At 73.8% G+C, this 57671-nt stretch carries 47 protein-coding genes and 2 pseudogenes (1 of these 49 running past the window's edge); 18 read left to right on the plus strand and 31 right to left on the minus strand.

Features of this window, described 5'->3' with window-relative positions:
* Positions 1 to 1664: BTAD domain-containing putative transcriptional regulator (locus tag ACQEUR_RS16505; protein ID WP_433031420.1), on the minus strand; the 1664-nt coding region annotated here is incomplete at its 3' end.
* Between the two features lie 259 nt (positions 1665 to 1923).
* Between ACQEUR_RS16505 and ACQEUR_RS16510 the strand changes: the two genes are divergently transcribed.
* The 5 genes from ACQEUR_RS16510 to ACQEUR_RS16530 all read left to right on the plus strand — a co-directional run bounded on the left by ACQEUR_RS16510 (position 1924) and on the right by ACQEUR_RS16530 (position 6734).
* Positions 1924 to 3063, plus strand: a complete 1140-nt coding sequence (locus ACQEUR_RS16510) for a carboxylate-amine ligase (RefSeq protein ID WP_433031422.1) — start codon at positions 1924 to 1926, stop codon at positions 3061 to 3063.
* A gap of 40 nt (positions 3064 to 3103) precedes the next feature.
* The gene (locus ACQEUR_RS16515; RefSeq protein WP_433031425.1) at positions 3104 to 4474 is read left to right on the plus strand and encodes an FAD-dependent oxidoreductase; all 1371 of its coding nucleotides are present in this window, start codon (positions 3104 to 3106) and stop codon (positions 4472 to 4474) included.
* Between the two features lie 237 nt (positions 4475 to 4711).
* The gene (locus tag ACQEUR_RS16520) at positions 4712 to 5071 is read left to right on the plus strand and encodes a GntR family transcriptional regulator (RefSeq protein ID WP_433031428.1); all 360 of its coding nucleotides are present in this window, start codon (positions 4712 to 4714) and stop codon (positions 5069 to 5071) included.
* Complete coding sequence (locus ACQEUR_RS16525; protein ID WP_433031431.1) at positions 5068 to 6042, plus strand: ABC transporter ATP-binding protein; 975 nt, start codon at positions 5068 to 5070, stop codon at positions 6040 to 6042. The genes ACQEUR_RS16520 and ACQEUR_RS16525 overlap by 4 nt, the downstream gene beginning before the upstream one ends.
* Complete coding sequence (locus ACQEUR_RS16530; RefSeq protein WP_433031434.1) at positions 6039 to 6734, plus strand: ABC transporter permease; 696 nt, start codon at positions 6039 to 6041, stop codon at positions 6732 to 6734. The genes ACQEUR_RS16525 and ACQEUR_RS16530 overlap by 4 nt, the downstream gene beginning before the upstream one ends.
* 31 nt (positions 6735 to 6765) lie before the next feature.
* Here the strand turns inward: ACQEUR_RS16530 and ACQEUR_RS16535 are convergent, their stop codons facing one another.
* From ACQEUR_RS16535 to ACQEUR_RS16555, 5 genes are all read right to left on the minus strand, one after another.
* On the minus strand, positions 6766 to 7620 hold the full coding sequence (locus ACQEUR_RS16535; protein ID WP_433031437.1) for an Fpg/Nei family DNA glycosylase: 855 nt from the start codon (positions 7618 to 7620) through the stop codon (positions 6766 to 6768).
* Positions 7621 to 7662: 42 nt separating this feature from the next.
* Entirely contained in the window at positions 7663 to 9351 is a 1689-nt protein-coding gene (locus tag ACQEUR_RS16540; RefSeq protein ID WP_433031711.1) for an ABC transporter ATP-binding protein, read from the minus strand.
* A 41-nt stretch (positions 9352 to 9392) separates the two neighbouring features.
* Positions 9393 to 11168: an ABC transporter ATP-binding protein gene (locus ACQEUR_RS16545; protein ID WP_433031440.1), complete on the minus strand. Its 1776-nt coding sequence runs from the start codon at positions 11166 to 11168 to the stop codon at positions 9393 to 9395.
* A 16-nt stretch (positions 11169 to 11184) separates the two neighbouring features.
* On the minus strand, positions 11185 to 12510 hold the full coding sequence (locus ACQEUR_RS16550) for an MFS transporter (protein ID WP_433031443.1): 1326 nt from the start codon (positions 12508 to 12510) through the stop codon (positions 11185 to 11187).
* A gap of 118 nt (positions 12511 to 12628) precedes the next feature.
* Positions 12629 to 13294, minus strand: a complete 666-nt coding sequence (locus ACQEUR_RS16555) for a hypothetical protein (protein WP_433031446.1) — start codon at positions 13292 to 13294, stop codon at positions 12629 to 12631.
* Positions 13295 to 13564: 270 nt separating this feature from the next.
* On the opposite strand from ACQEUR_RS16555, the gene ACQEUR_RS16560 reads away from it, so the two are divergent.
* From ACQEUR_RS16560 to rocD, 3 genes are all read left to right on the plus strand, one after another.
* On the plus strand, positions 13565 to 14368 hold the full coding sequence (locus ACQEUR_RS16560) for a thrombospondin (protein WP_433031449.1): 804 nt from the start codon (positions 13565 to 13567) through the stop codon (positions 14366 to 14368).
* A gap of 323 nt (positions 14369 to 14691) precedes the next feature.
* A complete protein-coding gene (gene ddaH / locus ACQEUR_RS16565; protein ID WP_433031452.1) occupies positions 14692 to 15573 on the plus strand; it encodes a dimethylargininase in 882 nt (293 codons plus the stop codon).
* Positions 15573 to 16784, plus strand: coding sequence for an ornithine--oxo-acid transaminase (gene rocD / locus ACQEUR_RS16570; protein ID WP_433031714.1), 1212 nt, complete (start codon positions 15573 to 15575; stop codon positions 16782 to 16784). Before ddaH ends, rocD begins: the two co-directional genes overlap by 1 nt.
* Positions 16785 to 16834: 50 nt before the next feature.
* Here the strand turns inward: rocD and ACQEUR_RS16575 are convergent.
* Positions 16835 to 17984, minus strand: a pseudogene (locus ACQEUR_RS16575) (FHA domain-containing protein).
* Positions 17981 to 18274, minus strand: coding sequence for a 4a-hydroxytetrahydrobiopterin dehydratase (locus tag ACQEUR_RS16580; protein ID WP_433031455.1), 294 nt, complete (start codon positions 18272 to 18274; stop codon positions 17981 to 17983). Before ACQEUR_RS16580 ends, ACQEUR_RS16575 begins: the two are co-directional and overlap by 4 nt.
* 252 nt (positions 18275 to 18526) lie before the next feature.
* Between ACQEUR_RS16580 and ACQEUR_RS16585 the strand changes: the two genes are divergently transcribed.
* A complete protein-coding gene (locus ACQEUR_RS16585; protein WP_433031458.1) occupies positions 18527 to 19294 on the plus strand; it encodes a hypothetical protein in 768 nt (255 codons plus the stop codon).
* Between the two features lie 105 nt (positions 19295 to 19399).
* On the opposite strand, the pseudogene ACQEUR_RS16590 reads toward ACQEUR_RS16585, so the two are convergent.
* From ACQEUR_RS16590 to ACQEUR_RS16610, 5 genes and pseudogenes are all read right to left on the minus strand, one after another.
* Positions 19400 to 20444 (minus strand): annotated as a pseudogene (locus ACQEUR_RS16590) (fatty acid desaturase family protein).
* A gap of 148 nt (positions 20445 to 20592) precedes the next feature.
* Positions 20593 to 24150: an SCO7613 C-terminal domain-containing membrane protein gene (locus ACQEUR_RS16595; protein WP_433031461.1), complete on the minus strand. Its 3558-nt coding sequence runs from the start codon at positions 24148 to 24150 to the stop codon at positions 20593 to 20595.
* A gap of 70 nt (positions 24151 to 24220) precedes the next feature.
* Positions 24221 to 24541 carry a divalent-cation tolerance protein CutA gene (gene cutA / locus ACQEUR_RS16600; RefSeq protein WP_433031464.1) on the minus strand — a complete coding sequence of 107 codons (321 nt, stop codon included), beginning with the start codon at positions 24539 to 24541 and terminating at the stop codon, positions 24221 to 24223.
* Between the two features lie 10 nt (positions 24542 to 24551).
* A complete protein-coding gene (locus ACQEUR_RS16605; protein ID WP_433031466.1) occupies positions 24552 to 25613 on the minus strand; it encodes a 1-acyl-sn-glycerol-3-phosphate acyltransferase in 1062 nt (353 codons plus the stop codon).
* Positions 25613 to 26449, minus strand: a complete 837-nt coding sequence (locus ACQEUR_RS16610; protein ID WP_433031469.1) for a patatin-like phospholipase family protein — start codon at positions 26447 to 26449, stop codon at positions 25613 to 25615. The genes ACQEUR_RS16605 and ACQEUR_RS16610 overlap by 1 nt, the downstream gene beginning before the upstream one ends.
* 217 nt (positions 26450 to 26666) lie before the next feature.
* Between ACQEUR_RS16610 and ACQEUR_RS16615 the strand changes: the two genes are divergently transcribed.
* Complete coding sequence (locus tag ACQEUR_RS16615) at positions 26667 to 28250, plus strand: serine/threonine-protein kinase (RefSeq protein WP_433031472.1); 1584 nt, start codon at positions 26667 to 26669, stop codon at positions 28248 to 28250.
* Positions 28251 to 28286: 36 nt separating this feature from the next.
* Here ACQEUR_RS16615 and ACQEUR_RS16620 read toward each other — a convergent pair whose 3' ends face one another.
* From ACQEUR_RS16620 to ACQEUR_RS16675, 12 genes are all read right to left on the minus strand, one after another.
* Entirely contained in the window at positions 28287 to 29612 is a 1326-nt protein-coding gene (locus tag ACQEUR_RS16620; protein WP_433031475.1) for an ABC transporter ATP-binding protein, read from the minus strand.
* Positions 29613 to 29759: 147 nt separating this feature from the next.
* The gene (locus ACQEUR_RS16625) at positions 29760 to 30665 is read right to left on the minus strand and encodes a hypothetical protein (RefSeq protein WP_433031478.1); all 906 of its coding nucleotides are present in this window, start codon (positions 30663 to 30665) and stop codon (positions 29760 to 29762) included.
* Between the two features lie 48 nt (positions 30666 to 30713).
* On the minus strand, positions 30714 to 30929 hold the full coding sequence (locus ACQEUR_RS16630; RefSeq protein WP_433031480.1) for a hypothetical protein: 216 nt from the start codon (positions 30927 to 30929) through the stop codon (positions 30714 to 30716).
* Positions 30930 to 30996: 67 nt separating this feature from the next.
* Positions 30997 to 34389: a cyclic nucleotide-binding protein gene (locus ACQEUR_RS16635; protein ID WP_433031483.1), complete on the minus strand. Its 3393-nt coding sequence runs from the start codon at positions 34387 to 34389 to the stop codon at positions 30997 to 30999.
* 154 nt (positions 34390 to 34543) lie between these two features.
* Positions 34544 to 35602, minus strand: a complete 1059-nt coding sequence (locus tag ACQEUR_RS16640; protein WP_433031716.1) for a glycosyltransferase family 4 protein — start codon at positions 35600 to 35602, stop codon at positions 34544 to 34546.
* Positions 35603 to 35710: 108 nt separating this feature from the next.
* Entirely contained in the window at positions 35711 to 36388 is a 678-nt protein-coding gene (locus ACQEUR_RS16645; RefSeq protein ID WP_433031486.1) for a BON domain-containing protein, read from the minus strand.
* 286 nt (positions 36389 to 36674) lie between these two features.
* Entirely contained in the window at positions 36675 to 38363 is a 1689-nt protein-coding gene (locus tag ACQEUR_RS16650; RefSeq protein WP_433031489.1) for a trypsin-like peptidase domain-containing protein, read from the minus strand.
* 63 nt (positions 38364 to 38426) lie between these two features.
* A complete protein-coding gene (locus tag ACQEUR_RS16655) occupies positions 38427 to 40022 on the minus strand; it encodes a sensor histidine kinase (RefSeq protein ID WP_433031491.1) in 1596 nt (531 codons plus the stop codon).
* On the minus strand, positions 40019 to 40720 hold the full coding sequence (locus ACQEUR_RS16660; protein WP_433031494.1) for a response regulator transcription factor: 702 nt from the start codon (positions 40718 to 40720) through the stop codon (positions 40019 to 40021). Before ACQEUR_RS16660 ends, ACQEUR_RS16655 begins: the two co-directional genes overlap by 4 nt.
* Before the next feature lie 187 nt (positions 40721 to 40907).
* Positions 40908 to 41486, minus strand: a complete 579-nt coding sequence (locus ACQEUR_RS16665; RefSeq protein WP_433031497.1) for a PadR family transcriptional regulator — start codon at positions 41484 to 41486, stop codon at positions 40908 to 40910.
* 34 nt (positions 41487 to 41520) lie between these two features.
* Positions 41521 to 42447, minus strand: a complete 927-nt coding sequence (locus ACQEUR_RS16670) for a lysophospholipid acyltransferase family protein (RefSeq protein WP_433031500.1) — start codon at positions 42445 to 42447, stop codon at positions 41521 to 41523.
* Entirely contained in the window at positions 42444 to 43259 is an 816-nt protein-coding gene (locus ACQEUR_RS16675; protein ID WP_433031503.1) for a GNAT family N-acetyltransferase, read from the minus strand. Before ACQEUR_RS16675 ends, ACQEUR_RS16670 begins: the two co-directional genes overlap by 4 nt.
* Before the next feature lie 320 nt (positions 43260 to 43579).
* Between ACQEUR_RS16675 and ACQEUR_RS16680 the strand changes: the two genes are divergently transcribed.
* The 4 genes from ACQEUR_RS16680 to ACQEUR_RS16695 all read left to right on the plus strand — a co-directional run bounded on the left by ACQEUR_RS16680 (position 43580) and on the right by ACQEUR_RS16695 (position 49724).
* Positions 43580 to 44518: an ATP-binding cassette domain-containing protein gene (locus ACQEUR_RS16680; protein ID WP_433031506.1), complete on the plus strand. Its 939-nt coding sequence runs from the start codon at positions 43580 to 43582 to the stop codon at positions 44516 to 44518.
* Positions 44515 to 45342, plus strand: coding sequence for an ABC transporter permease (locus tag ACQEUR_RS16685; RefSeq protein WP_433031509.1), 828 nt, complete (start codon positions 44515 to 44517; stop codon positions 45340 to 45342). The genes ACQEUR_RS16680 and ACQEUR_RS16685 overlap by 4 nt, the downstream gene beginning before the upstream one ends.
* Positions 45343 to 45584: 242 nt before the next feature.
* Positions 45585 to 49424 (plus strand): multifunctional oxoglutarate decarboxylase/oxoglutarate dehydrogenase thiamine pyrophosphate-binding subunit/dihydrolipoyllysine-residue succinyltransferase subunit, encoded by a 3840-nt coding sequence (locus ACQEUR_RS16690; RefSeq protein WP_433031512.1) that lies wholly within the window; start codon positions 45585 to 45587, stop codon positions 49422 to 49424.
* A 120-nt stretch (positions 49425 to 49544) separates the two neighbouring features.
* Complete coding sequence (locus ACQEUR_RS16695) at positions 49545 to 49724, plus strand: DUF6104 family protein (RefSeq protein ID WP_433031515.1); 180 nt, start codon at positions 49545 to 49547, stop codon at positions 49722 to 49724.
* 31 nt (positions 49725 to 49755) lie between these two features.
* Here the strand turns inward: ACQEUR_RS16695 and ACQEUR_RS16700 are convergent, their stop codons facing one another.
* Entirely contained in the window at positions 49756 to 49926 is a 171-nt protein-coding gene (locus ACQEUR_RS16700) for a hypothetical protein (protein ID WP_433031518.1), read from the minus strand.
* A 139-nt stretch (positions 49927 to 50065) separates the two neighbouring features.
* On the opposite strand from ACQEUR_RS16700, the gene ACQEUR_RS16705 reads away from it, so the two are divergent.
* Positions 50066 to 51058 carry an alpha/beta hydrolase family protein gene (locus ACQEUR_RS16705; RefSeq protein ID WP_433031521.1) on the plus strand — a complete coding sequence of 331 codons (993 nt, stop codon included), beginning with the start codon at positions 50066 to 50068 and terminating at the stop codon, positions 51056 to 51058.
* A gap of 73 nt (positions 51059 to 51131) precedes the next feature.
* On the plus strand, positions 51132 to 52112 hold the full coding sequence (locus ACQEUR_RS16710; RefSeq protein WP_433031524.1) for an alpha/beta hydrolase family protein: 981 nt from the start codon (positions 51132 to 51134) through the stop codon (positions 52110 to 52112).
* A gap of 93 nt (positions 52113 to 52205) precedes the next feature.
* Here ACQEUR_RS16710 and ACQEUR_RS16715 read toward each other — a convergent pair whose 3' ends face one another.
* The 4 genes from ACQEUR_RS16715 to ACQEUR_RS16730 all read right to left on the minus strand — a co-directional run bounded on the left by ACQEUR_RS16715 (position 52206) and on the right by ACQEUR_RS16730 (position 56572).
* Entirely contained in the window at positions 52206 to 53465 is a 1260-nt protein-coding gene (locus ACQEUR_RS16715; RefSeq protein ID WP_433031527.1) for a hypothetical protein, read from the minus strand.
* A gap of 371 nt (positions 53466 to 53836) precedes the next feature.
* Positions 53837 to 54790 carry a zinc-binding dehydrogenase gene (locus tag ACQEUR_RS16720; RefSeq protein ID WP_433031530.1) on the minus strand — a complete coding sequence of 318 codons (954 nt, stop codon included), beginning with the start codon at positions 54788 to 54790 and terminating at the stop codon, positions 53837 to 53839.
* A 53-nt stretch (positions 54791 to 54843) separates the two neighbouring features.
* Positions 54844 to 56025, minus strand: coding sequence for an NAD(P)-dependent malic enzyme (locus ACQEUR_RS16725; RefSeq protein ID WP_433031533.1), 1182 nt, complete (start codon positions 56023 to 56025; stop codon positions 54844 to 54846).
* A 175-nt stretch (positions 56026 to 56200) separates the two neighbouring features.
* Positions 56201 to 56572 (minus strand): S24/S26 family peptidase, encoded by a 372-nt coding sequence (locus tag ACQEUR_RS16730; protein ID WP_433031536.1) that lies wholly within the window; start codon positions 56570 to 56572, stop codon positions 56201 to 56203.
* Positions 56573 to 56653: 81 nt separating this feature from the next.
* Between ACQEUR_RS16730 and sodN the strand changes: the two genes are divergently transcribed.
* Both sodN and ACQEUR_RS16740 read left to right on the plus strand, forming a co-directional pair.
* Positions 56654 to 57061 carry a superoxide dismutase, Ni gene (gene sodN, locus ACQEUR_RS16735; protein WP_433031539.1) on the plus strand — a complete coding sequence of 136 codons (408 nt, stop codon included), beginning with the start codon at positions 56654 to 56656 and terminating at the stop codon, positions 57059 to 57061.
* A gap of 195 nt (positions 57062 to 57256) precedes the next feature.
* Positions 57257 to 57661, plus strand: a complete 405-nt coding sequence (locus tag ACQEUR_RS16740; RefSeq protein ID WP_433031542.1) for an anti-sigma regulatory factor — start codon at positions 57257 to 57259, stop codon at positions 57659 to 57661.
* Here the strand turns inward: ACQEUR_RS16740 and ACQEUR_RS16745 are convergent.
* On the minus strand, positions 57658 to 57671 hold the final stretch of the coding sequence (locus ACQEUR_RS16745) for an IS481 family transposase (RefSeq protein WP_433031545.1). Its footprint extends 985 nt past the window's final position; only the last 14 of its 999 coding nucleotides appear in the window; its start codon lies off the right edge, out of view; the stop codon is at positions 57658 to 57660. The two genes, ACQEUR_RS16740 and ACQEUR_RS16745, sit on opposite strands and share 4 nt — an antisense overlap.

The following is a 57671-nucleotide window of genomic DNA, read 5'->3' on the forward strand; positions in this document are numbered from 1 at the left end:
GCCGCGCCCGGTACCGACACGTCCGGCCCGGGCACCAGCCCGAGCAGCCGGAAAGCCCGCCGTTGCGCCGGATCCGACCCGGTGTAGGAGAGGTCGAACGCCGACCGCACCGCCAGGCTCTGCTCGCCGTCGGCGGAGAGCTTGGCCAGCCGGTCCCCGGCGCCGAGCTGCGCCACGTACCGCTCGGGGCTCAACGAGGGCCGTCCGGCCAGGTTCGCCGCCACGATCCGGAGCGCGAGCGGCAGCCTGCCGCAGAGGTCGGCCAGCTCGGTGGCTTCCCGCAGGCGCAGCTGGTCCGGGCCGACGATCCGGCGGAGCAGGTCGTGGGCCTCCCGCGGCACGAGCAGGCCGAGCGTCAGCCGCCGGCCGCCGTACAGCGCGGTCAGACCGCCGAGGTCGGACCGGCTGGTGACCAGGACCGCACAGCCCGGCCGGCCGGGGAGCAACGGCGCCACCTGCGCGGCGTCGGCGGCGTCGTCGAGCAGCAGCAGCACCCGCCGGTCCGCGAGCCGGGACCGCAGCAGCGCGGCCCGCTCGTCCGGGTCGTCCGGCCGGCCGGCCGGATCCACCCCGGCGGTACGCAGCAACTCGGCCAGGACGTGCGCCGGATCCCGCCGGTCGGGCCCCGCGCCGTGCAGCCGGACGTACCACTGGCCGTCCGGGAAGTCGGGTCGTAGCTCGTGGGCCACCCGGAGCGCCAGGGCGGACTTGCCCACGCCCGGCGGCCCGGTGATCGCCACCACCGGCGGCCCACCACCGTGCGGTCGTCGTAGCTCGTCGAGAAGCTGCTCCAGCTCCGCGCCACGGCCCACGAAGTCCCCGACGTCCAGCGGCAGCTGGCAGGAGCTGGTCCACGATGCCCCGGGCGGAGCCGCCGCGACCGGCCCGGCCGGGGCGCCGTGCTCGGTACCGGTCGGCGCCGGTTCACCGCGCAGCAGAGCCAGGTGGACCCGTTGCATCTCCTCACCGGGATCGACGCCCAACTCCTCCCGCAGGCGCCGCCGGATTTCCCGGTAGACGGCGAACGCCTCGCTGCGCCGGTCGCAGAGGGTCAACCCGAGCATGAGCTGCACCCAGAACCGCTCCCGGAACGGGTGCCGGGCGGTCAGCCCGCGTAGCTCGGCGACGAGGGCCGGGTGGCCGGCCGGGGCCCGCAGGTCGAGGTCGATGCGGCGTTCCAGCGCCGCCAGCCGCAGCTCGACCAGCCCGGGAACGACCTCTCGGTGCAGGTACTCCGAGCTGACGTCGACCAGGGGGTCACCCCGCCACAGCACGAGCGCCGCCCGCAGCGCGGCCCGCTCCTCCTCCGGCCCGGCGCGCTCCCGCGCCGCCTCGGCCCGCCGGAGCAGCGTCTCGAACCGGCCGAGGTCGACGTCGTCCGGGCCGACCGTCAGCCGGTAGCCGCCCACCTGCCGGTCGATCCGGGCCGGCTCCGGGCCGGCCTCGATGCTCCTGCGCAGCCGGGCCACGAAGGTGTGCACGGCGGCCCGGGGATTCACCGGCGGGGCCAGGTCCCAGATGGCCTCGACCAGTTCGTCCACCCCCACGGCCCGGCACGGATGGAGCAGGAGGGTGGCGAGCAACGCCCGCTGGCGGCCGGAACCCAACCGCACCGGGCCGTGGACCGAGTGGATCTCAAGCGGACCCAGGATCCCGAAACGCACCCGTTAGCCTCCCCGCACGGATCTTCCTCAGTCTATGCCTCGGCCCCGCCCGGACGTGTTGTCCGGCCGCCCGTCCCGCTGTCGGGTGCGGGACGGAAGTCGAGCCGGTTTCTGCCCCGCTTGTCGGTAATGACCGTCCAGCGGGTTTCCCAGGGCCGACACTGGGGGTAAGGCGGAAATCGGCTGCCGGTCCACCGGTGACCGACCGGCGACGCGTCAGAGGACGGCGCGGCCACGACAGCGGCGGGTGGTGATCGTGATGAGCGGCGGACTGGCCGCCCCGGAACGACCGGTGACGGACGTCGGCAAGGACCTGCTCACGGTCGGGATCGAGGAGGAGTTCCTGCTCGTCGATCCGGCGACCGGGGCGGCGACACCGGCCATCGAGGCGGTGCTGGCCGAGGTCCCCGACGAGCTGCGCGGGCAGGTACAGCGCGAACTCCAGACCAGCCAGATCGAGATCGGCACACCGCCCGGCCTGGATCTGGGCGGCCTGCGGCACTCGCTGGGCCTGCTCCGGACCGGACTCGCCGAGGCCGCCGACGCGGCCGGGGTACGGGTGCTGGCGGTCGGCACCGGCCCGGTGGCCGGCCCGGTGCCGCCGGTGGTGGACAACCCCCGGTTCCACCGGATGATCGAGCGCTACCGGCTGCTGGTGCCCGGTCCCGGGGTCAACGGCATGCACGTGCACGTCGGGGTGGCCGACCAAGAGATCGCCGTGCAGGTGCTCAACCACCTGCGGCCCTGGCTGCCCCTGCTCCAGGCAGCGACCGCGAACTCCCCGTTCTACGAGGGGGTGGACACCGGCTACGCGAGCTGGCGCTCGGTGCTGTGGGAGCGCTGGCCGTCGGTCGCCCCCACCCCCTGGCTGGAGTCGCACGCCCAGTACGAGCGGTCGATCCAGGAGCTGATCGACAGCGGGATGATGCTCGACGAGGGGATGCTCTACTGGTACGCCCGGTTGTCGTCGCGCTACCCCACCGTGGAGATCCGGATCGGCGACGTCTGCCCGAGCCTGGACGACACGATCCTGCTCGCCGCGCTGGCCCGCGCGCTCGTCGACACCGCGCTGACCGACATCCACGCCGGCCGGCCGGCCCTGCAGGTGGGCCACCACCTGTTGACCGCCGCACACTGGCGGGCCGCGCACGACGGGCTGGAGGGGCTGGCCGTCGACCCGCTGGGCGGTGGGCTCCGCCCGGCCTGGCACCTGATGCGCCGGCTCTTCGACCGGTTGCGCCCGGCCCTGGAGCGGCACGGCGACCTCGCCCTGGTCACCTCGCTGCTGGGCCGGATGCACACCCGGGGCACCGGGGCCGCCCGGCAACGCGCCGTCTACGCCCGCCGGGGTGAACTGGCCGACGTGCTCGACGACCTGGCACAGCAGACCAGGGGCTGAACCGGTCGGCAACGCGGAACTCCAACGGGGACGGTGCGGCGTGACAGAGCGGTTGGTGGTCATCGGCGGGGACGCGGCGGGAATGTCCGCGGCCTCCCAGGCCCGCCGCCGGCGGGGGCCGGACGATCTGGAGATCGTGGCCTTCGAGCGGGGGCACTTCACGTCGTACTCGGCCTGCGGGATCCCGTACTGGGTGGGCGGGCTGATCGACAACCAGGCCGACCTGATCAGCCGGGATCCCGAGACGTTCCGCACCGAGCACCACATCGACGTACGGCTGCGGCACGAGGTGGTGGCGATCGACCTGGACCGGCGGGAGGTCGTCGCCCGCGCCTGGGACGACGGCGGGCGCGAGGTCCGGGAGCGCTTCGACCAGCTCGTGTACGCGGCCGGCGCGGTGCCGATCACGCCCGACTGGGCCCGGACCGACACGGCCGGAATCTTCGGGGTACAGACCCTGGACGACGGCGCCTCGCTGCTGGCCTGGCTGGAGGGCGAGCCCCGGCCGCGTCGGGCGGTGGTGATCGGCGGTGGCTACATCGGGGTGGAGATGGCCGAGGCGCTGATCCAGCGCGGCCTCTCGGTCACCCTGGTCGAACGGAGTCCGGAGCCGATGTCCACGGTCGACCCGGACATGGGTGCGCTGGTCCGCCAGGCGCTGTGCGGGCTCGGTCTGGACGTGCGCAGCGGCGTCACGGTGACCGGGTTGGAGAGCCGGGACGGCCGGGTCGCCGCCGTGCACACCGACGAGGGGTCGCTGCCGGCCGACATCGTGGTGCTGGGCCTCGGGGTACGCCCCAACACCAAGCTCGCCGCCGAGGCGGGGCTGCCGCTCGGGCTGACCGGGGCGATCCGGGTCGATCTGGGCATGCGGGTGGTGGGGGTGCCCGGCGTCTGGGCGGCCGGCGACTGCGTCGAGTCGGTACACCTGGTCTCGGGTCAGATGGTGCACATCCCGCTCGGCACCCACGCCAACAAGCAGGGCCGGGTGGCCGGCATCAACATCGGCGGCGGGTACGCCACCTTCACCGGGGTCGTCGGCACCGCCGTGACCCGGGTCTGCAATCTGGAGGTGGGGCGTACCGGGCTGCGGGAGCGGGACGCGACGGCGGCCGGGTTCGAGTTCGTCACCGCGAAGGTGGAGTCGACCAGCCGTGCCGGCTACTTTCCCGGCGCGGAGAAGATGACCGTCAAGCTCGTCGCCGAGCGGCACACCGGCCGGCTGCTCGGGGCGCAGATCGTCGGCCGCTCCGAGGCGGCCAAGCGGATCGACGTGCTCGCCGTCGCGGTGTGGAACAAGATGACGGTGGCGGAGATGGCCAACCTCGACCTCGGCTACGCGCCGCCGTACTCCCCGGTCTGGGACCCGGTCCTGGTCGCGGCCCGCAGGGCCGCCGCGGCGGTGCGCTGACCCGCGGCCCGGCCGCACCTGATCCGCGTGATCAGGGACCAGTTCGGGCGTGTCGTCGGCGCGCCGCGTTAACAGCTCCCTGATCACGCGGATCTTGCGCGCGCCCGCCGAAGAGATAACGCGGATCTTGTCCGCGCACCCCAGCCGGGCGAGCTTGACAGCCGGCCGCCGCGGTTGCATGGTTAGTTACATGAGTAACCAACCCACTAAGCAGCGTCCGCGGGGCGGGCCCGGCTGATGGAGGACGGTCGGCCGATCTTCCTCCAGATCGCGGAGCTGATCGAGAACTCGATCATCGACGGCACCCTGCCCGAGGAGGGGCAGGTGCCCTCCACCAACGAACTCGCCGCCTTCCACCGGATCAACCCGGCCACTGCGGGCAAGGGCGTCAACCAGCTCGTCGACGACGGGATTCTCTACAAGAAGCGAGGTATCGGCATGTTCGTCGCCACCGGCGCCCGCGCGACGCTGCGGAGCCGCCGACGCGAGGAGTTCGCCCAGCAGTACCTGCACCCGCTGCTCACCGAGGCGCACAAACTCGGCATCGACGCCGACGACCTCAAACGCATGATCGACAGTTGGGAGGAGGGACGATGACCGCGGTCGTGACCGCCCGGGACGTCTCCAAGCGGTTCCGGGACGTCACCGCCCTGGACCGGGTCAGCTTCTCGCTGGAGGAGAACGCCATCCACGGCCTGCTCGGCCGCAACGGTGCCGGCAAGACGACGCTGATGCAGATCCTGACCGGCCAGGGCTTCGCCAGCGCCGGCGAGCTGACGGTCTTCGGCCAGCATCCGTACGAGAACGAGGGCGTGCTCTCCCGGGTCTGCTTCATCAAGGAGAGTCAGACGTACCCGCAGCACTTCAGGGTGCGCCACGCGCTCCAGGCGGCGCGGCTGCTCTTCCCCGGCTGGGACGAGGACTTCGCGCAGACCCTGCTGGCCGACTTCCGCCTGCCGCCCGGCCGACACGTCCGGAAACTCTCCCGGGGCATGCACTCGATGCTCGGCATCGTCATCGGGCTCGCCTCCCGGGCTCCGCTGACCCTCTTCGACGAGCCGTACCTCGGGCTGGACGCCGTCGCCCGGCACCTCTTCTACGATCACCTGCTCAGCGACTACACCGAGAACCCGCGTACGGTCGTGCTCTCCACCCACCTCATCGACGAGGTCAGCGAGCTGATCGAACACGTGCTCCTGCTCGACCAGGGGCGCGTCCTGCTGGACAGCACGGCCGAGGCGCTGCGCGGCGAGGTCATCACGGTCGCCGGCCCGGTGACCGCGGTCAACGAGCTGGCCAGCACCAACCAGGAGCTGCACCGCGAACGCCTCGGCCGGTACGCCCGGGCGACCCTGCGCGGCACCTTCGGGCCGGCGGAGCGCACCCGCGCCAAGGCGCTGGGCCTGGACCTAGAACCGGTCTCCCTGCAGGACGTCGTCATCCGGCTCACCACCCAGCGGGCCGAGCCCGCCATCCGGGCCGAGCCCACCATCCAGCGGGCCCGACCCACCGACCGGCAGGCCGAGCCGGCCGAGGCCACCGATCCCGGGAAGGACGTCCACCGATGAGCCGCCTCCACACCGTGATCCGGGTCCAACTCGTCGGCTGGCAGGCCACCCTCGGCTGGCCGCTGCTGCTGCTCGCCCTGATCTTCGCCCTCAACTACGCGCTCTTCGCCGCCATCGGCGGCGACATCGAGGGTGGGCCGAAGACCGGCGCGGTGATATCGATCTACATCATGATGTTCATCCAGAGCATCAACTGGATCACCCAGCTCTTCCCGTTCACCCTCGCGATGAGCGTGCTCCGGCGCACCTTCTACGCGGCGATCACGGTGCTGGTGCTCGTCCAGGCGGTCGTCTTCGGGGTGATGCTCTTCCTCGCCAACCTCGTCGAGCGCGCGACCGACGGCTGGGGGCTGTCCATGCGGTTCTTCGGCTTCGGCTTCATCGACCAGGACAACCCGCTGTTGCAGGTCGCGGTCTACGCGGCGCCGTTCGTCCTGCTGAACTTCCTGGGCATCTTCATCGCCCTGTACTACAAGCGGTGGGGGCTCAACGGGATGTACGGGCTGACCGCCGCCGGTGTGGTGGTACTCGGCGGCGGCGCCGTACTGCTGAGCTGGCAACGCGGCTGGGGCACCATCTGGAACTGGCTGGCCGACCAGCCGACGGCGCTGGTCTTCGCCGGCTGGCCGGCGGTGATCGCCCTGGTCCTGGCGGGCGCCGGGTTCCTGACCATCCGCCGGGTCACCCCCTGACCGCCGGGTGCCGGGCGAGCGGCGGGCCGGCTCAGGCCTTCGGGGTACGGCCCGTCCGCCGGCCCCGGCTGGCGCGGCGGGCCGGCTGGCAGGTGGGACACCAGTACGAGTTGCGGCCGACCATGTCAGCGCGGAGGATCCCGGCGCCGCAGACATGGCAGGGCTGGGCGGCCCGGCGGTAGACGTATACCTCTCCGCCGTGCCGGTCGACCCGGGGCGGCCGGCCCATCGCCTCGGGCAGGTGTTCGGCGTGCACCGTGTCGATCCGGCCGGCCGCGACCGCCGTGCCCATCAACTCCCGCAGGTCGGCCCAGATCCGCTCCCAGCCCTCCGGGGTCAGCTCGCGCCCGGGAGTGATCGGGGGCAGGCCGGCCCGGAACAGCGCCTCGGTCACGAAGATCAGCCCGGTGCCGGCGACGATCGACTGGTCGAGCAGGAGCGCGAAGAGCGGGGTCGGACTGCGCCGGATCCGCTGGTACGCGGCCGACGGTTCGGCGTCGGCGCGCAGCGGATCGGCGCCGAGCCGGTCCCGGAGCGCGTCGACCTCGGGCGGGGAGAGCAGTTCGCAGGCGGTCGGGCCGCGCAGGTCCAGCCAGTGCCGGTCGCTGGCCAGCCGCAGCCGGACCTGCCCGACGGGCGGCGGTGGTTCGCCCTCGCCGTCGGCGAACTTCCCGTACAGCCCGAGGTGCACGTGCAGGGTGTGGCCGTCCGCGTAGTGGTGCAGCAGGTGCTTCCCGTACGCCTCGGTGTCGGTCAGCACGCTGCCGGAGAGCAGCGCGGCGCCCTCGGCGAACCGCCCCTGCGGGCTGGTCGCCCGCACCTTGTCACCGGCGAAGAGCGCGGCGTGCCGGGCCGCCAGGCGGTGCACGGTGTGACCCTCGGGCATGGTTGCCAAGCATAGGCGCCGCGCGGAGCTGGGCGTCCCCGGTCACGACCCGTGCCAGGAACGCCAGAGGGCGGCGTACGCGCCACCGGCCCGGATCAGCTCGTCATGGCTGCCGAGCTCGGTGATCCGGCCCTCCTCCAGCACCGCCACCCGGTCCGCGTCGTGCGCCGTGTTGAGCCGGTGCGCGATGGCGATCACGGTACGACCGGTCAGCACCGAGCCGAGCGCCCGTTCGGTACGCCGGGCGGTGGTCGGGTCGAGCGCGGCGGTCGCCTCGTCCAGGATCAGCGTGTGCGGGTCGGCGAGGACCAGCCGGGCCAGCGCCAACTGCTGGGCGTCGGCCGGGTCGAGCGCCCTGGCCCCGTCCCCGAGCTCGGTGTCGAGGCCGTCGGGCAGTTCGGCGTACCAGTCGGCGCCGACGGCGGCCAGCGCGGAACGCATCTGCTCGTCGGAGGCGTCCGGCGCGGCGAAGCCGAGATTGTCGCGCAGCGAGCCGATGAAGACGTGGTGCTCCTGGGTCACCAGGGCGATCCGGCGGCGGCGCTCGGCCGGGTCGAGGTCGGTGACCGGGCAGCCGCCGAGCCGCACCTCGCCCTCGCGTGGCGCGTCGATCCCGGCCAGCAGCCGGGCCAGCGTGGACTTCCCGGCGCCCGACGGGCCGACGACGGCCAGCCGCTCGCCGGGGCGTACCTCCAGGTCGATGCCGTGCAGCACGTCCGGGCCGCCGGCGTACCCGAACCGGGCGCCGCGGACCACGAGCCGCTCGCCGGCCGGCGCGGACGCGCGGCCGCGGGGCTCCGGCGGCACCTGGCCGACGCCGAGCACCCGGGCGAACGAGGCGAGCCCGCGCTGCGCCTGCTCCATCCACTGGAGCAGCCGGTCCAGCGGCTCGATCGCCTGCTGGAGGTAGAGCGCGGCGGCGACCACCTCGCCGAGGGTGACCAGGCCGTTGTCGAGACAGAGACCACCGACGAGCAGTACCGCGGCGACCGGCACCGCGTAGCTCCCCTCCACCACCGGGAAGTAGACCGTCCGCAGCCCCAGCGTCGCCCGCCGGGTCGCCCAGACCCGGGCGATCCGCCCGGTCCCGTGCCCGATGCGCTCGTCGGCGAGGCGGAACGCCTCGACGGTACGGGCACCCTCCGCCGTCGTGGTCAACGCCTCGGTCAGCTCGGCGGTCGCCGCCCCCTCGGCCAGGTACGCCGTCCTGGCCCGGCGCAGGTACCAGCGGGTCACGGCGTAGATCGACGGCAGACCGGTGAGCGCGACCAGGCCGAGGACCGGGTGCAGCAGGAACACCGCACCGAAGAGCAGCGTCAGCTGTGCCGAGGCGATGATGACGACCGGCACCACCTCGCGGACCGTGGTGCCGACGGTCGCCACGTCCACCGAGCTGCGGGTGGCGAGGTCGCCGGTGCCGGCGCGTTCGACGACGGAGACGGGCAGCGCCAGCGTCCGCTGGACGAACTCCTCGCGCAGCCGGGCCACGGCACGCTCGCCGAAGCGGTGGCCGGCGTACTGGGCGTACCTGCTGAGCAGGCCCTGCGCCAGGACGCAGCCGCCGATCGCGAGCGCCAGCCGGTCCACCGCGGCGGCTCCCGCGCCGGCCGAGACCCGGTCCACGATGACCCCGAGCAGCCATGGGCCGGCGAGCCCGGCCACCGCCGCGGCGGCGTGCAGCACCAGCATGACGGCGACCGCCCGGCGGTCCCGGGCGACGACGTCGAGCATCGCCCGGCGTACGACGCGGCGGTCCGCCACCGGTAGCCCGGTCACCGCAGCGACTCCTCGACCTCGGTGGACCGGCCGGCGTCGGTGTGCCCGTCGGCGTCGGCGGGATCGCCGTCGCGGTTGACCAGCGCCCGGTAGCCCGGGTCCCGTTCCAGCAGCTCGGCGTGGGTGCCGGTGGCGACGATCCGGCCCGCCCGCAGATGCGCGACCCGGTCGGCGCGGCCGAGCAGCAGCGGCGAGGTGGCCAGCACGACGGTGGTGCGACCGGCCCGCGCCTCGCGCAGCCGCTCGGCGATCCGCGCCTCGGTGTGCGCGTCCACCGCCGAGGTCGGGTCGAGCAGGACCAGCACCTCCGGTTCGGCGAGCAGCGCCCGCGCCAGGCGTACCCGCTGCCGCTGGCCGCCGGAGAGCGTACGGGCCCGGGCCCCGATCGGGGTGCCGAGCCCCTCGGGCAACGCGTCCGCGACGTCCTCGGCCGAGGCGGCCCGCAGTGCCGTCCTGATCCGCGCGTCGCCGACGCCCGCCCGGACCCGGAGGATGTCCCGCAGCGTCCCGGCGAAGAGGTAGGAGTCGTGGTCGGCGACGAGGATCCGGGCGCGTACCTCGGCGAGCGGGATCCGGGTCAACGGCACTCCGCCCCAGGTCACGTCGCTGGCGACGAACCGGCCGAGCCGGTCGGCCAACACGATGGCCTCGGCCGGGTCGTCGGCGGCGACCACGACCAGCCGGCCGTCGGGCACGGTCAGGCCGGTCGCCGGATCGTGCAACTCGGCGGGCCGGTCCGGGGCCGCCCGGGCCGGCCGGTCGGTGCCGCCGACGTCGTCCGGGGTGAGGCGGAGCAGGGCGACGATCCGGCGGGCCGCGACCCGACCCCGGATCACCTGGTAGCTGCCCTCCAGCAGGAACCAGACCGGCACGATGAGTACCGCCACGTACCCGTAGACCGCGACCATCTGCCCGATCGTGATGTCGCCGTCGGCCGCCATCCGCGCCGCGAGCCACACCACGGCGGCGAGGAAGAGGCCGGGAATGGTGATGGTGAGCGCCTCGATCCAACTGTTGACCGCGCCGACCCGGTACCCCTCGGTGCGCAGTGCCTGCGACCGGGCCGCGTACCGGCGGGCGAACAGTCCCCGCCCGCCGACCCCGGCGAGCACCCGCAGCCCGGCGACGATGTCCCCCGCGCGGGTGGTCAGGGCGCCCTGCTCCTGCCGGTAGACGGATTCGGCCCGTTCCAGCCGGCGCAGCAGCGGCCCGATCACGACGGCGATCGCGGGCACGCCGAGCAGCACGCAGAGCGCCAGCAGTGGAGAGACCGACCACAGTACGACGGCGACGACCGCGTACGCGATCACCGCACCCACTCCCGGGCCGGTCATCGTCAGCACCGCTGAGGTGTAGGAGATGTCGGAGCCGCCGACCGTGGCGACCTCCCCGGCGGCGAGCCGGCGGGGCAGCACCGCGCCGATCCGGGAGAGCTGCCGCAGCAGCACCTCGGCCGAGCGGGCGCTCGCGTCCTCCCGGACGAAGGTCATGGTGCGGTGTCGCATGATGCCCAGGTAGGCCAGCCCCGCCCCGGCGACGACGACCGCGGTGACCCAGAGCAGTAGGGCGCGGCTGTCGCGGGCCCGCAGCCCGTCGTCGATGGCGCGGGCGACCAGGTAGGGCCGGGCGGTGAGGCCGACCATCCAGGCCGTGCCGACGAGGCCGCCGCGCAGCACCCGCCACGGCTGGCAGCGGACCAGCCACCAGATGTACCAGAGCGGTCCCCGCAGGTCCGGAGCGCCAGGTTCGGGATGCGGGACCTGTGGGGGCACAGGCCCAGGCTACCGATCAACGGGTGACGGACCCACTCATTACCTCGTCCGGCCACCGGCGCCCGTTCTGCCAGTACGCGTGGATCTCCGCGAGGTCGCGGTCCTTTGTCTCCGGTGCGAAGAGGAAGAGGAAGACCCAGGTCAGCACGGTGATGCTCAGCAGCGTCGCGAACGTGGTGACCCCGCCGAGCCCGGTCAGCGCGCCCAGGAAGAACTGCGCCAGCAGGAAGTTGGCGGTGAGGTTCGGCACCAGCAGCGCGGAGGCGCCGGCGCCGCGCAGGCGGTCGCTGTACCCCTCCGACGCGTAGACCCAGACCAGCGCGCCCAGCCCGGCGTTGAAGCCCATCGTGAAGAGCAGCAGGCCGGCGAAGCCGAGACCCGTGCCCCAGCCGTCGACCGATTCGAGCGCGAACGCGGCCACCAGGAGCCCGTGCCCGACCGCCATCACGGCGGTACCGGTCAGCAGGGTGGCCCGCCGGCCGAGCCGGTCCACCGCGACGGCCGAGCAGAGCGCCGCGACCAGGCCGGCGAGCTGGACCAGGGCCGGCAGTACCAGCAGCGAGAAGGAGCCGCGGTACCCCATCCCCTCGAAGATGCGCGGGCTGAAGTTGCCGACCGCGCTGATGCCGGTGAGCTGCACCAGCGCGCCCAGCACGATCACGAACAGGGTGACCGACCGGTACCGGGGGCCGAACAGCTCCCGCAGCGCGCCGGGCTGGCCGACGGCCCCCGCCGGCGGTGCCGTGCGGTCCCGCCGGACCGCCAGGCCGTGCGGGGTCTCCGGTGCCGGGACCAGCAGCACGACGACCAGGACGCTGAGCACGGCCGAGAGTCCCAGCATGATCCGCCACTGGCCGCTCTCGGCGAGCAGGTACGCCGTCAGGAAGGCGCCGACGATGCCCGCCACGGTGGCCACCTGGTGCATGACCGCGATCCGGCCACGGGTGGCGGTCGGCGCCGACTCGGCGATGAAGATGGGTACGACCACACTGGTCACCCCCATCGCGAGCCCGAGCAGCCAGCGGGTCGCGTTCAACCAGAGCAGGTGCGCGACGAGCGGCGACGCGGCGGCCAGCACCGCGGCGCCGACCGCCATGCCCAGGAGCGTGCGTTTGCGCCCGAGCACCGCCACCAGCCGGCCGGCGAGGAGCGTGCCGAGGATCATGCCGACGATCGGCACGGCGAAGAGGCTGCCCTGCTCGGTGGTGTCGAGCCGGAGTTGCGGGGTGAGGAAGAGCTGCGCGCCGGCCATCGCGGCGCCGAAGTATCCGTAGTTGAGCCCGGTCGCGACCGCGACCGCCGTGCTCCGGGCGACGCTCGCGGTGGGCCGGGGTTCAGGCATGGCAACGATCATGCGCTGTCGTCGCGGCCGGCCGGCACAGGGCCCCGGCGACAGGCTCCGGCATGGCCGGCGTCTCGCCGGTCAACCCCGCCGCGACGCCCGAGGCCCCGGCGCTGTACTAGCGTCCGCCGTTCTGGATCCGGTTGATGATGTCGTGCAGGGGCTTGGTGCCGCTGCCGACCATGATCCCGGTGACGATCCCGTCGATCCAGACCGGCAGGCCGTCCCACTCCGGGCCGGCGATCGCGTGCAGGAGGTAGAACCCGCCCGCCGTGGAAGCGAGGGTGGCGACGGCCGTGGCGATCGCCCAGGTCACGATGGTCCGGTTGCCCCGGGCCCGGTCGGCCCGCTGCCGGGCGGCGTCGACCGCGGCCCGCTCCTGCGCGGTGGCCGGGCGGGACAGGTTCGCCAGCTCCGTCTCGGACCGGTGCAGGAGCGCCTCGGCGCCCCGGCCGGGCAGCCAGCGGGCGAACGGCTCCAGGATCCGCTCCACCGCCGCCGCGAAGACGATGAGCATGGCGAAGACCGCGAGGGTGTCCGGTGGCTGGATCGTCTTTCCGCCGGCGCCGCTGGACCAGAGCGCCCACGAGCCCACCCCAGCCGCCGCGATCAACGCGAAGGCGACGACGACCGCGCCGAAGCCGGCGTGCGCCCCCGGCGCCGACACCGGCTGGCCGGACGCGTCGGCGCCGTCCACACCGGAGGTCTCGCCGGCGGCGGTGCCGGCGTTCCCGGCCAACCGCTCCGCCTGCTCCACAGGGGACTCGCCCTGCTGAAGAACCATGGCTTTCCCCTTGCATCTCCGTGCACCCCGGACGGTGCGGAAGGCTACGCCCCGGCGGTGCCGCCCGGGCATCGGGGTGGCCGCCCCGGCACCCGGCCCGCGAGGCGACCGACGCCGGGTGACGGCGGTCGCCGATGGCGTCCACCCGGAAAATGGCACACCGTCCGGCCCGGCCCGAGGTGTACCGATTCGCGCATCGGGGTACACCGATCGAAACTCATGCGTAGCGCCAACCCGAGACGGCACCGCGCAGAAATCAGGAGGTGTGTTGTGGTCAGGATTCCTTCACTCACGCGCCGCCCGGCTACCGCGGCGGCCCGGGACGAGAGCCGCGACGGCCAGGTCGACGCGCAGGACGTGCGGCCGGTCACCAACGACGCCGAGGGCACCGAGGGCAGACACGCCCGCACCGAGGACGCCACCGGAACCGCCCGCCCCGAGCGGGACGACGGCCCGACGACGCACCGGGGCGGGAGCGCGACCGACGCGCCGGCCACCGTCGGCGGGACCGACCAGACCCGGACCGACGAGACCCGGACCGACGAGACCCGCGGTGACGCCCGCGCGGCCGACGCGCACCGCGTCCCGGACCCGGCCGCCCCCTCGGGCACGACCGGCGCCGACCATGCGGCGGGCCCCGACCGCACGGCCGACACCGACCGCACGGCCGACACCGACCGCACGGCCGACACCGACCGCACGCCCGAGCCGGACCGCCGTCCGGAGGCTCCCGTGGCGCCGGCCGGCCCGCGCCCCCGGGCCAGCCTCCTCGCCACGCTCAGTCTGATCGTCGGCATGGCCGCCGCCGGCTTCGTACTCACCGGCACCCTCGCCGGCTACGGCATCGGGCTGGGCGCACTCGCCCTGCTGCTCGCCATCGGCGGCATCTCCGCCACCGCTCGGCGACACATCGCCGGCCGGACCGACGCGCTGATCGGGCTGGTCCTCGGGCTCGGCGCGATCGTCGTCGGCGTGCTCGCGATGACCGGACAGTTCGACTGGCCGACGACCGACGGCGACACCGTCGTACGGTTCCGGGAGTGGCTTGACTCACAGTTTGTGGACCGGTTCTGACGGGCACTTAGCTACGCAGAGCGGTGGTACACCGCTCTGGCCCCGCCAGCCGGTGGTGGTTCACCACCTGAGCGATTTTCGGGGGCGGCGATCTGATCGCCGCCCCCGAGGTGTGTCCGGGTGCGGGTCGCGCCCCGGCACGACCCGCACCCGGAAACGCACACGCAACGAATCAACGGTCGACCTGGGCGCAGACGCAACGATCGGCGACAGGACGCAATCATCGCCGGTGGATTCGGCCGGCGGCCGGACATAGCGTTGGGTTCGGCGCCAGCCGCGAGCCGCACCGAGGCCGGGCGCGCCCGATCCCTGGGAGCACGACCATGACGTTGCACGCCGCCGTTGCAGGCCGGCCGACGCCGGACGGCTCGCCGACGCCGAGCGGCCGACGCTATCTGATGTGCCGGCCCACGTACTTCGCCGTCGAGTACGCCATCAACCCCTGGATGGACCCCACCGGCGACGTCGACCCCGCCCTGGCGGTACGGCAGTGGGAGACGCTGCGGCAGGTGTACCGGGACCTGGGGCACACGGTCGAGGAGATCGAACCGGTGCCGGGGCTGCCCGACATGGTGTTCGCGGCCAACGGCGCGACCGTGGTCGACGGCCGCGCCCTCGCGGTGCAGTTCCGCGACCCGCAGCGCGCGGACGAGGCACCCGCGTACGCCCACTGGCTCGACCGGGCCGGGTTCGAGGTGCACGAGGCCAAGCACGTCAACGAGGGCGAGGGCGACATCCTGCCGGTCGGCGACCTGCTGCTCGCCGGCACCGGTTTCCGTACCTCGCACGCGGCCCACGCCCACCTCCAGGAGGTGTTCGGCCGGCCGGTGGTGACCCTGCGCCTGGTCGACCCGCGCTTCTACCACCTCGACACCGCGCTCTGCGTACTCGACGACCGGACCGTGGCGTACCTGCCGGCGGCGTTCTCCCCCGGCAGCCAGGCGGTGCTGCGCCGGCTCTTCCCGGACGCGGTGCTGGCCACCGAGTCCGACGCCCGGGTGCTCGGCCTGAACGCGGTCAGCGACGGCCGGCACGTCGTACTTCCGGCGCAGGCCACCGGACTGTCGGCCGCACTCCGGGACCGCGGATACGACACAATTGGCGTTGATATGTCCGAGCTGCGCAAGGCCGGTGGCGGACCGAAGTGCTGCACCCTGGTGCTCCGGGACCGTCCGTCGGAGCGGGAACGAGAGGCGACCAAGTGATCGTGGACGACATGCTGCGCACCCCGGCGGCGGTCAGGGACGCCGAGCGCTGGACCGCGCACAACTACCACCCGCTCCCCGTGGTGATCGCCTCGGCCGAGGGCTCCTGGGTGACCGACATCGACGGCCGGCGCTACCTGGACTGCCTGGCCGGCTACTCGGCGCTGAACTTCGGCCACCGGCACCCGGCCCTGATCGCCGCCGCGCACGCCCAGCTCGACCGGCTCACCCTGACCAGCCGGGCCTTCGTGCACGACCAGTTCGCCGACTTCTGCCGCGAGTTGGCGGAGCTCTGCGGCAAGGAACTCGTGCTGCCGATGAACACCGGCGCCGAGGCGGTGGAGACCGCGGTCAAGGTGTCCCGGAAGTGGGGCTACCAGGTCAAGGGCGTGCCGAGCGACCGGGCCACCATCGTGGTCGCGGAGGGCAACTTCCACGGCCGTACCACCACCATCGTCAGCTTCTCCACCGACCCGGTCGCCCGGGACGACTTCGGGCCGTACACCCCGGGGTTCCGGATCGTGCCCTACGGCGACCTCGCCGCGCTGGCCGAGGCGGTCGACGAGACCACGGTCGCGGTGCTGCTGGAGCCGATCCAGGGCGAGCAGGGCGTGGTCGTACCACCCCCCGGTTACCTGCCCGGGGTGCGGCGGCTCTGCACCGAGCGGAACGTGCTCTTCGTCGCCGACGAGATCCAGTCCGGGCTCGGCCGGACCGGCGAGACCTTCGCCTGCGACCACGAGGGCGTCCGGCCCGACATGTACCTGCTCGGCAAGGCGCTCGGCGGCGGGATCGTGCCGGTCTCGGCGGTGGCCGCCGACGCGGACGTGCTCGGGGTGCTGCGCCCCGGCCAGCACGGCTCCACCTTCGGCGGCAACCCGTTGGCCTGCGCCGTCGCCACCGAGGTGGTCCGGCTGCTCGCCACCGGCGAGTTCCAGCGCCGCTCGACCGAGCTGGGCGCCCGGCTGCACACCGCGCTGCGGGCGCTGGTCGGCGAGGGCCTGGTCGCCGTACGGGGCCGGGGGCTCTGGGCCGGCGTCGACATCGACCCGGCGCTGATGACCGGCCGCCAGGCGTGCGAGCGGCTGGCCGAGCGCGGGGTGCTGGCCAAGGACACCCACGGCTCCACGATCCGGCTGGCTCCCCCGCTGGTGATCACCGCCGAGGAGCTGGACCACGCCGTGGAGCAGCTCCGCGCCATCCTGCGCTGAAGCCGTGCGCCGGGGCCCGTCACCGGCCCCGGCGCACGGCACCACGACGGTCAGGCCCGGTCGACCACCCGCATCGCCATGGTCGGCGCCTCCGCCATCACCGAGGTCGGGTTGGCGACGCCGCCCGAGGTCCACGTGCTGGAGCGGGCGATCTGCACGCCGGGGTAGAGCTCCACGATGTCGCCGCCGCGCATCACCCGGGACTGCTGGTGGGTCAGCGCGAGCCGCTCGGACTCCTCCATCGAGCCGCCGGGGCGCACCCCCGAGCCGTTGGTGCTGACGTCCTGCGCGACCAGCTCCGTACCGCGCAGCTCGAACCGGACGTGGTTGCGGCTGATCCAGCGGCGCGCCGCCGTCGTTCAGCCACTGCCCCAGCCGGATCGCAACTCCTCCCGGTGGAGCACCCATGACCACAGCTGCGCCGGTGACCACGAACCGGCGCCGGACCATGCCGCCGATCCGCACCGAGAGCACCTCCGACTGCGGGCGCGGCCCGGCGTCGGTCACCCGGTGCTCGTGCCGGGGGCAGGTCGGCGTCCCGGTGCGCAGCGTGGGCGGCGGCTGCCCCTGGGGCTTGCGGTCGATCTCCGCCAGGTCGGCGAAGGCCCCGCCGCCGCCACCCCCGCCGAAGAGCACGCAGCCCGGCTCCTTGCACCGCCAGGTCCGGGTCAGCAGTTTCCGCCCACTGGGCGACGGGCCGGGCGTCACCGGCCCGCCACCGCCACCCACCCGGGCCATCAGGACCGGGCCGCCCGCCCCGATACGGGGGCCAGCAGCCGGCCCGGCTGTCCGGTCAGCCAGGGGTAGCGCCCGGCCATCCCGTCGAACCGGTTCCGGCTGAGCACGGGCAGGCCGAGCAGGTCGGCCAGCTCCAGGATCCGGTCACCGGGACTGCTCAGCACCTCGACCAGGCCGTCGTCGGCCCACCGGCGTACGACCATGCGCTCGTTGGAGGTGAGGTCGGCGTCCGACAGGAGCGCGCGGTGCACGACCGCGTACACCGGGACGTTGTCCTCCTCCAGTTGCCGTCCCAGGGCGTCGATCACCATGCCCAGCCGGAGCATGCTGGCCGGCCGGCCACCGTCGAGGTCCGCGAAGCGGACCACCTCCGCCAGGTCGAGCACCGCCCGGGCCAGCAGCGGATCCGTGCTGACCCGGCCCTCGATCGCGTCGAGGACTGCCGCTTATCTCGAATCTCACGCCGCTCCCCGGACAATCTCGTCGATCTGCCCCGCCAGCTCGAAGTCGCGACGGGTCACCCCACCCACCGAATGGGTGCAGCACCGGAAGGTCACGGTGCGCCACCGGATGTCGATGTCGGGATGGTGGTCGAGCTCCTCGGCGACCACCGCGACCCGGTCCACCACACCGACCGCGTCGGAGAATCCGGGCAGCTCGACGGTACGGACGATGCCGGCGGGGTCGCCGGACCAACCGTCCAGGCGCTCCAGTCCGGTCCGCACCGCCTCCACGTCCAGCACCTCTGCCATGGCCAGACCTTACCGCCGGGATTCCCTCCCGTGGTGTCCAACCGGCTCAGGGCGGCCGCCGTTGCCGCTGGTCCCCGCCGTACGACAGCGGTCCGCGCCGACAGGGTCACGCAGCGCGCCGAACCGGACCGCCTTCCGGGTGGGATCGTCCGGAAGGCGATATTGGCTCCGGTTCGCTACGCTGGCCGACGGCCCGGTCACGGTGGCGATGCCGCCGGCGTGGCATCACAGGGGGAAGGGACTAGAACCCAGATGAAGACTCGACCGCTGGCGGTCACGGGATTGGCTCTGGTTGCCACGCTCAGCTTCGGAGTCGCCGGTTGCAACAGCGACGCCGGTTCGACCGGCGGCACCGGTACCGGCACCGAGACGACGCCGGCACGCAGCGCGGCGGACGAACTCGCGGCGGCGGCCAAGAAGCTCAACGAGGACACCGTCAAGGTGGCCATGTCGATGAGCGGCATGGAGAGCAGCGGCGCCATCGACCCGGCCGGCAACAAGGGGAAGATGAGCCTGACCATGTCCGGGCAGGGGCAGTCGCTGAAGATCGAACTGCTCACGCTCGACAACGACATCTACATGAAGATGGCCGGCATGCCGGGCATGCCCGACAAGTGGATGCGGGTCGACGCCTCGAAGGTCAAGGAGGGCACCACCCTCGACATGATGCCCAAGGACGACGCCTCCGGCGCCGGCAACCTGGTGAACAGCATGGTCGACGTCGAGCGGACCGGCGAGGGCAGCTTCACGGGCACCATGGACATGTCGAAGTCCCGGCACGCCAACGCGGAGACCCTGCAGCAGCTCGGGGAGAAGGGCAAGGCGATCCCGTTCACCGCGAAGACCGACGCGCAGGGCCGCCTCGTCGAGTTCACCATCGACATGAGCAGCGTGCTGTCGAGCCTCGGCCAGCTCAAGACGACGTACTCGGGCTTCGGCGACCCGGTCGAGGTGACGAAGCCGGCCGCCTCCGAGGTCACCGAGGCGCCGCAGGCCCTGCTGGACGGCTTCAACATCTGAGGTAGCCGGACCGGCCGGGCACCCACCGGTCCAGGGCAACGGAGAACGGGGGCGGCACCATCACGGTGCCGCCCCCGTTCCGTGCCTCCGCGCGGGGCGTCCGGCTCAGCTCCGTACCGGTGCCGGGTTGTCCCGCAGCGGCGCGCCGACCTCGTGCAGGTGCCGCAGCGCCTGCCCGTACGAGTCGAGCAGTCCGGTCTCCTCGTAGGCGACGCCCCGCTCGGCGCAACTCCCGGACGATCGGCTGGGCGAGGCGCAGGTTGGCCCGCGGCATGCTCGGGAAGAGGTGGTGTTCGATCTGGTAGTTGAGGCCGCCGAGGGCGAAGTCGACGAACCGCCCGCCCCGGACGTTGCGCGAGGTCAGCACCTGCTTGCGGAGGAAGTCCAGCTCGTCCTCGGCGGTGGGCATCGGCATGCCCTTGTGGTTCGGCGCGAACGAGCAGCCCATGTAGAGGCCCCAGAGACCCTGGTGGATGGCGATGAAGACCAGCGCCCGCACCGGCGACAGCACGGTGAAGATCACGCCCAGGTAGCCGACCGCGTGCACGGCCAGCAGCAGCGCCTCCACCCGGCGGTGCCGCATCGGTGTGCCGCGCAGCGCCCGCACGCTCGACACGTGCAGCGCCAGCCCCTCCAGCAGCAGCAGCGGGAAGAAGAGGTACGCCTGCCGGCGCGCCATCCACCGGCCGAATCCCCGGGTCTCGCGCGCCTGCTCGTGCGTCCAGACCAGGGCGCCCGCCCCGACGTCCGGATCCTCGTCCTCGTGGTTCGGGTTGGCGTGGTGCCGGTTGTGCTTGTCGATCCACCAGCCGTAGCTGAGTCCGACCGCCAGGTTGCCGGCAAGCAGCCCGGCCACGTCACTGGCCCGCCGGTTGCGGAACATCTGCCGGTGCCCGGCGTCATGCCCGAGGAAGGCGACCTGGGTGGTGGCGACGGCGAGGAAGATCGCCACCAGGATCTGCCACCACGAATCGCCGACCAGCGCGAAGGCGGCCCAGCCGGCGACGAAGAGCCCCACGGTCAGGGCGATCCGGGCCACGTACCAGCCGGTGCGGCGCTCCAGCAACCCGGCCTGACCGATCCGGCGCGACAACTGTGAGTAGTCACTTCCTCGCCGGACCGCCGGCTCCGTCACCGCGCTGACCACCATGCTTTCCTCCGAACGTCGCATCTCCACTCCACCGGTCGGGTGAGCGCTACCTCCAGTCTCCGGCGGATGATCGCAACTCAGTAACCCTGAGAACCCCCGGATCGGTGGTAGGGATAGCCTTACCCCCTGTCGGAGCGCCCGGCGGCGGTCAGCTCATCCGGGTGACGGCCGACCGGAGCCGGCGCAGGTCCCGGCGCCGCCGCTCGTACGTCATGGCCAGGCCGATCAGCACCGAGCCGCCGACCGCCAGGAAGATCCAGCGGGGCAGCAGGTCCCAGACATCGACCATCTCCCGCAGGGCCAGTACGGCGAGCACCCCGCCGCCGAGCACCACCGGGGCCTGCCGCCGCCACCGGGCCCCGGCCAGTACGACGACCAGCGCCCCGGCGCCCAGCAGCAGCCGCCGCCACGGCTGTTCCCCCATGACGAGCACCGAAACCAGGCTCGGCAGCAGTGCCGCACCGAGCCCCGGGCCGTACCCGATCCAGCTGCTCAGCGCCGGCCAGGCCCGCAGCGCCAGCCAACCGGCCAGCACCCCGAGCACCGCCGCCGGCAGCGTGTACGCCTCGACCAGCGCGACCCGGGCGGCGGAGAGCAGCAGCCACGTCGCCGCCAGTTCGGCTCCGGCGGCCGACGCGGTGTAGGTCCAGCGCCGCCCGGCCGGCTCCCCCGGGCGCAGCGCCCGCAGCCCCAGCGCCACACCCCAGAGCGTGCAGACCACCGCCGCGTGCCGGATCGCCCCGACCGTCAGGACGAGTGCGCCCAGCGCGGCGAGGTGGCCGGCCGCCTCGACCGCGACCGCCTCGGCCCGCCGGGCGCCCCCGACCGCCCCCCGCTCGCCTCGCCCGGCCGCCGGTGGCACGGCCGATGCCGCGCTCCGGGCCGGCCCGCGCAGCGCGGTGCCGCCGGCCAGGGCCAGCGCCGCCACCCCGAGGACCGCCAGCGCGGCGATCCGGGCCGGCAGGTCGGCGGCGAGGCAGGCCGCGATCGCCGCCGCCACCCCGGCGGCGACGGCGGTCAGCCAGCCCGCGACCCGGGCGGCCGGAAGCCGCCCCGCGGCACCGGCGGTCAACCCGGCCAGCCCGACCAGGGCCAGCCCGCCGAGGGTGGTCCCCTCCGCCGGCAGGAGCCCGGCCAGGCCCGCCGCCCCGAAGAGCACCCCGAGCGGTACGCAGGTCCGCACGGTCCGGCGCTCCGAGGTACCCAGCGCCACGGCGAGGAGACCGACCAGCCCGCCCAGCAGGGTCAGCGCGGGCACGGTGGGCCAGCGGGCACCGGCGGCGGCCAGCCCGGCGAGGGCGGTGGCCAGCGCGAGCGGGGCCGTGACCAGCACCGTGAACCGGACGTCGGTGCGCCGGAACAGCCCGACGGCCGCCCCGGCGACGGTGAGCAGCAGCAGGGTGAGGGTGGCGTGGCCGTCCGGCCGCCAGGCCTCCGGCCCCAGCCCGACCCCGGCCGGCGGACCCGACCAGATCCGGCCGATCCAGCCGTACGGCGCGACCAGGAGCGCGCCGACCGCCGGCAGCGCAATGATCCCGGCCCGGGTCAGCAGGACGGCGCCGGAGAGCAGGGACGAAACGGAGACGGGCGACGGCGCCCACTGGGTCGCCGGTGTGCCGGCCACGGGTGTGCCGGCCACCGGTGTCCGGCAGAGCAGCAGCACGGTGACAGTGATCAGCAGCGCTCCGGCGGCGTACATCCCCCCGGGTTCGGCGACGCCGGGCAGGGCCGGTGACAGGCCGACCGGCAGCGCGACGAGCGAGAGCGCCGCGCCCGCGTACGGCAGGTAGCCGGGAACGGCCCGGCGCAGCGGCAGCAGCCCGGCGCAGAGCAGCACCGCGGCGGCCAGCACGGCGCGGGCCTGCCACCACGGCGGAACACCGGCGGCGAAGAGCCCGAGCGTGAGGCCGGCCGGGGCGGCGAGCACCGCGGCGGCGAGCCCGCATCCGCCGATCGTCCGCCGGTGCGCCGAACCGGTTGACCGGAGTGCGACCAGTGCGACCGCCGCCCCGGTCAGCACCAGGCCGCCGAGGACGGCGGCGGCACCGCCGGGCCGGGCCAGGCCGACCAGCACCGCGTGCCCGGCCAGCGGCACGGCGGCACCGGCCAGCGACACCGCCGCCGCGAGGCTGCGGTCCCGGCGTACGGCGGCGAGCGCGAACCCGGCCGCCAGTACGAGGTCCAGGGTGGAGATCGCCCACCAGGGCAGCGGCACCGCGGTCGGCAACGCCAGCAGGGTGAGCACGGCCCCGGTCAGCAGCGTCGGTCGCCAGGCCCGGCGCGGCAGCAGCACGCCGAGAGCGGCGGTGGCCAGCGGTACCGCCACCGGAAGCTGCCAGTCGAACGGCCCGGTCCGGGCGGCCAGGTCCGCCGACCAGAGCGGCTGCGAGGCCAGCACCACGGCCAGCGCCACCGTCAGCGTCATCAGCCCGGTCACCGCCGCGAGCGCACCGGTGACGAGCAGGCCGCCGGCCCGGGGGCCGATCCGTACCCCCGGCGGCAGCCGGTGGAGCAGCACCGCGAGCGCACCGGCGAGCGCCGTGACGGCCAGGGCGCCGGAGACGAGCGGTGGCCACGGCGAGGCGGCGACGGCACGCAGGAGCCCGGTGGCGAGCACGACCACCAGGACTCCGCCGGCCACCGCCACCGCGGCGGCCACCCGCAGCCGGAGCGCCCCGGCGAGCAGTACCAGGGCGGTCAGCAGCAGGGGCCCGCCGGCGAGCGCGGCGGTGGGCGCACCGGTCACCAGCGCGGCCGCGCCGCAGCCCGCCGCCGCCAGCAGCGCGAGGCCGTACCCGGTCCCCGCGACGGACCGGCGGGCCAGGTCGAGCCGACCCGCCGGTCCGTCACCTCCCCGCCCCCGGGTCAGGCCCAGGTTGACCGCCGCCAACCCGGCGAAGGCCACCGTCCAGCCGGCGACGCCGACCCCCGCGTCGAGGGCGAGCAGCGGCACCACCGGCTGGAGCAGCAGCAGACCGGCGAACCAGGGCGCGGCGAGCCCGGTCCACCGCCGGTAGCCCGCCGCCACCGCCGCGCTGGCCCCCCCGACCAGCGCGGCGTAGCGGGCCGTCGGCCAACCGTCCACCCCGAAGAGCCCCACGGCCCAGACCGCGTAGCCGTCCAGCACCACCAGCAGCAGGCCGATCGCCGCGAAGGTCTCGGCGGTGGCGGTGAGCCCCCGGCGCCGGGCCAGCACGGGCCCGGCCAGCGCCAGCGTGGTCAGCCCGGCCAGGATCGACGCCCGGCCCGCGATCCCGACCGTTGCCCAGGCCACCACGGTGAAGACGACCGCCGCCGTGCCGAGCAGCAGTCCACCCAGGACGAAGAGGACGTTCTGCACGGTCCGGGTGGAGGCCTCCGGGCGTACCGGTGCGGGTGTCGGCCCGACCGGCACGGTCCCGGCCGGCGCGGCGGCGGCCGGCTCGGGCGGCGGCTGGCGCGGCGGCGGCGTGGCGCGCAGGGCCGACCGCACCTGCCGGGCCAGCATCTCGCGCCGCTGCCGGGCGTCCTGCAACGCCACCGTGGCCGCCTGGTAGGCCTGCCCGGCCTGGAACACCCGCTCGGTCAGGCCGACGATCTCCGCGTCCAGCCGGGTCACCTCGGCGGCGACCGGATCGGGCCCCCGGCCGCACCCGGGGCAGCCGCCGGTCAGGTCGGCGCCGGTCCCACAGCCGGGGCAGCGGTACGCGTTCGCGGGATTGGTCACGCTGCCAGGATCCGGCAGCGGCGGCCCGCGGCACAGAGTGCGCGTACCTATCCGGCGCGGGACGGCCCGCCTAGAGCCGGGTCTGCGCGTGCAGCCAGGCGGAGTAGTCGGGGTTGCCGCTCTCCACCCAGGTCACCAGGATCTCCGGCACCTCGTACGGGTGCCCGGCCCGGACGTGGTCGATGAGCGCCTCCACCCGGTCGGGGGCGGTCTTGAACCGCACCGACCACTCACGGGTGGTCTCCATCCGCGACTCCCACCAGTAGGTGCTGTCCACCGGGCCGCCCACCTGCGCGCACGCCGCCAACCGGCCGGCCACTGCCGCGGCGGCCAGCACGTCGGCCACCGCCCGGGCATCCACCACCGTCGTCACGATGCAGATCTGTTCCACGCCGGGCACCCTACGCGGGCTCCGTTTCATCCCGGTGCGCGTCGATCCATTTGTCGATCCGCGCCCACCAGTCGAAGAGCCAGTCGATGCGCTCCTGCCGGTCGGTCGGCACCTCCTCCGGGGGTACGGACCAGAAGCGCATCACGATCCGCTTGTCCATCGGAAGTTCCCGCCACACGTCGGCCACCGTGAGCATCCGGTCCAGGCCGGTGTGCGCGACGAAGATGACCCCGGCCTCCGGGGCGGCGTCCAGGGCGGCGAGGACCCCGCCCGGCTGGGGTGCGAGCACGTGCCGCATGGCCTCGGCCTTCCGGGCCATCCGTTCCAGGCCGCGGGCCCGGAGCAGGTCGATCGCGCGAAGCCGGCGACGCGGGGTGAAGTTGCCCCCCTCCGGGAAGATCACGAACGCGTCGTCGGCGTCCAGCCCGGTCGCCAGGTGCCCGATCTGCTCGGTGAGGCTCTCCCGGGGCGGGCCGGCGTGCTCCTGCGGGCCGACCCGTTCCGGGTCACGCCGCCGGGGGGCGATGAACCGGTTGGGCAGCCGGTTGAGCAGTACGTCGACGGCGGGATCCCACTGGAGGGTGTCCTTGAGGACGATGCGCGGTTCCCGCTTGAACCAGTTGACCAGTGCGTGGATCAGGATGAACGAGTCGCCGGGCCCGGCGTGCCGGCACAGCACCAGCTCGGGCCGGCCGGGCAGCGCGGTGTCGGGGTCGGTGCCGACGACGTCGATGCGCAGCCGCAGTGTCCAGCGGGCCTGCCAGAACAGGAAGGTGAGGAACCACCCGGCCAGTACGTAGTGCGCCCGCTGCAACGACGGGGACCGCTTCCGCCAACCGAAGCCGGAGACGACCCAGAGCCCGAAGAGCGCGACCAGCGCGGCGGCGTCCCAGAGCAGGTAGACGATGGCCAGCCAGAGCACCCGCAGCGGGCGGAGGTAGCCGGGGACCAGCGGCGAGGCGGCCGCGGCGACAACCAGCCACAGCGGCAGCGTGGTCACCGCCAGCACGGCGAGCAGCACGATGCCCGGGGCGAGCACGAGCCGCCGGATCCACCGGGGTGGCAACGGCATCAGGGGCGCTCCACGTGCTCGACCAGGTAGCGGCGGGAGGCGGTGTAGGCGCGGCTGATCCGCCGCCCGATCGCGGTCATGTCCCGGTACGCCCACGGCGTGTCGTCCCGTGGGGCGACGCCCCCGGTGGGCAGCACGTGTACGTCCACGTCGTCCGGCAGCACCGCCATCTCCCGGGCGAAGCGGTGCCGCCGGGCGATCTCGAAGGCCACCTGGGCGACCTCCCACGGGCGCCGGGGTGGGCTCAGCGGGCGCTCGATCCGGCCCACCTGGAGGACGAAGATCTGCCGCGCCCCCATCTGCACCGCCTCGCCGACCGGGATCGAGTTGACGATCCCGCCGTCGACGAAGTGCTCCCCGCCGATCGGGGCCGGCGGCAGCAGGCCGGGTACCGAGGCCGAGGCGAGCACCGCGGGCACCACGAGCCCGCTGCTGAACCAGTGTTCGGCGGCCCGCTCGATGCTGGCCGCGCAGCACCGGAACGGCACCTTCAGGTCGGTGAAGAGCGTCTCGGCGCCGAGCTCGGCCTCCAGCAGCCGGCGCAGCGGGCGCGGCGAGTGCAGGTGGGTACGGGCCGCGAACCGCCGCAACTGCCGGGCGATCGAGTCGCCGTAGATCTCACTCGCCTCCGGTGACGCCCAGAGCCGGACGAGCCGGTCGGTGACCGCCTCGCAGGGGTCGGCGGCGACCAGGGCGCCGTTCACCGCGCCGATCGACGTACCGACCACCAGGTCCGGTTGGATTCCGTAGCGGAACAGCGCCCGCAGCATGCCGACCTCGACGGCACCGAGCACACCCCCACCGCCGAGCACGAACGCCACCGGACCGCTGACCATGTCGTTCATCCTGGCACGGCCCACCCAACCCGGCCGGGCCCGGGCACTCGCAAGATCGTTCGGCGCTGTCCCCGGGGGCCGGGCCGGCTGTCCGGATCGACGGCAAATGCCCGCCGCGCGGTCGCCCGTTGACAGGACGGACTCATTCACCGAGCCTGATACAACCCCGGCGTCGCCGGACGGGTGCCCCCGACTTCCCAGGCAGGTGCGACGAACGATGGCAGCACTGCAGGCGGGCGGCCTGCTCGCCCGCAGGTACCGTCTGATCGACCAGATCGGCGCCGGCGGCATGTCGGTGATCTGGCGAGCCCGGGACGAGGTGCTGGACCGGGTGGTGGCGGTGAAGGTGCTCGCCCCCTCGCTCGCCGCCGACGGGAAGTTCCGGGAGATGGTCCGGGTGGAGGCCCGGGCCGCCGCCCAGCTCGTGCACCCGCACGTCACCGCCGTACACGACTACGGCGAGGCGGTGGGCCCGGACGGCGAGATCATCGCGTTCGTGGTGATGGAACTGCTGACCGGCGAGGAGTTGGAGGCCCGGCTGACCGCCGGGGCGCTGCCCTGGCCCGCGGCGGTGGAGATCTGCGCGCAGGTGGCCGAGGCCCTGGCCGCCGCACACCGGCTGGGCATCGTGCACCGGGACATCACCCCGGCGAACATCATGATGACGGCTTCCGGGGCGAAGGTGCTCGACTTCGGCATCGCCACCCACGTCGGCGCGCCGGACGAGGACGAGGACGGCGAGACGTTCGGCACCCCGGCGTACGTCGCCCCGGAGCGGCTGGACGGGCTTCCGGCCCAGCCGGCGACGGACACGTACTCCCTCGGTGTGCTGCTCTACGAGACGCTGACCGGCCGGGTCCCCTTCCCGGCCGACACCTGGGACGACCTGACCCGGGCGCTGCGGGCCGGCACGGTGCCGACCCTGACCGGCGTGCCGGACGTGCCGCCGGCGGTGGCCGAGATCTGCCTGCGCTGCCTGGCCCGCGACCCGGCCGAGCGTCCCACGGCGGCACAGGTCGCCGAATCGCTGCGCGGCCAACGCCCGCCGGCCCTCGCCCCGGCCGGCGCGCCGGCCCCGCCGCCCGCCGGCACCGCCCCGACGGGTCCGCCGCCTGAGCCGGCTACCGCGCCGGCCCAACCCGCGCCGGCCCAACCCGCGCCGGCCCAACCGGTCGCGGCGCAACCGGTCCCGGCCCAACCGATCCCGGCCCAACCGGTCGTGGCCCAATCGATCCCGGCCCAACCGGCGGGCGCGGCGTCGGGCGCGTCGGGTGCACCCGTGACCGTACTGTCGCGGCCGGGCCGGGTCCTCGTGTTCGGCACCGCCGCGCTGGTCCTGCTCACCGCGGCCGTCCTCCTCGGGTCGACCCTCGACGGCGGCTCACCGTCGCAGCCGGCGGGGGCGCCCACCGCGACCGCGACCGGGTCCGGGGCGCCGGCGACGGCGTCACCGCCGTTCGGCGGCGGCTCGTCGGCGGCGCCGGTGGCGCCGCCACCGGGCGGGAGGGGCGGACCGACCGGCACCGGCACGGCCGGCACCGTGGTCGAGGCGGTCTCCCAGCTCGACCAGATCGTCGACGACGGCGTGGCGACCGCCGCGATCCGCGACCACGCCGGAGTGGACCTGCGCAACCTGCTCCGCAACCTCCGGACCGACCTGGCCGCCGGGCCGGTGGACCTGACCGTGCGGGTGGCCCGGCTGCGGGAGAAGGTCGCGATCCGGGTCAGCGAGGGCTCGATAACCGCGGAGTACGCCGAACTGCTCGACGCGGCACTGCTCCGGTTGGCCACGGCGGTGTGACGCCGCCCCGCCGGGGCCGGTGCGGCGGGCGGGCCGTCAGGTCAGGCGGATCCGGTCGCCGGCGTGGTCGAAGAGGAGCAGCCGGTCCGGGTCGACGGCGAGCGTGATCAGATCTCCGGTACGCGGCAGGACCGGCGCCGGTACCCGGACCACCAGCTCCCCGGCGATCGGCGGATCGTCCCCCAGTTCCGGGTCGTAGACCGGGTAGAAGCCGTACTCGGTGCGGGCGGTGGCGCGCGGCGGCTCCGTCCGGGAATGGGGCAGCATCCGCGAGATCGTGTCCCGGAAGGGATGCCCGGCCGGCAGCTCGTCGGAGAGCAGCGTGGAGAGGTGCTGACCATCCGGGTGCTCCAGTCGGGCCTGGCTCGCCGACGTCGGCACCGTACCGGTCGCCACGTGCACCAGCGCCTCGTGGCCGAGGTTCTCGACCAGCCGCACCGCGCCGGTGAGCACCGGACCGGCGGTCCCGGCGGCGACCGGGGTGAGCGCGTCGGCGCGCAACGCCAGGGTGACCCGCTCGGTGTGCCGCTGTGCCAACCGGCGGGTCCGGGGGTCGCCGGGCGGCAGCTCGATCAGCTGTGACCCGAGGTCGAGCACCACCCCACCGTCCTCGGTCCGGTAGACGGCGGCCTGCATCAGGTTCGCCCGGGGCGTACCGATGAACGCCGCGACGAAGAGGGTGTGCGGGTCCCGGTACACCTCGTCCGGGGGACCGATCTGCTGGAGCATGCCCCGGCGCAGCACCGCGACCCGGTCGGCCATCGTCATCGCCTCGACCTGGTCGTGCGTCACGTACAGCGTGGTCACCGCCAGCCGGCGGGCGAGCGCGGCGACCTCCAGCCGAAGCTCGACCCGGAGCCCGGCATCCACGTTGGACAGCGGCTCGTCGAGGAGGAACGCCCGCGGGCTCCGGACGATGGCGCGGGCCATCGCCACCCGTTGGCGCTGCCCACCGGAGAGCCGGCCGGGCATCCGGGAGAGCAGCTCGGTGATGCCGAGCTGTTCGGCGACCTCGGCGACCCGGGCCGCAACCCCGGCCGCCGGCTCCGCGCCGCTGCGCAGCGGGAAACCGATGTTCTGCGCGACCGTCAGATGTGGATAGAGGGCGTAGTCCTGGAAGACCATGGAGAGCCGCCCGTCCCGTCCCACGCCCAGCGGCACCGGCTCCCCGTCGATCAGGACGCGCCCGCTGGTCGGCTCCTCCAACCCCGCCACCAGGCGCAGGACCGTCGACTTGCCACACCCCGTCGGCCCGAGCAGGGCGACGAACTCGCCCGAGCTGATCTCGATGCTCACGTCGTCGACCGCGACGGTGCCGTCGGCGAAGATCTTCGTCAGCCGGTCGGTGGTGATGCTGACCACGGCGACCACCTCCTGCCGCCATCGTCCGGGCACAACGTCACCGGCGCCAGCCCTGATTCGGTGAGGTTGGTCAATGCCGGGTCGAACGGCGGTCGGGGGCCACCACCGCGCGGGCCGCCCGACCGTACCGGCCGGGTCCCGGGCGACTCAGGCGGGTGGCGGGTCGACCCGTACGGTCCGGTCCATCCAGCCGTCGCCGTCCTCGTCGTGCATCCGCCGCTCGAAGAAGCCGTCGCCGTCCTCGTCGTACTCGCTCACGTCGACCAGGCGGTCGCCGTCCAGGTCGTGACCGACGAAGTCGGCGCGGCCGTCGCGGTCGAGGTCGACCTGGATGTCCACGCCGCCGTCCGCGCGTCCGTGCAGGGTGTGCCGGTCCCAGTCCCCGTCACCGTCCACGTCGACCCGGGTCCGGTACCCCTCCGGCAGCGGCGGAACCACCTCGGCCGCCGGGCCCGGGGAACCGCCACCGACCTCGGCGCCGGCCAGGGCTCCCGCCAGGCCGCCGTCGGCGGCGACGGCCGCCGCGTCGGTCGCGGTACGGATCGACTCGCCGATCTCGTCACCGAGCCCGGCCAGTCCGCCGGCCGCAAGCCCGGCACCGGGTTGGCCCGGCCCGCCCAGCGGTACGGCGGCCGGGGCGCAGTCACCCAGCGGCGCGGCCGGCGCGCCGACCCCGTCGACCGGCACCGCCGCGCCGAAGCCCTCGACCGGCACCGCCGCGCCGAGAGCCCCGGCCGGAGCCGCCGCGCCGAAGCCGCCGGTCGGCAGGGCGGGCTTGACCACGTCCCTGGAGAGGGTGAGCCCGCCGAGCGCGCCGACGAGCGGGGTGAACATGCCGGAGAGGCTGGACTGATTGGTCCGGCCCTCCACGTTGGTCCGGTCGGCGTCGCTCTCCCGGGCGCCCGGGTCGACACCGACCTGCAGCCGGAGCAGGTCCTGCTCGTCGGCCTCGAGCTGGTAGCCGGCGAGCGCACCGTCCGGGTCGCCGGCGAGCGCGGCGGCGAAGAGGGGGTCGGTCAGCAGGCGCTCCAACACGACATCGAAGTCACTCATGGTCGCCTCCTCGTCACCCGACCCCCAGGCTAGCCCCGCCCCGAGCCCTCAGTCCAACTCCGGCATCGGTACCGGCTGCGGACGCGGCCGACAGGTGCCGCAGCGCAGCGCGTCCTCCACCACCAGTCCCTCGACCCGGCCGCGCGCCTCGGACCGGTGCACCTCCAGCAGGTAGGGGCCGAACCGGGCGTGGTCCTCGCACACCCCGCGCCCGCAGAACCGGCAGCCGCCCCGGGCCGCCTTGGGGCAGAACCAACAGAGCACCACAACTCCTCACCGGGCATGGCGGTTCCGGCCCGATGGGCGCACCGCCGTCACCCCCCACAGACGGTCACAACAGATCCAGGCACGGTTTGAGCTTGATGATCTCGGTGGTCTCGGTGCGGTTGCCGGCACCGTCCACCGCGCGGACCACCACCCTGATCACCGCGCCGCGGGGGTTCGACACCGTACAGGGCACCACGACCCTGCCCCAGAACCGCTCGCCGGAGCGCTTCAGCCGCACCGGGACGGCCGCCGCCTCGCCGAGGTACCACCGCGCGGTGACCTGGATCCGGGAGGCCGGGGTGTCGTCGTCGGTCACCGTCCCGCCGAGCTTCGAGGAGCCGTTCAGGCCACAGAGCAGGCGGGGGATGGTCCGGTCCACGGAGACGTCAGAGAAGGCCGGCCCGACCCGGTTGGGCGGCGTAGCGGGGGGCGGGGTGGGAGCCGGTGGCGTCGTCCGGGGCGGCGGCGTGGGGGCCGGCCGGGTGGCCGAGGGCGTGGTCGGGGGCGGCCCGCTGGTCCTCGCCGGTCCGCCGCCCGGACCGGTGGAGGTCGGGCGGGGCCCGCCGGTGGCGGGACCCGGGGTCGGCACCGGGGTCGGCGTCGGGCTCGGGCCCGGCGTCGGGGTCGCGGTCGGCGTCGCGGTGCCCGGCGTGGGTACGGGGGTCGGCTGCCCCGTCGCCGGTCCGTCGCCGCAGCCCAGGTCCCGGCCGGTGGCCGGTTGCCGCACCCCGGCCACCCGGACCTCGCCGGCCGCCACCTCGACGTCCGGCACCGAGACCGCGTACCGGGCCGCGCCCCGGTTGCCGACCGCACCCGCGCCCCCGACGGGATCCACGGAGCGGGCCACCACCAGCGTCAACGGGGTGAAGGCGTCGGCGCGGCCCGTGCTGTCGGCCAGCAGCCGGCCGGCGTCCAGCGTCAACCGCCCGTGCGGGGCGCTCGGCCGGATCCCCTCGCTCCAGATCCTGCCGACCACGGCCCGGGTACCGGCGCAGAGGACGGCCGTCGACCCGCCCCGGAAGGTCAGCAGGGCGCGGGAGCGTTCCGGCACCCGGATCCGGTCCCCCGTACCGACGTAGATCCCGCGCTCGGCCACGCGCACCACCCGGCCCCGCTGCGTCACCTCGACCGGCCCGCGCTGTGCCGACAGCAGCACCCGGTCCGTGGGCATCTCCGCCCAGGCCGGCCCCGGCAGCAGGTTGCCGGCCGTGGCGAGCAGCGTCAGCAGCAGGAGGAGCAGGACCAGCCACCACAGCTTCCGCTCGAACCGGCCGTCGGCGTCGGAGTCCACGTTGTCCGGTGGCGGGCCGGGCGGCGCGGCCAGCGGCGGGTAACCGGCCCCGGGGTGTACGCCGATCCGGGGCGCGCCGCCGGGCGTACCCGCCGCCGGGGCGACGGACGCCGCTTCCGGGCCGAGGAGCAGCGGAACTCCGCTGACCGCCGGCACGTTCCAGACCCGGACCGACGTACGGGCGGTCGCCACCGCACCCGCGTCCGCCTCGCCGGCCGGGCCGATCATCGTGCCCCGGCGCAGTTGGGTGCCGTCGGGCAGCTCCACCACCCCGCTCTGCACCAGCACCGCCTCGTCGGCACCGGAGAGGGTGACCGGTTCGCCCGGCCCGACCGCGGCCGCCCGGGCGCCGGCGACCAGCCCCAACCGGTCCTCGACGGCCAGTCCCCGCAGGGCGGGCGCCTCGGCGAACAGCTCCTCGGCCTCGGCCCGCTCACCGGGCGGCGGACCGGGGAGCGGGCCCACCACCCGGACCACGTCCGCGGCCGGCAGTCCGAGCAGGGTGGTGCCGGCGGTGCGCCACGTCAGGCTGGCCGGCGTACCGGTGAGGGCGTTGGCGAGCCCCACCACGCCGCCCGGCCCGACCCGCTCCCGCACGAGTCCCCCGGGGTCGCCGGGGCGCCGGGCCTCCAGCGCTCCGTCGACCACGACGTAGACGCGCGGTTGCGCGGCACCCGCGGCGACGAGGTGCTCACCGGCACGGGGACGCAGCCAGGCGGCCCGCCCGGCCAGCTCGGCCAGCTGCTCGGCGGGCAGCCGGCCCAGCGGCGAGGCGCGCAGCGCGGCCAGCCGGCGCGGCAGGTCGAGCCGCTGCCGCCGCCGCGCCCAGCGGTCGCGCAGCCGCCGGGCCAGCGCGCCGACCACCGCGTACACCAACGGCGCCGTCAACCCGGCGACCACGGCGGCGAGCAGCAGCCGGGACGGCCAACCGGACTGCCACAGGCCGATGACCAGGCCCTGCACCCGGTCGGTCCAGATCCGCCAGCCCACGTTGGCCGAGATGCCCGCCCAGAGCATGGCCAGGGTGCCGTACAGGGCGACGATCCTGCCCTCCCGGTCGAGCTGCGCCCATCCGGGTGGCCGGCGCTGGATCCGGGCCAGCACGAAATCCATCCCCCGCCTGCGCAGGTTCGGGATCTCCAGCCAGTCCATCAGCAGGTAGTAGCCGTCCAGGGCCAGGAAGGGGTTGAGGTTGATCAGGACGTTGAGGTACCAGGCGAAGGCGAGCTTGAACGTCCACGGCGCCGCCTCGGGCACCAGCACCCCGATGAGTTGGGCGAGGCCCGCCAGGACCAACCCGGACGCGGGTCCGGCCGCCGTGGTGAGCATCCGGGCCCGGCGGCCGGCCATCCAGACGTCGGTGGTGTCGACGAAGACCGACGGGATGCCGAAGTAGACCAGGAAGCCGGCGGCGGGGACCCGCCGGCCGGCGTGCCGGGTCGCCAGGGCGTGGCCCAGCTCGTGGCTGGCCAGCGCGAGGACGTTGAGCCCGAGCAGCACCGCCGCACCCAGCGCGTACGACCCGTCGGTCAGGAAGAGGGACTGGTCGCCGGCCCACCACGTCCAGCCGAACAGAGCCAGCCCGGCCCCCGCCACCAGGCCGAGGAGCACGGCGGCCACCCGGGTGAAGAGCAGCCGCCCGCCGGCCCGGTAGAGCCGGTCGACGCCTGTGTCCACGTCGGCCAGCACGACCCGCCGGCCCTGGGCGGCGGCGACGATGCTCCGGCCCAGGCGTACCGGCCACAGCCGGCGGGAGACCCGGTCCAGCGGGGTGAAGACGTCCACCGGAAGTTCGACCAGCATCCGGTTGCCGGCCAGGTCGGCCACCACCCGGGTCACCTGGTCCGGGGCGAGCCGGCCGGCGATCCGGGCGAACTCCGCGACCAGTCGGGCCACGGTCCGGGTGCCGTCCATCAACTCGGCGAGCCGCCACTCCTCCGGCGTCAGCCGCAGGTAGCAGGCGTCGGCACCGGGGTCCGGCGAGCGGAGCATCACGTACGGCACGCCGCGTACCGAGACCAGCTCCGCCCGCTCGATCCCGGGCCGCAGCACCGGGCGGGCCCGGGCCGGGTTGAGCCGTTCGACGACGGCGGTCCAGACGTCCGGCTCGGCCGGACCGAGCGACTGGCCGGGGGCGCGACCGGCCAACGCCTCCCAGACACTCATCCGGTTTCCGTCGACCGCCACCGATCTCCGCCCTCCGCATGCCGCTGCGGCAAGGAGCGTAGGGCGTCGATGCGTTCGTCGTACCCTCGCGTCCGTTACCCGACAGCGCACCGCACCCGGGCCGGCACCGGGGTACGGGACGGGGCCCCGACGCTCACCACGCCACGGAGGGTGCCCGCTCGTTCCGGCCGGACGGTGCCGGGACGGCGAGCCGTTCCCGGTAGACCCGCTCGTAGTCGTCGGCCATCCGCTCGGCGGAGAACGCCCGCCGCACGTGCGCCACGCAGGCGGCCGGCTCGATCCGGGACACCTGCCGCAGCGCGCCGGCCAGCTCCGCCGGTTCGTCGCAGATCAGTCCGGTCTCGCCGGACCGGACCAGCTCGGGCACGGCGCCCCGGTTGAGCGCCACCACCGGGGTACCGGTGGCCATCGCCTCCACCATCACCATGCCGAACGGTTCCTCCCAGCGGATCGGCATGATCAGGCAGCGGGCCGCGAGCATCAGCCGGACCGTCGCGTCCCGGTCCGGGTTGCGCAGCACCGTCACGTCCGGGCCCACCATCGGCTCCACGACCTGCTCCAGATACCGCTGCTCGGGCCGCTCGTCGCACTTGCCGGCCAGCACCAACGGCATCCCGGCGTCCCGGCATGCCTGGATCGCCAGGTCCGGTCCCTTGTCCGCGCTGAACCGGGCGAGCCAGAGCACGGGGCCGGGGCCGGGTGACGACTTCGCCATCATGGTGGCGGTGGAGATCCCGTTGTGGACGGTGGCCGCCCACGGCAGCTCCGGCGCGAGCCGACGCTGGGTGTCGGAGATCGCCACCAGACCGACCGAGGGATCGACGTCACCGAGGATCTCCCGCAGTTCCCCGCTCGGCCGGTTGTGCACGGTGGCCACGGTCGGCACCGACCGGTCCGCGGCGGCGTACGGGCCGACCGTGGTGTGGTCGTGCACGATGTCGTACGAGGCGGGCGAGACCATCCGGTTCACCCGGGCCAGGTGGGCCAGCTCCGGCAGCGCCTGCCCGACCCGCTGGTGCTGCAACTCCGGTACGGTCCCGACGAAGGTGGCCGCGGTGCCGGTGCCGGTACCCGCCCCGAAGAGGGTCACCTCGTGCCCCTTCGCGGCGAGCGCGTCGACCAGGGCCGAGCAGACCTGTTCCAGCCCGCCGTAGCCGGGGGGCGGCAGCGCGTACCACGGAGGAACGATCATCGCGACCCGCAGCGGGCGCGACGAGGGTCCGGTCTCGTTCCTGGTCACCGATGCGGTCCTCCTCGCCAGGTCTCGGGTCGGACGGTTCGCGCTCCGGGCGCGCCCGGCTCAGCTCGCCAGGGTCAGGCGTACCTCGACCTCGCAGACCCCGGGAGCACCCCAGGCGGCCCGTTCCGCGCCGTCCCGCTCGATCCAGGAGCGCACCTCGCCGCTGAGCACCACGGTCCGGCCCTGCACGTCGACGTGGATCAGCTCGGCGTCGACGTCCGCGGTCCGGGCGAGCGCACTGCGGATGTCCCGCCGGACCTCGTCGGGGGAGATCCCGTCGACCGGCCGGACGGCGACCAGGTTCGTCACCCCGCGTACGCCGGTGAGCCGGCGGACGTCCCGTTCGGCGGCCCGCCGTTCGAAGCCCCGCTCGACCTCACCACGCAACGTGACCCAGCCGTTGGCGACGGTCACCTGGACCTGGTCGGTCGGCACGAAGGCGTCCCACTCCAGGGCCCGGCTCGCCGCGGTCGCGATGTCCGGGTCCGCGCGCTCGTGGGCGCCGGGAAGGCGTACCTCGATGTCGTTGGCCAGGGCGCGGACGCCGCGGATCCGGTGCGCGGTGCGCTCGGCCGCCCACTTCTCGGCGTAGCTGTCCACCCGTCCGGTCAGGGTGGCGATGCCGCTCCTGACCGAGACCCCGATCCCGCCGGACTCGACCCGGGCCTCCCACTCCAGCTCCGCCAGCAGATCGCGCTGGATGTCGACATCGCTGCGGACCATGGTGGTGGTGCTCATCGCCGTTCCTCCCGCGGGTCCCGGCCGGCGGCCCCGGGGCGGGACCGGCCGTCCGTCGTTTCCAGAGCCACTCCCGATATTCGCCCCCCGTCGGGTGAGGCCGGCTCACCCGGGGCAGGTGAGGCGCGGCCCCGGCACCGCGGGCGAAGCGGGTGCCGGGGCCGGAACGGAGAGGAGCGGCGGGCGACATGACCAACCCCCTTGGTCACGTCGCCCGCCGCTCCGGGGAGGAGGCGTACTTCCGTTGTGCGGAAGGTCGGCCCGAATGCTCGCGGCGGTTCTGTCTCTATGACGCTTCGGCGAGCGTCACGGTTGCGGTTTTTTCCACCCCGTTTCGGGTGTACGTCACCCGTACCTGGTCACCGACCTTGCCGGCCTGTACGGCACCGACCAGATCCTGGGAGTCGTTGATCCGCTTGTCCCCGAACTGGGTGACGACGTCCCCCTGCTGGAGGCCGGCCTTGGCCGCCGGGCTGTTCGCGACGACCTCCCGGACCAGGGCGCCGCCGTTCTCCGTGTCCCCGAGCGAGACCCCGAGCGAGGGGTGGCTGACCTTCTCGCCCCGCTGCAACGCCTCGGCGACCGTCCTGGCCTTGTTGCTGGGGATCGCGAAGCCCACCCCGATGTTGCCGGTGCCCTGTCCGGCGGTGGCGATCGCGGTGTTGATGCCGATCACCTCGCCCCTGGTGCTGACCAGGGCGCCGCCGGAGTTGCCGGGGTTGATCGGCGCGTCGGTCTGGAGCAGCCCGGAGATCGAGCTGACCGCGCCCTGCTGCTGTCGCGGCTGGAACGGGTTCTGCGGCTCCTCCTGGCCGCCGCCGGCCTGGATGGTCCGGTCCCGCGCGCTGATGATGCCGGCGGTCACCGAGCCCTGTAGGCCGAGCGGGCTGCCCAGGGCGAGGACGGTGTCGCCGACCTGCATCGCGTCGCTGTCACCGAAGGTGGCGGCGCTCAACCCGGAGACGCCCTCGGCCTTGACCACGGCCAGGTCGGTCTTCGGGTCGGTACCTATGATGTTGGCGGCGGCCCGCTTGCCGTCGGCGAAGGTCACCTGGACCTCACCGCCGTTCGCGCTCGCCACCACGTGGTTGTTGGTCAGGACGAAGCCGTCCGCGGTCATCACCACGCCGGAGCCCTCACCGCTGCCGGTGCTGATCGACACGACGCTGTCCTGCACCTGGGCGGCGATCTTCGGCAGGTCCGCCGGGTTGATCACGGGGGCCGAGCTGTAGCTGCGGGTGATGCTCGGGCCGGAGTCGCCGACGGCCACCGCGATGGCGCCACCGGCGAGGCCGGAGCCGACCATCAGGACCAGGGCCGCGGCGCCGATCGCGGCAATCCTGCCCAGCCGGCCGGGGCCGCCCGAGGGTGCGCCGGTGCCGGGTCCGGTCGCCCAGGGCGGGACCGGGCCGCCGAGGTGCGGCTGGTGCGACATCCCGGCGCCGGGGGCGTGCGCCGCGGGGTGGTGGGTCGGGTTGCCGGGCCAGCCCGGCTGGTGGGTCTGCTGGCCGGTCCAGCCCGGGTGGTGTCCGGGCTGCGCTCCGGCCCAGCCCTGCTGCTGCCCCGGGTGGTGGTGGCCCGCCCAGCCCGGCTGCGGCCCGGCCTGCGGGTACTGCTGTCCGGCGTGCGGGGCCTGCCAGGGGTTGGCGCCGGCCGGCCCCGAGGCCGGAGCCGCAGCCGGCGCGGCGTACGGCTGGCCGGGGGCCGGCGGTGCGCTGTACGGCTGGGAGGGGGTCGACGGCCCGGCGTCGTCCGGCGCGCTGTCGAACCGCGCGGCGTCGATCCTGGCGGTGTCGTCCGATGTGCTGTCGCCCGGGGCGGTGTGCGGTGTCGCCGTGGCGTCGGTGGGGGTGCTGCCGGAGGCTCCGGAGCCGCCCTGCCCGCGGTCGACGCGCGGCAGCTCGGCAGTGGGGTGCGAGGGCTCGCGGTCGGGGTTGGCCGGCGGCCGCGGCGGGTCGGTCTCGAACTCGCTCATGACCAATACCTTGCCCTTCCGCTCTGCGACGTACCTGGAATCGGCCTGAAAATTTCCTGAGAATCAGTCTACGTCGATGCCTTCGGTCTCCGGCGCCAGCGGCAGGCGGACGATGAACGTCGCTCCCCCACCCGGTGTCTCGGCCACCTGCACCGAGCCCTGATGCCCGGCGACCAGCGCCGCGACGATCGCCAGTCCCAGCCCGGTGCTGATGGTCCCGTCCGCCCGGCGGGTCCGGGCGGCGTCCGTCCGGTAGAACCGCTCGAAGACCCGTTCGGCCTGCTCCGCGGAGAGACCGGGTCCGGTGTCCGCCACCTCCACCACGGCCTCGTCGGCCTCCCGCCGCAGCCGCAGCGTCACCGAGGCGTCCGGAGGCGTGTGGGTGAGGGCGTTCGTCACCAGGTTGCCCAGCACCTGGCGCAGCCGGGCGTCGTCGCCGAGCACCACGAGGGGACCGGCGCCCGGCTCGATGTCCAGGTTGATGCTCCGGTCCGGTGCGACCACCCGGGCCGCCTGCACCGCGTCGCCGGCCAGCACCGGCAACTCGACCGGGGCCAGGGTGAGCGGGCGTTCCCGATCCAGGCGGGCCAGCAGGAGAAGGTCCTCCACCAGCAGCCCCATCCGGGCCGCCTCGTCCTCGATCCGCCGGATCAGCCGGGCGATGTCCTCGGGGGAACCCGCGGCACCCTGCCGGTAGAGCTCGGCGAACCCCCGGATGGTGGTCAGCGGGGTACGGAGTTCGTGGGAGGCGTCGGCGATGAACTGCCGCATCCGCTCCTCCGACCGACGGGCCCGCGACTCGGAGGCCTGCGCGCTGATCGCCGCGTTGCGGGCCGCCGCCTCGGCGGTCCGCGCGGTCAGCTCCGCGGACCGGGCCGCCGACTCCGAGGCAGCCCGGTCGGTGAAGGCCGCCTCGATCTGGGTGAGCATCGCGTTCAGGGCCCGGGAGAGCCGGCCGAGTTCGGTCTTGGCCTCCACCTCCCCGGGTTCCGGATCCGGCACCCGCCGGCTCAGATCACCCCCGGCGATCGCCGCCGCGGTCCGTTCGATCTCGACCAGCGGCCGGAGGCTGGTACGGACGATCGCCGCCCCCGCCGCGGCGAGTGTGATCAGCACGGACCCGCCCACCAGCACGTCGATCCAGATCAGCTCCTTGACCGCCAGGTCGACGTCGGTGAGGTGCTGCCCGACCGCGAGGAATTCGCCGTCGCCGATCTGCACGACCAACATCCGCCACCGGAGCCGGTGGTCGATGGAGGAGACGGTGAAGATCTTCCCGTCGGCGTGCCGCTGGTACCACCCGGCGTCGCTGAGCGTGCCGGGCAGGTTGGACTCGTGCAGCTTCCGCCGGTCGTAGAGCGGATAGGCCTCGCGCAGCTGCTTGCTCGCCGGCACCACGAGGTAGTCGGTGGGGAGGCTGCTGGTCCCGGTCGTCTGGTCCTGGCCGAGCTGTGCCAGGACCGCCTGCGGCTGCCGAACGTAATCGCTCAGCTCGTCGTCGATCTTGTCGATCAGGTAGTTGCGCAGGAAGAAGGCGGTCATCACGCTGATCACCACCAGCGCGGCGGCGACCAGCACGAGCACCGCGGCGACGAGCTTGACGCGCAGCGGTACGGCACGCAACCGCCCCTTGAGCGGCAGCGTCAGATGGTTGCTCACGCCGCCGGTTTGCGCAGCACGTATCCGACGCCGCGCAGGGTGTGGATGAGCCGGGGCTGGGTAGTGTCGATCTTGCGTCGCAGGTAGGAGATGTAGGACTCCACGATGTTGTCGTCGCCCCTGAAGTCGTAGTTCCAGACGTGGTCCAGGATCTGCGCCTTGGACAGCACCCGGTTGGCGTTCAACATCAGGTAGCGCAGCAGCTTGAACTCGGTCGGCGAGAGCTGCACCCGCTTGCCGGCCCGGTGCACCTCGTGGGTCTCCTCGTCCAGCTCCAGGTCGGCGAAGGTCAGCCGGGACGGGGCGTGCTCACCGGTGGCCGTACGCCGCAGCACCGCCCGGATCCGGGCGGTCAGCTCCTCCAGACTGAACGGCTTGGTGACGTAGTCGTCGCCGCCCAGGGTCAGGCCCCGGATCTTGTCGTCGGTGGCGTCCCGGGCGGTGAGGAAGACCACCGGGGTACGGGTGCCGCCCTCGCGAAGCAGCCGGATCACCTCGAAGCCGTCGAGGTCGGGCAGCATGACGTCCAGCACGACCAGGTCGGGACGGCGGTCCCGGGCGGCGCTGACCGCCGCGCTGCCACTCGTCGCGGTGGCCACGTCGAAGCCGGCGAAGCGCAGGCTGGCGGAGAGCAGCTCCAGAATGTTCGGATCGTCCTCGACGACCAGTAGTCGGGCTTCGCTCTGTGTTGCTGCCATGGGGTCATCATCCGCGCCAGCGCTGCGTCCCGGCTGGGCGTCCGCTGAAAACTTTCTGAGAGCCGGCCCGGGTGGGCGACGCCCACGGGTGGGCCGAGCGTCCGGCGCCCCGGCCTCGGCGGCGGGAGCCACCGCACCGTACCCGGCGCAGGGTGCTCCCGGCACAGGCGTGGCCCGGGGAACCGGCTCAGCGCAGCAGCCGGCGGAACCCGTCCAGGGCGCCGTCCAGGACCCGGACCGCCGTACGCAGCTGGACCTCGGTGAACCGGGGATCCCGGGCCAGCCGCCGCGCCTCGGCCAGGAAGACCGTCAACCGCCGGTCGAACTCGGCGGCCGGGTCCACCGCCGGCTCCGGGGCTCCCGGTGCGGGCCGGCCCTGCGCGGCGAGCCTCCCCAGGTCCGCCACCGAGGTGCGGATCTCGGACTCCAGCGCGGCGACCTCGTCGGCCCGCTGACGCAGTTCGGCCCGACCCGCCTCGGTGATCTGGTAGACCTTCCGGCCGCCCGCCGCGTGGTGGGTGACCAGGCCCTCCACCTCCAACCGCCGCAGCCGGGGATAGATCGTGCCGGCGCTGGGCGCGTAGTGGCCGAGGAAGCGCTCCTCCAGCACCCGGATCAACTCGTAACCGTGCCTCGGGCCGGCGTCCAGGAGCGTGAGGAGATGGAGCCGGAGCCGCCCGTGGCCGAAGACTCCACTCATGCCGCCGGTCACCTCCTCCGCCCGCCCCGCGCCCCGGCCGTCCCGATCCGCCTGCCGGCCGTGCACAGGCTAACGCGATACATCGCGATAGCCAATCGGGTCAGGCGGCCAGTCCGAGGGCGTCCGAGGGCACCGGGGCCGCCGCGTGACCGGCCGCCCGAGCCGCTGCCCGTACCGCCGCCTCGGCCGCCGCCGCGAGCGCCCGCCGGTCACCGGCCGCCCCGGGACCCGGATCGGGCGTGACGGTCAGGGTCACGACCAGGTCCCGCACCGCCAGCACCCGGCGTACCGAGGTGAGCAGGCTCTCCTCGGCGAGGAAGGCGGCGACGGTGGTACCGGCACCGGGGGCGGCACCGGGGCCGGGCTGGATCCGGTACTCCAGGTGCACCGGCACGACCGGGGCCCGCGCGTCGACCGCGGCCTGGAACATCGCCGGCCGGAACCGGACCGCCGAGGCGCACCGGGCGACCTCGGCGGGCGACCCGCACCACGTCGTACCCTCCGGAAAGACCGCGACCACGCCGTCGGCCCGCAGCTGGGCCGCGACCCGGGCCACCGTGGCCGGCAGGGTCCGCGGCCGGGCCCGGTCGACGAAGATCGCGCCGCCGAGCGCGGCCAGCGTCCCGATCAGCGGCCACCGTCGCACCTCCTGCTTGGCCAGCATCCGGGCCGGCACCGCCGCCAGGATGGCGACCACGTCCAGCCAGGAGACGTGGTTGGCCACCAGCAGCGCCCGGCGGTCGGGCAGCCGGCCCCGGACGGTGAGCCGGATTCCGGCCGCCCGCAGCACCGTGCGGGCCCAGGCCCGGCCGGCACGGTGCCGCGCGGGCCGGGACAGCACCGGGAGTACGGGCAGCAGCGCCGCGCCGAAGAGCAGCGCACCGAGCAGCGCACCGAGGCGGGCCAGCCGGCGCGGCCCGGGAACGACCGGCGTCCGCCCCGGCGCCGGGAGGCAGTCCGGCCCGCAGCCGGAGTGCGGGCGCCAGAGGGAGTGCTCCGGACGGGCTGTCGCGGCGGGCGCGGTCACTGGTCGGGGCCCAGGAAGTGCCGGCGGTACCGGGCGGGCATCCGGTCCAGCGAGAGCAGCACGTAAAGGTCCGCGCTGGCGAAGGCGGGGTCGTACGCCGGCTCGCCGCAGACCCAGGCGCCCAGGCGCAGGTAGCCGCGGAGCAGCGCCGGCATCGGGACCCGGGGGCGTCGCACCGGCTCCGCCCCCGCCTCGGGTGCCGCGCCGGCCGGCGGGGTCAGCACGGCCGCCGCGCCCGGCTCGGCCAGCCACGGCCGGTGCGGGCGGACCCGCAGCGGCGGCGGCGCCAGATGGCGACGGGCCACCTCCGACCAGACCGCGCCGGCGGTCGCACCCCCGTCGGCCAGGGGCACCGAGGCGCAGCCGCCGAGCCACCGCAGGTTGCGCAGGTGCAGGTAGCGCGCGATGCCGGCCCACATCAGGTTGATCACCGCGCCGGAGCGGTGCGCGGGGTCGACGCAGGAGCGGCCGATCTCCACCAGGTCGTCGCGCAGCGGCGCGAGCGGCGTCAGGTCGAACTCCCCCTCGGCGTACCGGCGACCGGCCCGGGCCGCGCGCTCCGGGAGCAGCATCCGGTACGTCCCCACGACCGCCCCGGTCCGGTCGTCCCGGACGATCAGGTGGTCACAGTGCGCGTCGAAGTCGTCGATGTCCAGTCCGGAGACCGGGGAGGAGAGATCGGCGCCGAACTCCTCGGCGAAGACGGTGTGGCGCAGCCGCTGGGCGGCGGCGACCTGCGCCGCGGTGTCGGCGATCAGCAGGGTGTAACCGCTGGTCCCGGTCTGTGCGGGGGCGGTGAGCAGAACGGCCATGGTCTCTGTGTAGGCCCACGGACTGCCCTCGACGTTTCGACCGCCGGTGGCGCGCGTGTCGATCGGGTGAACGGGATGTGGTACAGCCCCGCCGCACCGGCCGCTCGCGGTCGCCCGGCCGGGTGGCGCGGGGGTGATACGTTGCGCTACCTGGTGCCTGACCTCGTGCTCCACCGGGTCGGCTCCTGCTTGGGGAGGACCGCCTCGTGCCCGGGGATGACGGTCGACTCCGCAATGATCCCGATTGACCTGGCGACACCCAGCATCGACGCTGTGTAACGGCGCGACCGGGACGGTGGCGTCGACACGGAGGGAGAAAGATGTCCGACGGGCGACCGAGCCCCGCCACGGTGGCCGGCCAGATCGTGGTCACCGGCCTGACGAAGCAATACCGCAATGTCCGAGCGGTGGACGACCTGTCGTTCGCCGTGCAGCCGGGGCGGGTGACCGGCTTCCTGGGGCCGAACGGCGCCGGTAAGACCACCACCCTGCGCATGCTGCTCAACCTGGTCACCCCCACGGCCGGGCGGGCGACGATCGGCGGCCAGCGGTACGCCGACCTCGCCGAGCCGCTCCGGCACGTCGGCGCGGTGCTGGAGGCGTCGAGCGCGCACAAGGGCCGCACCGGGGTCAACCATCTCCGGGTGATCTGCGCGGCGGCCGGCCTGCCGGCGCGGCGGGCCGACGAGGTGCTCGCCCTGGTCGGGCTCACCCCCGCCGCCAAGCGGAAGTTCAAGGGCTACTCGCTCGGCATGCGGCAGCGGCTCGGCATCGCCGCCGCCATGCTCGGCGACCCGAAGGTGCTGGTGCTGGACGAGCCGGCGAACGGCCTCGACCCGGAGGGCATCCGCTGGATGCGCGGGTTCCTCAAGGGCCTCGCGGCGGAGGGCCGGACGGTGCTGGTCTCCAGCCACCTCCTCTCCGAGATGCAGTTGCTCGCCGACGACGTGGTGATCATCGCGGCCGGCAGGCTGATCCGGCAGGGCCCGGTCGACACGGTCATCGGATCGATGGCACACGGCGGGCGGGTCCGGGTACGCACCCCGCAGGCCGAGGAGCTGGCGACCGCGCTGGCCCAGCAGAACGCCGAGGTACGGCGCGATGAGGACGGGCTGCTGCTCGTCGACGGGGTGGACGCCCCGACGGTCGGCCGGACCGCGCTGAACGCCAAGGTCGAGTTGCACGAGCTGACCACCGAACGCCCCGACCTGGAAGGGGTCTTCCTCGAACTCACGGCCGGGAAGGCGGATATCCGATGAAGCTGATCCGGTCCGAGCTCCTCAAGATCCGTACCACGAACACCTGGTGGATCTTCGCGCTCATCTCGCTGCCACTCTGGGCGATCACCCTGCTGTTCAACTACTTCCAGTCGCAGGTGCTGCTCGACCCGGGCAGCGTCGGTGTGCCCGCGGAGCAGCAGGACGCGCAGTTCCAGGCGGTCGCCGACCCGATCAACGTCGCCGCGAACCTCTACACCAACGGGCAGTTCCTCGGCGTACTGATCGTCATGCTGCTCGGCGTGATCGTGGTGACCAACGAGTTCTTCCACCAGACCGCGACCACGACGTTCCTCACCACGCCGCACCGGACGGCCGTGGTGCTCGGGAAGCTGGCCGCCGCCGCGATCCTCGGCCTGATCTTCTGGGCGGTGACCACCGTGCTCAACCTGGTGTTCACCCCGCTCATCCTGAACGGCCTGGGCGTCTCCAGCCATCTCGACCAGGGCGCGGTGTGGCAGGCGATCGGGCTGAACGGGTTGGCCTACCTGCTCTGGGCGATCTTCGGGATCGGCTTCGGCGTGCTGATCCGCAGCCAGATCGGCGCCACCGTGACCGCGATCCTGACCTACCTCGCCGGCTACATCGGGGCGATCATCTTCCTCGGTACCCTCGCCGGCCAGTGGGGTGACTGGATCAACAACCTCCAGCTCGTCGTTCCCGCGCTGGCGTCCCAGTTGATGACGACCGGCACCGACCTGCCCGGCAACCCGCCCCGTTGGGCCGGCGCCGCGGTGATGATCGGGTACGCGTTGGTGACGGGGACCATCGGCACGTTGATCATGCGCAGGCGGGACATCTCCTGACGCACCGACCGGTGGGGGCGGGCCACGGCCGGCCACCCCCACCGGCCGGCCGGCGCAGGGCCGGTTCGCCGCACCGAGCGGCAGAAGGGCCCATACGTTGTGAAACGCGACACGGGTCCGATGCGACAATGCTGACTGTTAACGTACGGCGTAGCCTTGGGATCGTCCTTCGTCGCAGCCCCGGAAACGGGCCGCAGGACCCGCGTGAAACACAACCCGCGTGAAAGAGGCGATTACCGGCCGTGTCGACCCAGCAGACTTCGCAGGACAATCCATTGGCGGGTTTCGGCCCCAATGAGTGGATCGTCGAGGAGATGTACCAGCGCTACCTCGCCGACCCCACCAGCGTCGATCCGGCCTGGCACGACTTCTTCGCGGACTACCGTCCGGCCGCCGGGTCAGCCGGTGCGGACGGCTCCGGCGCGGCCACCGACACGCAGGGAGAGCAGAGCGCGGACGCGCACACCTCGACCGCCAGCGCGCCGGCCACCCCGGCCGGGCCGCCCGCGACCGAGGGCGCGAAGCCGGCGACGGCGTCCGCCCCGGCCGGCCAGCCCCCGGCCAAGGCACCGGCCCGGGCGAAGCCGGCGGCCCCGGCGACGCCGGACGGTGCCACCGCCAAGGCCGCCACCACCCGGAGCGCGCCGGCCAAGGCCGCCCCCGCCGCCAAGACCGCCGCCCCCGCCAAGGCCACCCCCGCGGGCGGTGCCGACGGCGGCGGGCAGACCACCCCGCTGCGCGGTGTGGCGGCGCGGATCGTGCAGAACATGGACGCCTCGCTGGCGGTGCCGACCGCGACCAGCGTCCGGGCCGTCCCGGCGAAGCTGCTGGTGGACAACCGCATCGTGATCAACAACCACCTGACCCGGGGTCGTGGTGGCAAGGTCAGCTTCACACACCTGATCGGGTACGCGCTGGTCAAGGCGCTCGCCGAGCGTCCGGAGATGAACAGCTCCTTCACCGAGGTCGACGGCAAGCCGGCGGTGGTGAAGCCCGAGCACGTCAACCTGGGCATCGCGATCGACCTGGCCAAGCCGGACGGCTCGCGCACCCTGGTGGTGCCGTCGATCAAATCCTGCGAGCAGATGGACTTCCGTCAGTTCTGGCAGGCGTACGAGGACGTGGTCCGGCGCGCCCGGCGCAACGAGCTGACCATGGAGGACTACGGCGGCACGACGATCTCGCTGACCAACCCGGGCGGCATCGGCACCGTGCACTCCCAGCCCCGGCTGATGGTCGGGCAGGGCACGATCATCGGTGTCGGCGCGATGGAGTACCCGGCGCCGTACCAGGGGATGTCCGAGGAGACCCTGGCGGAGCTGGCGGTCAGCAAGATCATCACGCTGACCAGCACGTACGACCACCGGATCATCCAGGGCGCCCAGTCCGGCGAGTTCCTCAAGGCCGTGCACGAGCTGGTGCTCGGCGAGCGCGGCTTCTACGACGAGATCTTCACCGCGCTGCGCATCCCCTACGAGCCGGTGCGCTGGATGCGCGACGTGGCGGTCAGCTCCGAGGGGCAGATCAACAAGACCGCCCGGGTCATCGAGATCATCCACGCCTACCGGGTGCGCGGTCACCTGATGGCCGACACCGACCCGCTCGAGTTCAAGATCCGCAAGCACCCGGACCTGGACGTCCTCCAGCACGGGCTGACCCTCTGGGACCTGGACCGCACCTTCCCGGTCGGCGGCTTCGCCGGCAAGCAGAAGATGAAGCTGCGCGAGGTCCTCGGGGTGCTGCGCGACTCGTACTGCCGCCGGGTCGGCATCGAGTACATGCACATCCAGGACCCGGAGGAGCGGCGCTGGATCCAGGAGCGGATCGAGCGCAAGTACGAGAAGCCGGCGCCGGACGAGCAGAAGCACGTCCTCAACCGGCTCAACGCCGCCGAGGCGTTCGAGACCTTCCTGCAGACCAAGTACGTCGGCCAGAAGCGGTTCTCGCTGGAGGGCGGGGAGTCGGCGATCCCACTGCTCGGTGAGGTGCTGGAGTGCGCCGCCGAGAGCGACCTGGACGAGGTCGTGATCGGCATGGCCCACCGGGGCCGGCTGAACGTGCTGGCCAACATCGTCGGCAAGCCGTACGAGAAGATCTTCTCCGAGTTCGAGGGGCACCTCGACCCGCGCTCCACCCAGGGCTCCGGCGACGTGAAGTACCACCTCGGCCAGGCCGGCAAGTTCACCACCCCGGACGGCGAGCACTCGATCAAGGTGTCGGTGACCGCCAACCCGTCCCACCTGGAGGCGGTGGATCCGGTACTGGAGGGCATCGTCCGGGCCAAGCAGGACCGCATCGACCTCAAGCTGGAGGGCTACACGGTGCTGCCGGTGGCCGTGCACGGCGACGCCGCGTTCGCCGGGCAGGGTGTGGTGGCCGAGACCCTCAACCTCTCCCAGCTGCGCGGATACCGCACCGGCGGCACGGTGCACGTGGTGGTCAACAACCAGGTCGGCTTCACCACGGCACCGGAGTACTCGCGCTCCAGCCTCTACAGCACCGACGTCGCCCGGATGATCCAGGCGCCGATCTTCCACGTCAACGGGGACGACCCGGAGGCCGTGGTCCGGGTGGCCCGGCTGGCCTTCGAGTACCGGCAGGCGTTCAACAAGGACGTCGTGATCGACATGGTCTGCTACCGGCGCCGGGGGCACAACGAGGGCGACGACCCGTCGATGTCCAACCCGCAGATGTACAAGATCATCGACTCGAAGCGGTCCGTCCGGAAGCTCTACACCGAGGAACTGATCGGGCGCGGCGACATCACGCTGGAGGACGCCGAGGAGCTGCTGCGCGACTTCCAGGCCCAACTGGAGCGGGTCTTCAAGGCGACCCGGGACGCCGCGTCCTCGCCCCGCCAGCCGGCCCGGCCACGGCGGCAGGCGGAGCCGGAGCCGCCGGTCGAGACCGCCACCGAGGCGTCGGTGGTCCGCGCCGTCGGCCAGGCCCACGTCACGCTGCCGGAGGGCTTCACCCCGCACAAGCGCATCCAGCAACTGCTCGACCGGCGGGCCAAGATGGCCGAGTCGGGCAACATCGACTGGGGCTTCGGCGAGATCATCGCCTTCGGCTCGCTGCTGAACGACGGAGTCACCGTGCGGCTCGCCGGGCAGGACTCCCGGCGCGGCACCTTCGTACAGCGGCACGCCGTCATCGTGGACTCGCGCACCGGCTCCGAGCACCTGCCGGTCTCCGCACTGGCCAACGACCGGTCCCGGTTCTTCGTGCACGACTCCCTGCTCAGCGAGTACGCCGCGATGGGCTTCGAGTACGGCTACTCGGTGGAGAACACCGAGGCGCTGGTGCTCTGGGAGGCCCAGTTCGGCGACTTCGCCAACGGCGCGCAGACCGTGGTGGACGAGTTCATCTCCTCCGGCGAGGTCAAGTGGGCCCAGCAGTCCGCGGTGACCCTGCTGCTGCCGCACGGACACGAGGGCCAGGGCCCCGACCACACCTCGGGGCGGCCGGAGCGGTTCCTCCAGCTCTGCGCCGAGGACAACATGCGCGTCGCGATGCCGACCACCCCGGCCAGCTACTTCCACCTGCTGCGCCGGCAGGCGCTGTCGCCGAAGCGCAAGCCGCTGGTGGTCTTCACCCCGAAGTCCCTGCTGCGGCACAAGCTCTGCGTGTCGAACGTCGAGGACTTCACCACCGGCACCTTCCAGCCGGTCCTCCCCGACGGTGCCGGTACGGCCGGGGTCACCGCCCCGGCACCGGAGGCGGTCAAGCGGGTCCTGCTCTGCACCGGCAAGGTCTACTACGACCTGGTGCAGGCGCGGGCGGAGCGCACCATCACCGACACCGCGATCGTCCGGATGGAGCAGCTCTACCCGCTGCCGGTCGAGGAGGTCCGGGCCGCCCTCGCGCAGTACCCGAACGCGGAGGACTTCGCCTGGGTGCAGGAGGAGCCGGCCAACCAGGGCGCCTGGTCGTTCGTCGCGCTCAACCTGCTGGAGCACCTGGAGGGCGTACGGCTGCGCCGGATCTCCCGCCCGGCGGCCGCCGCCCCGGCGGTGGGCTCGGCCAAGATGCACGACGCCGAGCAGGCCGCGCTCGTCGAGGCCGCGCTGCCGCGCCCCTGACCGCCGTACCCGGCGCTGCGCGCCGCTGACCAACCACCCCGCTCGGCCGGGGACCCGCACCGGAGCTTCCGGCGGGCCCCGGCCGGCGGGGCGGTCGACCGACTCCGGAAGCGAGGCGTCGTGTACTTCACCGACCGAGGCATCGAGGAACTCGTCGAGCGCCGGGGCACCGAGACGGTGACCCTGGAGTGGCTCGGCGCGCGACTGCGGGACTTCGTCGACCTGAATCCCGAGTTCGAGACGCCGATCGAGCGGTTCGCCACCTGGCTGGCCCGGCTCGACGACGAGGACGACCTGTAGGGCCGGAGCGACCCGGCGGACCCGACCCGGGTCAGCCCAGGGCGAGCCAGCCGACCAGGACGACCAGCACGGCAGCGGCGACCGCGACGCCGACGATCAGCGGCAGCTTTGACGGCGGCTCGACGGCGGCCGGCTCGGTGGAGTGCGCGAAGGTGCGGAAGGCCTCGGTGTTCCCGCTGGGGTCACGGTGCGTGTCAGGCATGCCGGAGACCATACCGAACCGGTCGCGGGCCCGGTGGGGCCACCAAACGGCGGCGGATGCGACAAACCGTCCGGGTGGACGCCGTACGGGGACCGGAAAGCTGGTCTCCCCCGCGTTCCCGGCGTCTACCGTCGATTCTGTGCGCGCGAATCGACTGGTCGCGGGACTGAGCGTCCTGCTGCTCTCCGCGGTCGCGCTCACCGCCTGCGGGTGGGCGGTCGCCGCGCCGGCACCGGGACCACGGCTCGGGGCCGCGCCGGACCGGACGTACGCGGTCGGCGTGCGTACGCTCGAACTCGGTCGCGGCACCGCCCGCCCGCTGCCCGTCACCATCTGGTATCCGACCCTGCCCGAACCGTCGGCGGCCCCGGGCAGCGCCACGTCGACGCCCGCCCGGCGGCCCGGCGGGGGCACCGCCACCCGGATGCCCGGTCCCCGGCGCAACGCGGCGGTCGCGCCGGGCCGGTTCCCGATCGTGCTGTTCAGTCACGGTCTGCACAGCCTTCCCGACTGGCACGCCCAACTCACCATGCGCTGGGCCGCGGCCGGCTTCGTGGTGGCCGCCCCCGCCTACCCGCACACCCGGTCGAAGGCGCCCCGGTTCGACCGGGGCGACGTCCGGCACCAGCCCGGGGACGCCTGGCGGGTGATCCGGCACGTGAGCAGCCTCGACCGGCTGCCCGGTGACCGGTTCGCCGGCCACCTGGACGTGACCCGGGTGGGGGCGGCCGGCCACTCCGCCGGTGGCTTCACCACCGCCGGGCTCTTCACCTCCGGGCATTCCGAATGGCTCCGGAGCGGCATCGTGATCGCCGGAGGCGGGATGGCCGGTGCGTTCGCCGGGCCGCCCGCCGCGCTGCTCTTCGTGCACGGTGGCGCCGATGCCACCGTCTCGGCGTCGACCGGCCGGGAGGCGTACCGGCGGGTGCGCTGGCCGAAGGCCTTCCTGACGCTGACCGGTCAGGGGCACGGTGAGTACCTGACTCCGGGCCGGCCGGGTTTCGACCAGCTCGTGGCCGGTACGACCAACTTCTTCCGGTGGACGCTCTACGCCGACCCGGACGCCCGGCCGGCGATCCCGGCCGGAGTCCGGGCACCCGGCGTGACGGAGTTCGCCGACGCGCTCGGCTGATGATCGTGGCGATTCGCGAAGAAAGCCCGCACTGCGGGCCGGTGGGCCGACCGGGGCGGGCACAATCGACGGCATGCGCCGACGCCGTACCGCCGCCACCGCCCTCGCCGGCACCGCCCTCGCGATGACCCTCGCCGCCTGCACCGGCACCTCCGGCGGAGCCGACGACGGGGGGCCGGGACCCACCGCCGGCCCCACCACGGCCGCCCCGTCGGTGCCGGCGGTCGCCGGGGTGGCGCCGAGCCAGCGGTTCGCGGTCGGGGTCCGGGAGCTGAAGCTGGCGCGGGGCGGAAACCGGCCGCTGCCCACCACCGTCTGGTACCCGGCGACCGGCACCGCCGGTGACGCCCCGAAGCGGTCCGCCCGGGCGGCCGACGGCCGGTTTCCGGTGGTGGTGTTCAGCCACGGCCTGACCGCTCGGCCCGCCGACTACCGTCCGCTGCTGTTGCCGTGGGCCGCCGCGGGCTTCGTGGTGGTCGCGCCGGCCTACCCGCACACCAGCCGGGGGGCACCCAGCTACCAGGTGCTCGACGTCGTCAACCAGCCGGCCGACGCCTCGTACGTGCTCGACGAGGTGCTTCGGCTGGACACCCGGGACGGCGATCCGCTGCGCGGCCACCTCGACACCGACCGGGTCGCCGCGGCCGGGCACTCGGCGGGCGGGGTCACCACCATCGGCCTGTTCACCGTCGGCCGGGACGAACGGCTCGACGCCGGGATCGTGCTCGCCGGCACGGCGCTGGGTGTCGGCACCGCCTTCGGCGGCCCGGCCGCGCCCCAGCTCTTCGTGCACGGCCGGGCCGACAACGTGGTCTCGTACGCGGCCGGCAGGGCGGCGTACGACCGGGTGCCCTGGCCCAAGGCGATGCTGACGCTGCCGAAGGGCGACCACGTCGGCGCGCTGCTCGGCAACGATGACGGGGCCCTCGACGTGGTCACCGGCAGCACGGTCGAGTTCCTGCGCTGGACCCTCTACGGCGACCCGGCGGCCAAGCGTCGGCTCCCCGACCGGGCGGCCCGGGGCGGACTGGCCACCCTGGACGACCACCTCTGACCGACCACCCCTGACTGACCGCCCCTGACCGTCGCCGGTCTGCGCGGGGGCGGCCCGGCCGCTGGTCCCCGGCCGGGCCGCGCACGACCCCGGCTACCGCACCACCGGCCGGCGGTTGTCGGCGTAGACGTTCGTCGCCCGGTCCCAGTTGATCCCGTCCTGGGTGTGCCGGGCGATCACCCCGTACCGGTGGTCGCGGCCGAAGACGTTGCTGCGTACCCGGATGTTGCTGGCGTTGGTGTCCTCGCGCACCCCGATCGAGTAGTTCCCACCGTTGCAGTAGTTCTGCTCGAAGATCAGGTTCGACACGACCGGGCCGGTGGTCGAGCCGATCATCAGGCAGGCGTTGAACGGATCCCGGGTCCTCGGGTTGTACGCCTCCAGGGTGTTGCCCCGGACCACGATGTCGGACGCGCCGGTGGTCTGCAGGGCGTCGTTGTGCGAGCCGGGGCGGCGGGTCAGGTGGTGGACCCAGGAGTCCTCGATCACCACGTTGTCGCCCAGCCGGGGACCGTCGATGACGTTGCTGATGTCGACCCGGCGCAGGGTGTAGTCGCCGCAGCAGACCGCCGCGGAGTTCCGGCCCCCTCCGTTGATCTCGACGTCCTCCACCAGCAGGTTACGGGCGCTGTCCTCGGTACGGATCGAGTAGAGCCCGGCGCAGGTGATCCGGGACTTGCGCAGTACCACGTTCCTGGCCCGGACGGTGACGCAGCCAGTGATGTCGAGGCCGCTGAGCACCTGGCCGTCCTGCCGGACCGTGATGGAGCCGGAGGCCACCAGGGCGGTCCCCGCCGGCACCCCGGTGTCGTCGGCGCCGGGGAAGGAGGTCGGCACCCGGGGCGCCGCGCCGGTCCCGCTCGGCGTCGGCCGGGGCCGGGCCGCCGACGGGCTGGCGCTCGGCGTGGCGACGGGCGTCGGCGACGGTTCGGGCTCGGCCGGGGGCAGGGAGCCGGCCGCCACCGGTACGCCGTTCCAGGTCGAGTCGACAATGGTCGCCGGTGCCAGGGAGGAGTGCATGAACCCGTTCCGGCAGCCGGTGACGTGGACACCGCGCGCGGTGTAGTTGCCGAATACGAGTCCATTCGTCCGGGCCCGGGTGCATTGAATCTTGGTGTTCTCCACCAGGGTGCCGTCGAAACCGTCGAAGATGCGTACCGCATGGGCGCCGCCGTACCGGACGGTGGTATTCCTGATCGTGATGTTGTTGGCCTTGATGTGGACGTAGCCGTCAATCTCGCGACCGTCCAGCACGGTGCCGTCCCTGGTGATGGTCATCGAGCCGTCGCCGCTGCTGGCGACCGCGACGCCGATCCCCGCGACGATGATGGCCAGGGTGGCCGATCCGACCACGAGGGAACGCGGGGTACGCCAGCCACGACTCCGCGCCGGTGGTGGGGATGATGAATCAATTGGATCAGATTCACGCGCCGCTGAGAACTGGTTCAAGATCCGACTCCTTCGACCTACCCATCGTCCGCGATCAACGCAAGCGGATCGGGGAAGACTGTACCGCCCGTCCGCAGGGAATCGAGGGACGAAGGAATCGGGGCAAACTCCGTCTTTAGTTATCTTTAACTGCGACTGTGCCCAGACTTACCGGCGCATTTTCCGCGACTTATCCGGGCCTTCGACCCGCCTTCGTCGCGGCACCAACGTCCGGTTTTTCAAATGCTGCTACCGGGCGTGTTCGTCGTGTCGGCGTCGCGCCGCCGCACTCGCGGCTACGCCGTGTGGTCCAGCACGACCTTGCCGAAGACGTCCCCGGAGAGCAGCCGGGCGAACGCGTCCGGGGCCTGCTCGAACCCGTGGACCCCGTCCACCACCGGTCGCACTCCCCCGGTCTCGCAGAGCTCCAGCAGCTCCGCCAGCTCGCCCGGGGTACCCATGGTGGAGCCGAGGATCTCCAGCTGCATGGCGAAGACCCGGCGCAGGTTGACGCTGGGCTCGTACCCGGCGGTGGCGCCGCAGACCACGATCCGCGCGCCCGGCGCGGCCGACTTCAGCGAATGGTCGAAGGTCGCCTCGCCGACCGTCTCGATCACCACGTCCACCCGTTCCGGCAGCCGGGCGCCGGGGGGCAGCGCGGTGGCGCCCAGTTCGGCGACCCGCTCCCGCTTCCCCGGGTCGCGGCTGGTCGCGTACACCCGCTTGCCCAGCGCCAGGGCGAGCACCACCGCCGCCGTCGCGACCCCGCCGCCGGCCCCCTGCACCAGCACCGCCGAACCGTCCGCGACCCGCCCCTTCGTGGTGAGCATCCGGTACGCGGTCAGCCAGGCGGTCGGCAGGCAGGCCGCCTCGACGAAGGACAACGCGGCGGGCTTGGGCACCAGGTTGGCGCGGGGCACGGCGACGCGCTCGGCGAACGTGCCCTGGTAGTGCTCCGAGAGGATCGACATCCCCCGCGGATCGGCCGGGTCGGGCACGACCGGGTAGATCACCACGTCCCTGCCGTCCGGGTCGACCCCGGCGGCGTCGCAGCCGAGGATCATCGGCAGCCGGCCCGCGGGCAGCCCGACACCGCGCAACGACCAGATGTCGTGGTGGTTGAGCGAACTGGCCCTGACCTCCACGGTGACCCAGTCCGGATCCGGCGGGGTCGGTTCGGGTCGGTCGCCGAACGCCAGCGCGGCGAGGGGATCGTCGGCGTCGATCGTCGACGCGTACGCGGCACGCATGATCGAGACGTTACACGCCCGCCCCGGAAGCGGGCACCGCCCGCCGCCCTCGGTCAGGCGCGGGCGACGCCGTCCCGGCGGGCCGCCTCGGCCACCGCCTCGGCCACCGCCGGCGCCACCCGGGGATCGAGCGGAGACGGCATGATCGCGTCGGCCCGCAGGTGGCCGGCGCCCTCCCCGCCCTCGCCGGCAACGGCGGCGATGGCGTCGGCGGCGGCCACCTTCATGCCCTCGGTGATCCGCACCGCCCGCGCCGCCAGCGCGCCCTTGAACACGCCGGGGAAGGCGAGCACGTTGTTGATCTGGTTCGGATAGTCGCTGCGGCCGGTCGCGACCACCGCGGCGTACCGGGCGGCGATCTCGGGGTGCACCTCCGGCGTGGGGTTGGCCAGCGCGAAGATCGCGCCGCCCGGCGCCATGCCGGCGACGGCCTCCTCCGGGATCTCCCCGCCGGAGACGCCGATCAGCACGTCAGCCCCGCGCAACGCCTCGACGATGCCGCCGGTACGGCCGTCGCCGTTGGTCAGCTCGGCCAGCTCGGCCTTGGTCGGGGTCAGGTCCGGACGGCCCCGGTGGATGATCCCCCGGGAGTCGCAGACGACCACCTCGGCCGGGTCGACGCCGCCGGCAACCAGCATCTTGGTCACGGCGACGCCGGCCGCGCCCGCTCCGCTCACCGCCACCCGCAGGTCACCGAGCTTGCGGTTGAGCAGCGTGGCGGCGTTGCGCAGCGCGGCGAGCACCACGATGGCGGTGCCGTGCTGGTCGTCGTGGAAGACCGGGATCGGCAGCGCCTCGTCCAGCCGGCGCTCGATCTCGAAGCACCGCGGCGCGCTGATGTCCTCCAGGTTGATGCCGCCGAACGACGGGGCCAGCGCGGTCACCGCCGCGACGATCTCGTCCGCGTCCTGGGTGCCGAGACAGATCGGCACGGCGTCCACCCCGCCGAACTGCTTGAAGAGCACCGCCTTGCCCTCCATCACCGGCATCGCGGCGCGCGGGCCGATGTTGCCCAGCCCGAGCACGGCCGACCCGTCGGTGACCACCGCGACGGTGTGCGACACCCAGGTGTAGTCCTCGGCCAGCGCCGGCTCGGCGGCGATCGCCTCGCAGACCCGGGCGACACCGGGGGTGTAGGCCAACGAGAGGTCGTCGCGGGTGGTCAGCGGGATCGTCGCGGCGATCGCCATCTTGCCGCCACGGTGCCGGGCGAACGCCGGATCGGACTGATCCACGCCAGTCTGGTCGGAAGGGTCCACAACGGAGGACATGCGGTGACTCCAGGATGATCGAGCAGATGAGGCAGCCGGCTGGACGCGAGATCAGCGGTGGCCGGCGGCGGCGCGGGGGTCACCCGGGTTATGGACTACAGAGCATAGTGCGGTGCACGGCTCCCCCGGGTGTCGAGGGTCATACCGGTCGGTAATCGGAGCCGCGCCGCCGACCGAGCCAGCGGGGCCGGGGCCAGTAGCGCAGCACCACCCGACCGAGCACGTCGGCCACGCCGTACGCCCGCGAGTCGTCGGTGACCAGGTCGTTGTCGCCGCGTACCCACCAGCCGCCGTCGGCGGCGCGGACCACGCGCTTGACCACGACCAGCCCGGGGCGGGCCCGGAAGACGGCCACCACCACGTCACCCGGCCGGACGTCCCGGCCGCCGCGCCTGACCAGCAGCGCGTCACCGTGCCGCAGGGTCGGAGCCATCGACGGACCGACCACGAGTACGGCGAAGACCGGTCCCCGCAGCCGGGGCCCGGACCCGGGGTGTGGGGTGGACGTCAAGTTTCACCTCCGCCCCTTCGGGGACATACCGCAGGAGTAGTGTCGTGCTGGATCATCTCAGACTTGTCATGGAGGGTCCCTATGCGACTTTCGCGCATCTTCACGCCCCGTGTCGTCGCCAGCGCCCACTGCGACCTGCCGTGCGGCGTCTACGACCCGGCGCAGGCCCGGATCGAGGCCGAATCGATCAAGGCGATCGACGAGAAGTACCAGGCGAACAGCGACCCGGAGTTCCGCACCCGGGCGCTCATCATCAAGGAACAGCGCTCCGAGCTGGTCAAGCACCACCTCTGGGTGCTCTGGACCGACTACTTCAAGCCGCAGCACTTCGAGAAGTACCCCAACCTGCACCAGCTGTTCAACGAGGCCACCAAGCTGGCCGGCGGTGGCGGCGGCACCAAGGCCACCACCGACGCCTCCAAGGCCGACGAGCTGCTGCAGAAGATCGACGAGATCGCCAAGATCTTCTGGGAGACCAAGCAGGCCTGAGTTCCGCCGTCCCGCGCCGGGATCCACCTCTGGCGGTGTTGATGGCGGAGCCGCCGGTGCGAGCCGCCGGTACGACGCGATCGGCCGGCACGTCGCTGCGACGTGCCGGCCGTTGCCGCCATGGCGCGCCAGCTCGCCGCCGGGCCGCCGCGCGGGCGGGCCGGGTAGAGTCCGAGACGGGGGGGGAGACGCCGGGTGACTTCACTGAGCACAACGCCGACGGTCGACGACGATGTCGTCCTGCTCACCGTGCCCGCCGACGGCGGCTACCTGGGTGTGCTGCGGACCGCGACCGCCGGCCTGGCCGCCCGGTTGCACTTCGCACTGGACGAGATCGAGGACCTGCGCATCGCCGTCGACGAGGCCTGCGCGATGCTGCTGGCCGTCGCCACCCGGGACGCCGAGCTGGAGTGCCGGTTCGCGGTCACCGACGACGCGTTGACGGTGCAGGTCAGCCTCACCACCCTGCCGGGGTCCCGGCTGCCGGCCGAGTCGTCGTTCGCCTGGAAGGTGCTGACCGCACTGACCACCTCCGCCACGGCGGCCGCGAACGGCGACCGCGCGACCATCACGCTGCTCACCCGCCGGGCCGCCGGCTAGCTGTACTGCC

It is taken from the genome of Plantactinospora sp. CA-290183 (assembly GCF_050936375.1).
In the GTDB taxonomy this organism is placed as follows: Bacteria; Actinomycetota; Actinomycetes; order Mycobacteriales; family Micromonosporaceae; genus Plantactinospora.

What these genes read in the sequence shown, in the direction of transcription:
- ACQEUR_RS16510 (WP_433031422.1), top strand. Translation starts at nt 1,924, where the DNA reads ATGAGCGGCGGACTGGCCGCCCCGGAACGACCGGTGACGGACGTCGGC.
- ACQEUR_RS16520 (WP_433031428.1), top strand. Translation starts at nt 4,712, where the DNA reads ATGGAGGACGGTCGGCCGATCTTCCTCCAGATCGCGGAGCTGATCGAG.
- ACQEUR_RS16525 (WP_433031431.1), top strand. Translation starts at nt 5,068, where the DNA reads ATGACCGCGGTCGTGACCGCCCGGGACGTCTCCAAGCGGTTCCGGGAC.
- ACQEUR_RS16530 (WP_433031434.1), top strand. Translation starts at nt 6,039, where the DNA reads ATGAGCCGCCTCCACACCGTGATCCGGGTCCAACTCGTCGGCTGGCAG.
- ACQEUR_RS16535 (WP_433031437.1), bottom strand. Translation starts at nt 7,620, where the DNA reads ATGCCCGAGGGTCACACCGTGCACCGCCTGGCGGCCCGGCACGCCGCG.
- ACQEUR_RS16540 (WP_433031711.1), bottom strand. Translation starts at nt 9,351, where the DNA reads ATGCTCGACGTCGTCGCCCGGGACCGCCGGGCGGTCGCCGTCATGCTG.
- ACQEUR_RS16550 (WP_433031443.1), bottom strand. Translation starts at nt 12,510, where the DNA reads ATGCCTGAACCCCGGCCCACCGCGAGCGTCGCCCGGAGCACGGCGGTC.
- ACQEUR_RS16555 (WP_433031446.1), bottom strand. Translation starts at nt 13,294, where the DNA reads ATGGTTCTTCAGCAGGGCGAGTCCCCTGTGGAGCAGGCGGAGCGGTTG.
- ddaH (WP_433031452.1), top strand. Translation starts at nt 14,692, where the DNA reads ATGACGTTGCACGCCGCCGTTGCAGGCCGGCCGACGCCGGACGGCTCG.
- ACQEUR_RS16580 (WP_433031455.1), bottom strand. Translation starts at nt 18,274, where the DNA reads ATGGCAGAGGTGCTGGACGTGGAGGCGGTGCGGACCGGACTGGAGCGC.
- ACQEUR_RS16585 (WP_433031458.1), top strand. Translation starts at nt 18,527, where the DNA reads ATGAAGACTCGACCGCTGGCGGTCACGGGATTGGCTCTGGTTGCCACG.
- ACQEUR_RS16605 (WP_433031466.1), bottom strand. Translation starts at nt 25,613, where the DNA reads ATGCCGTTGCCACCCCGGTGGATCCGGCGGCTCGTGCTCGCCCCGGGC.
- ACQEUR_RS16610 (WP_433031469.1), bottom strand. Translation starts at nt 26,449, where the DNA reads ATGGTCAGCGGTCCGGTGGCGTTCGTGCTCGGCGGTGGGGGTGTGCTC.
- ACQEUR_RS16615 (WP_433031472.1), top strand. Translation starts at nt 26,667, where the DNA reads ATGGCAGCACTGCAGGCGGGCGGCCTGCTCGCCCGCAGGTACCGTCTG.
- ACQEUR_RS16625 (WP_433031478.1), bottom strand. Translation starts at nt 30,665, where the DNA reads ATGAGTGACTTCGATGTCGTGTTGGAGCGCCTGCTGACCGACCCCCTC.
- ACQEUR_RS16635 (WP_433031483.1), bottom strand. Translation starts at nt 34,389, where the DNA reads ATGAGTGTCTGGGAGGCGTTGGCCGGTCGCGCCCCCGGCCAGTCGCTC.
- ACQEUR_RS16640 (WP_433031716.1), bottom strand. Translation starts at nt 35,602, where the DNA reads ATGATCGTTCCTCCGTGGTACGCGCTGCCGCCCCCCGGCTACGGCGGG.
- ACQEUR_RS16645 (WP_433031486.1), bottom strand. Translation starts at nt 36,388, where the DNA reads ATGAGCACCACCACCATGGTCCGCAGCGATGTCGACATCCAGCGCGAT.
- ACQEUR_RS16650 (WP_433031489.1), bottom strand. Translation starts at nt 38,363, where the DNA reads ATGAGCGAGTTCGAGACCGACCCGCCGCGGCCGCCGGCCAACCCCGAC.
- ACQEUR_RS16660 (WP_433031494.1), bottom strand. Translation starts at nt 40,720, where the DNA reads ATGGCAGCAACACAGAGCGAAGCCCGACTACTGGTCGTCGAGGACGAT.
- ACQEUR_RS16675 (WP_433031503.1), bottom strand. Translation starts at nt 43,259, where the DNA reads ATGGCCGTTCTGCTCACCGCCCCCGCACAGACCGGGACCAGCGGTTAC.
- ACQEUR_RS16680 (WP_433031506.1), top strand. Translation starts at nt 43,580, where the DNA reads ATGTCCGACGGGCGACCGAGCCCCGCCACGGTGGCCGGCCAGATCGTG.
- ACQEUR_RS16685 (WP_433031509.1), top strand. Translation starts at nt 44,515, where the DNA reads ATGAAGCTGATCCGGTCCGAGCTCCTCAAGATCCGTACCACGAACACC.
- ACQEUR_RS16700 (WP_433031518.1), bottom strand. Translation starts at nt 49,926, where the DNA reads ATGCCTGACACGCACCGTGACCCCAGCGGGAACACCGAGGCCTTCCGC.
- ACQEUR_RS16710 (WP_433031524.1), top strand. Translation starts at nt 51,132, where the DNA reads ATGCGCCGACGCCGTACCGCCGCCACCGCCCTCGCCGGCACCGCCCTC.
- ACQEUR_RS16720 (WP_433031530.1), bottom strand. Translation starts at nt 54,790, where the DNA reads ATGCGTGCCGCGTACGCGTCGACGATCGACGCCGACGATCCCCTCGCC.
- sodN (WP_433031539.1), top strand. Translation starts at nt 56,654, where the DNA reads ATGCGACTTTCGCGCATCTTCACGCCCCGTGTCGTCGCCAGCGCCCAC.